The sequence below is a fragment of the Variovorax sp. EBFNA2 genome, assembly GCF_033802765.1.
Classification (GTDB): Bacteria; Pseudomonadota; Gammaproteobacteria; order Burkholderiales; family Burkholderiaceae_C; genus Variovorax; species Variovorax paradoxus_H.
This window is the reverse complement of sequence record NZ_CP138496.1, coordinates 3,002,255-3,057,348: the sequence shown is the minus strand read 5'-3', so window position 1 is coordinate 3,057,348 and position 55,094 is coordinate 3,002,255. Positions and strand designations below refer to the sequence as shown.

The window sequence follows — 55,094 nt, the reverse complement described above, 5'->3', positions numbered from 1 at the left end:
CTTGTCGCTGAAGAACAGCTCGGCGTAGGCACTTTGCCAAAGCAGGAAATTCGACAGCCGCTGCTCCCCGCCCGTGCGGATGAACAGGTCGGGGTCGGGCACGTGGGCCAGCGCCATGGCGCGATCGAGGTTCATCTCGGTCATGGGCAGGCCCTGCTCGGCAAGCTTGGCCGCAGCGCGCGCGATGTCCCAGCGTCCGCCGTAGTTGAAGCAGATGTTGAGAATCAGACGCGTGTTGTGGGCCGTGGTCTGCTCGGCCGACACGAGGCCGGCCACCATCTTGTCGGACAGACCGGCGCGTTCGCCGACAAAATGCAGCCGCACGCCATCGGCGTTGAGGCGCGGCACTTCGCGCGCCAGCGCCCCGACCATCAGTTGCATCAGGCCGGAAACTTCTTCAGGCGGACGATTCCAGTTCTCCGAGGAGAACGCAAACACCGTGAGCACGCCCACGCCTCGGTCGGCGCAGGCCTTGACGCAGCGCCGCAGCGACTCCACGCCCTGCTTGTGCCCCGCCACGCGAGGCAGAAAGCGCTTGGTGGCCCACCGGCCGTTGCCATCCATGACGATGGCAACGTGGTGCGGCGGGGTCGTCGTTTGCGGCGAGGAGGCCATGCGGAGCCTCAAACGGCCATGATCTCCGCTTCTTTCGCGGTGACCAGACGGTCGATTTCCGCGATGTGCTTGTCGGTGACCTTCTGGATGTCGGCTTCGGCGCGCTTCTGGTCGTCCTCCGAGGCCAGCTTGTCCTTGACGAGCTTCTTGACCGCTTCGTTCGCGTCACGGCGCAGGTTGCGCGTGGCGATCTTGGCGCTTTCGCCTTCGTTGCGGACCAGCTTGGTCATTTCCTTGCGGCGCTCTTCACTCATGGCGGGCAGCGGCACGCGGATCAGGTCGCCCATCGAAGCCGGGTTCAGGCCCAGGTCGCTTTCGCGGATGGCCTTCTCGATCTTGGCGCCCATGCCCTTTTCCCAGGGCTGGACGCTGATGGTGCGCGAGTCGAGCACCGACACGTTGGCCACCTGGCTCAGCGGTACTTGCGAGCCGTAGTAGTCGACATGGATCGAGTCGAGCAGCGCCGAGTTGGCACGGCCCGTACGGATCTTGGTGAGGTTGTTCTGGAAGGCGGCGAGCGACTGGTTCATCTTCGCGTCGGCCGCACTGCGAATGTCTGCAATGGTCATCTCATTTACTCCTAGGCATGCACCAGCGTGCCCTCGTCCTCGCCCATCACGACGCGCTTGAGGGCGCCGTTCTTGAGGATCGAGAACACCTTGATCGGCAACTTCTGGTCGCGGCACAGCGCGAAGGCCGTGGCGTCCATGATGCCGAGATTCTTGGCGATCGCCTCGTCGAAACTCAACGTGGCGTAGCGGGTGGCATGGGGGTCGATTTTCGGATCGGCCGTGTACACGCCGTCCACCTTGGTCGCCTTGAGCACCAGCTCGGCGCCGATTTCGGCACCGCGCAGCGCGGCGGCCGTGTCGGTTGTGAAGAAGGGGTTGCCGGTACCGGCAGCGAACACCACGACCTTGCCCTCTTCGAGGTACTGCAGGGCCTTGGGGCGCACGTAGGGCTCGACCACCTGCTCGATGGCAATGGCGGACATCACGCGGGCCACGAGACCCTGCTTGTCCATCGCGTCGGCGAGGGCCAGCGAGTTCATGACGGTGGCCAGCATGCCCATGTAGTCGGCCGTGGCGCGGTCCATGCCGACGGAGCCTCCCGCGACACCGCGGAAGATGTTGCCGCCGCCGATCACGACCGCCACCTGGACGCCCATGTGCACGACCTCGGCCACCTCTTGGACCATGCGCACGATGGTGGCGCGGTTGATGCCGAAGGCGTCATCGCCCATCAGTGCCTCACCCGACAGCTTCAACAAGATTCGCTTGTGGGCTGGGCGGGCATCAGACATGGGCATTTTCCTTAGAGGGTTGGCGAGGGCGAGTGTAAAACGTGGCGGTGAAAAAGCGGCGGCACGCTGTCGCGCACCGCCGCTTGGAGGCCAGCCGGATCAGGCGGCAGCCTTGGCAGCAGCGACTTGGGCAGCGACTTCGGCAGCGAAGTCGTCGACCTTCTTCTCGATGCCTTCGCCAACCACGTACAGGGTGAAGCCCTTGATCGTGGTCTCGGCGGCCTTGAGCATCTGCTCGACGGTCTGCTTGTCGTTCTTCACGAACGGCTGGTTGTGCAGCGAGACTTCCTTGAGGTACTTCTGCACGCCGCCTTCGATGCGCTTGGCAACGATGTCGGCCGGCTGCGGCTTCTTGCCTTCGGCTTCGGCAACCTTGCGGTCTTCTTCGGCCTTGCCAGCGGCCACGGCGCGCTCTTTTTCGATCAGGTCGGCGGGCACATCGGATGCCTGGACGGCGACCGGCTTCATGGCGGCGATGTGCATCGCGACGTCCTTGGCCGAGGTGTCGTCACCTTCGAATTCGACCATCACGCCGATGCGCGTGCCGTGCAGGTACGACGCCAGCTTGCCGTTGCCGGCGAAGTGCTTGAAGCGGCGGAAGCTCATGTTCTCGCCGATCTTGCCGATCAGGCCCTTGCGCACGTCTTCGAGCGTGGGGCCGAAACCGTCCTGCTCGTAGGCCAGCGCACCCAGCGCAGCCATGTCGGCGGGGTTGTTCTTGGCGACCAGCATCGCGGCAGCGTTGGCCATGGCCAGGAAGCTGTCGTTCTTGGTGACGAAGTCAGTTTCGCAGTTGATTTCGATCATGCCGCCGGCAGCGCCGTCGACAAAAGCCGTGACCACGCCTTCAGCGGTGATGCGGCCCGACGCCTTGCCCGCCTTGTTGCCGAGCTTGATGCGCAGCAGCTCTTCGGCCTTTTCCATGTTGCCGTCGGCCTCCGTCAGGGCCTTCTTGCATTCCATCATGGGCGCATCGGTCTTCGCGCGCAGTTCGCCGACCATGCTTGCGGTGATTGCAGCCATTTGTGTATCTCCGTAAATCCAAAAATCAAGTTAAAAAAAAGGGGCACCAAAGCCCCTTCTTCAGGCTCGCGAGAGCACCAATCAGGCCGAAGCGCCTTCTTCGACTTCGACGAATTCGTCGCCATTGCCTTCGGCAACGGCCTTGACCACGTCACCGCCGGCGCTGTTGCGGCCTTCGATGATGGCGTCGGCGATGCCGCGGGCGTACAGCGTGACAGCCTTCGACGAGTCGTCGTTGCCAGGGATCACGTAGTCGATGCCTTCAGGCGAGTGGTTGGAGTCAACCACGCCGATCAGCGGAATGCCGAGCTTCTTGGCTTCGGCCACGGCGATCTTGTGGAAGCCCACGTCGATCACGAAGATGGCGTCGGGCAGCGCAGCCATGTCCTGGATGCCGCCGATGTCCTTCTCGAGCTTCGCGATTTCGCGCGAGAACGTGAGCTGTTCTTTCTTGCTCAGGCTGTCGAGGCCGGCTTCTTGCTGGGCCTTCATGTCCTTCAGACGCTTGATCGAGGTCTTGACGGTCTTGAAGTTGGTCAGCATGCCGCCGAGCCAGCGGGTGTCAACGAAAGGCACGCCGGCGCGGCGAGCTTCTGCCGCCACGATTTCACGAGCTTGACGCTTCGTGCCGACCATCAGGATCGTGCCGCGGTTGGCCGTGAGTTGCTTGGCGTACTTCATCGCATCCTGGAACATCGGGAGCGACTTTTCCAGGTTGATGATGTGAATCTTGTTGCGGTGACCGAAGATGAACGGAGCCATCTTGGGGTTCCAGAAGCGGGTTTGGTGACCGAAGTGGACACCGGCTTCCAGCATTTCGCGCATGGTGGTCGACATTGAATTTACTCCAAAGGTTGGGTCTAAAATCCAGCCCGTTTTGCGCCCCTTCGACGGGGTCGCAACACCTTGATTGGGCCGGTTTGCGGATGTGCTTGACTGGCGGCGACAAAACTGTCGCATAACCAGCGAAACCCAGAGAGTATAGCACGGCGGCCACGCCCTCCTCCCTCGAACCGAGCCGTTCCAAGGTACCCTCGAAGCCATGAACGACCTTCACGCCACCCGTCTCACCCTTCTGGCTGGCGATTCAGATGCGCGCACCGAAATGGAGCGCGCCATCGCCCTCTCCGAATCCCCGGCCTGCGCCTACGTTTTCACCCGCACGATGTTCGACGAGGCGCGCACGGCCGCCGCCGTGTCTGCACCCGAAAGTCGCCTCGCCGGGCTCGCCTTCACCAGCAAAGACCTGTTCGACGTCGCCGGCCAGCCGACACCCGCCGGTTCAGCCGTGCTCGCGCATGCGCCCGCCGCTCCGGCCGATGCGCTCGCAGTGGCACGACTGCGCGCCGCCGGTGGCGTGCTGACCGGACGCACCAACATGACGGAGTTCGCGTTTTCCGGCGTCGGCGTCAACCCGCACCACGGCACGCCGACCAACGTGAGCGACACCGCCACGCCGCGCATTCCAGGCGGCTCGTCGTCCGGCGCGGCGATCTCGGTGGCGAGCGGCGCGGCCTTCATCGGTCTGGGCTCCGACACCGGCGGCTCGATCCGCATTCCGGCTGCACTGAACGGCATCGTCGGCTTCAAGAACACCGCCCGCCTCACGCCGGCCGACGGCGCCCTGCCGCTGTCGACCACGCTCGACACCGTCTGCGCCATGACCCGCTCGGTGCGCGACGCCATCACCGCGCACGAAATCCTCTCGGCGCGTCAGGTCACGCCCGGCTCGGTGCCGCTGTCGGCCTACCGGCTGGCCGTGGTGAAGAACGTCTTCCTCGACGACGTCGAGCCCGTCGTCGCCGCTGCTTTCGAACGCACTCTCGCCGCGCTGCGCGCCACGGGCGCACACGTCCAGGAAATCACGCTGCCCGAATTGGCCGACCTGCAGGCCATCAACGCCACCGGCGGCTTCTCGGCGGCCGAGTCGTACGCCTGGCACCGGCTGCTGCTGGAGCGCAGCGGCGCCGGCTACGACCCGCGCGTGGCGCAGCGCATCCTGCGCGGCGCCGGCATGAAGGCGCACGAGTACATCGACCTGATCCACGCCCGCCGCGACTGGATCGCCCGCGTCGAAAAGGCGCTGGCGCCGTTCGACGCCGTGCTGTCGCCGACCGTGCCGATCACGGCACCGTCCATCGCCAGCGTGGCGCCGGGCGCCGAGCGCGACGACGCGTTCTTCCGCGTCAACGCGCTGCTGCTGCGCAACCCGTCGATCATCAACATGCTCGACGGCTGCGCCATCTCGCTGCCCTGCCACGTCGCCGGCGAATTGCCGGTCGGCCTGATGCTGTGGCACGCCGCGATGCACGACGATGCCGTGCTCGCAGTGGCACTCCAGGCCGAACGCGCGCTACAGAAATAACAGCTGTCACCGCCCGACCCGCGGGCGTCAGCCGCCTCTTTTATCTAGAACATTTCAATGAAAATCGCGATCGTGGGCGCCGGCATCGTCGGCGTCACCACCGCCTGGGAACTGGTTTCCGACGGTCATGAAGTGACCGTGTTCGAGCGCCGCGGCGCCGCCGCCGAAGAGGCCAGCTTTGCCAACGCCGGCGTGGTGGCCCCCGGCTACGTCACGCCGTGGGCCGCACCAGGCATGCGCGGCAAGGTGCTGCGCTCGCTGCTGTCCTCGCACGGCGCGATCAAGCTGCGCTGGCCGCTGAGCACGCGCGACCTCGGCTGGATGTCGCGCTGGCAGAAGGCCTGCAAGCTCGAAACCTACCTGGCCAACCGCGCCCGCATGCAGCGGCTGGCCTTCTACAGCCGCACCCGGCTGCACGCGGTGACCGAAGCGCGCGAGCTGAGCTACGAACGCAGCGACGGCTACCTGGTGCTGCTGCGCTCCAAGCGCGAGAAAAAACTGGTGCAGCCCGGGCTCGAGGTGCTGCGGTCGGCCGGCAGCGTGTTCCGCGAGATCGACGCCGACGAGGCCCGCCTGATCGAGCCCGCGCTCAACCCCGACACCCCACTGGCAGGCGCCATCCACCTGCCGGAAGACGAGGTCGCGAACTGCCGCCAGTTCGCGCTGCTGCTCAAATGGGAGGCCGAGGCGCTGGGTGCACAGTTCCATTTCAACTGCGACATCGCACCGCTGAGCCGCGCGGCGCCCACCGCGCTGACGCTCGCCAGCGGCTCGGACGCGCTGCAGTTCGACGCCATCGTGGTGTGCGCCGGCCTGTCGTCCGCCGCGCTGCTGCGTCCGCTGGGGCTGCGCATTCCGCTGGCGCCGGTCTACGGCCACTCGGTCAGCGCACCGGTGCGCGAGCCGCTCAACGCGCCGCGCAGTGCGGTGATGGACGAGCGCTACAAGGTCGCGATTTCCCGCCTGGGCCAACGCGTGCGTGTGGCCGGCAGCGCCGAGATCGGCGGCTCGCCGGACGCCATGAGCCCGGCCGCGATCCAGACGCTCTACAAGGTGCTGCACGACTGGTTTCCGGGGGCGGCCACGCTGCAGTCGGGCATTCAGCAGTGGAAAGGTGCGCGGCCGATGCTGCCCGACGGCCCACCGGTGCTGGGCGCCAGCGGCATTCCCGGCGTATGGCTCAACCTGGGCCACGGTTCGAGTGGCTGGGCGCTGTCGTGCGGCAGCGCGCGCGTGCTCGGCGACCTGATCGGCGGACAAGACCCCGGCATCGACCTCGAGGGCCTGGGGATCGAACGACTCAGTCTTTAGGGCCCCAGCGGCGCAGTTGCTCGGGGCTTGCCGGCTTTTCCGTCGGCAGTTTGGGGCGGGGCGCGAACCGCTGGGCGATCAACCCCAGAACAGCTGGCGCAATCAGCCCGAAGAACACCAGCACCAGCAGGTCCACGCCCAGCATCAGCCACTGCGTGCCGGACCCCGCCTCCACCGGCACGTCGAGCCACCGGATCACGCCGAGCCCATAACCCACGCCCAGAGCCCAGGCGACATCGCGCAGCGGCACCCGATGCAACACCTCGGCCAGCAGAAACAACCCCCACACCGCGATCAGCAGCCCGAGCGCCCAGGCCGCGCCAGCGATCATCGCGGCGGCCGTGCCGATGAAGCCGGCAATGCACGCCAGCAGCAGAACCAGCAGCCAGCCGAAGGTCTTGAGCATCATCGGCCGATGATAGGAGGCGCAGCGTCGGCGGCACAATGGATCGATGCATCGCATCACGTCCGCCAGCGCCGCCGATCTGTTCGACATCGCCGCCACGCGCCGCATCGAGCAGGCCGCGGCCTCCGCCCTGCCCCCTCATACGCTGATGCAGCGTGCAGGCCTCGCGGCGGCACGGCTCGCAATGGCGCTCGCGCCGCACGCGCGAACGATCTGGATCGCCTGCGGCCCCGGGAACAACGGCGGCGATGGTTTTGAAGCTGCGGCGCAGTTGCGGCACCGAGGCTTCTTTCCGGTCGTCACTTTCGTGGGCGAAGAAAGTCGGTTGCCACCGGATGCGAAGGCCTCGCTGCAGCGCGCGCGGGATGCGGGCGTCACCTTCGCTTCGGAGCCTCCATCGAGCTTCGAACTGGCGATGGATGCGCTGCTCGGGATCGGGTCGACACGACCGCCCTCGGGCACCATGGCCGAATGGCTCGCGCAAATGCACGCGGGCACGCAACCGGTGCTCAGCCTCGACGTGCCCTCGGGCCTCGATGCCGACACCGGCAAGCTGGCCTCTCACGTTGATCACGCGCCGGCATCGGCTCGCGCCACCCTCACATTCCTCACACTGAAACCCGGCCTGTTCACGGCCCAAGGCCGCGACGCGACCGGCAAGGTGTGGTTCGATGATCTGGGCTGCAGCGCTTTCATCCGTGAGCGACCGACAGCCCGCCTTGCAGGCGCGCCCGACATTCGGCCGCGCACCCACGCTTCGCACAAGGGCAGCTACGGCGATGTCGCGGTGATCGGCGGCGCCTCGGGCATGGCCGGCGCCGCACTGCTGGCCGGCTCGGCCGCCCTCCATGCGGGCGCAGGACGCGTGTTCGTCGGATTGCTCGATCCCCGCGCGGCGCCGGTCGACACCTCGCAGCCCGAGCTGATGCTGCGCGACGCCCATGCGCTGGACCTCGCGGGCATGACGGTCGTGTGCGGCTGTGGTGGCGGCGACGCCGTGCGCGAGCTGCTGCCGCGCGTGCTGTCGACGGCCGCCGCGCTGGTGCTCGACGCCGACGCACTCAACGCGATCGCCGCCGATGCATCACTTCAAACGCAACTGATCGCGCGAAGCCAGACCGGGGCACCCACCGTGCTCACGCCGCATCCATTGGAGGCCGCCCGCCTGCTCGGCGATACGACAGGCGGCGTGCAGGCCAACCGCCTGGCTGCGGCCCGCGCGCTCGCGTCGCGCTTCGGTGTTGTGACGGTCCTCAAGGGCTCCGGAACGGTGATCGCCGATGCGGGCGACGCGCCGCCAGTCATCAACCCGACCGGCAACGCCCGCCTTGCCACTGCAGGCACAGGCGACGTGCTCGCTGGCATGATCGGCGCGGCGCTCGCGATGCGCCGCCCCGCGTTCGAAGCAGCCTGCGAAGCCGTCTGGCAGCACGGCCACATCGCCGACACGTGGCCGGCCGATGCGGCCCCGCTCACGGCAGGCGCACTGGCCCGCCGCGCGCCCGACTGAGCGCAGGGCTTAGCCGCGCCCGACGAAGGGCATCTTCGTCGCCATGATGGTGTGGAAGAGCACGTTGGCTTCCAGCGGCAGGTTCGCCATGTAGAGCACCGACTGGCCGACGATCTTCACGTCGATCAGCGGCTCGATTGCGAGTTCGCCGTTGGCCTGCGGCACGCCGGTGGCCATGCGTGCGGCCAGTTCGGTCATGGCATTGCCCACGTCCACCTGCCCCACCGCGATGTCGTACTTGCGACCGTCGAGCGAGGCGGTCTTGGTCAGCCCTTCGACTGCGTGCTTGGTAGAGGTGTAGGCCGCCGAATTCGGCCGCGGCGTGGTTGCCGAGATCGACCCGTTGTTGATGATGCGGCCGCCGCGCGGCGTCTGCGCCTTCATCGTGCGGAAGGCCTGCTGGATGCAGAAGAACATGCCGGTGAGGTTGATGTCGACCACGCCCTTCCACTGCTCGGGCGTCCAGTCCTCGAACGGGCCCGGCGGGTTGCCCACGCCGGCGTTGTTGAACAGCAGGTCGACGCGTCCGAAGCGCTCGACTGTGGCACCGAACAGCGCCTGTACCGAGTCGGCATTGGCCACGTCGGTGGGCACCGCGAAGGCGCGCGCACCCGCGGCCGATTCTTCTGCCACCTGCTCCAGCGGCTCGAGGCGACGCCCCGCAAGGGCCACGCTCCAGCCGTCAGCCAGCAAGGCCAGCGCGGCCGCACGGCCGATGCCCGACCCGGCGCCCGTGACGATCGCGATGCGGCCCTTGTTGTTTTCCACGCTCATGCTTCATGTCTCCTTTTCAGCTGGTCCATACACACGGTAAACACGTAGTGTGCACGGCGCATCTCATCCGCGGCGGGGCTTGCGCCCCTTGCCCTGCATCTTGTTGGCGGCTTTCTTCACCGCCGACTTGAAGGCCTGCATCGCCGATTGCGGGCCGGCGGGCGCCACGGCAGCGCCGCCGCCGCCGTGCTCCGACCGTGACTCGCCACCGGCCTCCGCCTTGTGGCGGGCGCTTCGCTTGGTCGACGCCTTCACCGGTGCGCTGCCTTTGTCCTTCATGGCGCGCGAGGTCAGGTCTTCGCCTTCGCGCACGAGGCGGAAGTCGATCTTGCGACCATCGAGGTCGACGCGGCTCACCTGCACCCGCACCCGCGTGCCGATGGCATAGCGGATGCCGGTGCGCTCGCCGCGCAGCTCCTGGCGCATCTCGTCGAATTTGAAGTACTCGCCGCCGAGCTCGGTGATGTGGACCAGGCCCTCGACGTACATCGCATCGAGCGTGACGAAGATACCGAAGGTGGTGGCCGCCGTGACCACGCCGCCGTACTCCTCGCCAAGGTGCTCGCGCATGTACTTGCACTTGAGCCAGGCCTCGACGTCGCGGCTGGCCTCGTCGGCGCGGCGCTCGTTGGCGCTGCAATGCAGGCCTGCCGCTTCCCATGCCAGCACTTCCTTGGTCGGTGCGATCGTGGCTTTTTGCGGCTTGGTCGTTGGCGCTTTCACACGCGAAGCCAGGCGCTTGGCCAGCTTGGCATGCGCCTCACCCGGCGTCGGCAGCATCGGCAACTGATAGCGCGTCTTGCCGAGGATCGCCTTGATCACGCGGTGCACCAGCAGGTCGGGGTAGCGACGGATCGGGCTCGTGAAGTGCGTGTAGGCCTCGTAGGCCAGGCCGAAGTGGCCGCTGTTGAACGGCGTGTAGATCGCCTGCTGCATCGAGCGCAGCAGCATGGTGTGGATCTGCTGCGAGTCGGGACGTTCCTTGGTGGCTTCGGCAATCGCCTGGAACTCGCCGGGGCGCGGATCATCGGTGATGCTCAGGCCCACGCCCATGGCCTTCAGGTAGCCGCGCAGGATTTCCTTCTTCTCGGGCGTCGGGCCTTCGTGCACGCGGAACAGGCCCGGGTGCTTGCCTTCGGCGATGAAGTCGGCGCTGCAGACGTTGGCGGCGAGCATCGCCTCTTCGATGATCTTGTGCGCCTCGTTGCGCGTGCGCGGCACGATCTTCTCGATGCGGCCGGCGTCGTCGCAGATGATCTGCGTCTCGGTGGTTTCGAAATCGACCGCACCACGCTTGCCGCGCTGCTTGAGCAGGGCCCTGTAGACGTCGGCAAGATTCAGCAGGTCCTTGACGCGGTCCTTGCGCTTGGCGGCTTCGGGGCCGCGCGTGTTGCCAAGGATGGCTGCGACTTCGGTGTACGTGAAGCGCGCATGGCTGAACATCACGGCCGGGTAGAACTGGTAAGCGTAGATCTCGCCATCGGCCGCAACCAGCATGTCGCACACCATGCACAGGCGCTCGACCTCGGGGTTGAGCGAGCACAGGCCATTCGATAGCTTCTCGGGCAGCATCGGAATCACGCGGCGCGGGAAGTAGACGCTGGTGGCGCGGTCGTAAGCATCGATGTCGATCGCCGAGCCGGTGTGCACATAGGCGCTCACGTCGGCGATGGCCACCAACAGGCGCCAGCCCTTGCCGCGGCCCACCTTCGCGGGCTCGCAGTACACGGCGTCATCGAAGTCTCGGGCGTCTTCGCCATCGATCGTGACGAGCGGCACGTCGGTGAGGTCGATGCGGCCCTTCTTGTCGGCGGGGCGCACCTTCTCGGGCAGGGCCTTGGCCTGCGCCAGGCACTCCGCGGAAAACTCATGCGGCACGCCGTACTTGCGCACGGCGATCTCGATCTCCATGCCGGGGTCGTCGATCTCGCCCAGCACTTCTCTCACGCGGCCCACGGGCTGGCCGAACAGTGCCGGCGGCTCGGTGAGCTGGACGACCACGACCTGGCCCACCTTGGCGGGGCCAGTGGCGCCCTTCGGAATCAGGACGTCTTGGCCGTAGCGCTTGTCTTCCGGTGCAACGAGCCAGATCCCGCCTTCATGCAGCAAGCGGCCGATGATCGGCTGCTCGGGTCGCTCGACGATCTCGACCACGCGCCCTTCGGGGCGGCCGCGTCGGTCCTGTCGCACGATCCGCGCCTTGACGCGATCCTTGTGCAGCACCGCGCGCATCTCGTTCGGCGGGAGGTAGATGTCGGCCTCGCCGTCGTCGCGCTGCACGAAGCCGTGCCCGTCGCGATGTCCTTGAACAGTTCCTTCGATTTCGTCCAACAAGCTGCTGGAAGTGACATTATTTTTGATATGATCTCCTTCTTTCCTGAAATTCAAAACGTGGCTGCTTCTGCAGTCATGTGGGCCCAGATGGCGGAATTGGTAGACGCACTAGTTTCAGGTACTAGCGAGTAACATCGTGGAGGTTCGAGTCCTCTTCTGGGCACCAAGTTTAAACAGACCTTTACCAGGTCATCCGATTGAAGCCACCGGTCTCCGGTGGCTTTTTTCATGGCCGCTCGAAACTGCATCAAACGGGCGACGCGATCGTCAGATCACGCCCTTCGATGCCGGCCATGCGCGCACGAACACACCCATCCGCCTTCGGCTGCGCAGCCACCACACGAGCAATGTCGTGCAGAAGCTGAAATTTCGACGCAGCCAAAAGATCGCGCCAAATTTGTGGATATAATCGTAGTCTTTGCTGAAAAGCAAAAATAGCCCAGATGGCGGAATTGGTAGACGCACTAGTTTCAGGTACTAGCGAGTAACATCGTGGAGGTTCGAGTCCTCTTCTGGGCACCAATACTGAACAGACCCTTACCAGGTCTTCTGTAAAAAGCCACCGGCCTCCGGTGGCTTTTTTCTTGGCCGCTTGAATCAGGTGCATCAAACGGGCAACGCGATCAGGTCGTGGCCTTCGGCGCCCACGATGCGGGCGCGCGTGAACTCACCGACCTTCATCGTCTTGCTGATCTTCTCGGGCGGCAGGAGGCGAACAGTGCCGTCGATCTCCGGTGCATCGGCATACGTGCGCCCCACCCCACCCTTGCGGCCCATGCCTGGCGCCGAATCGACCAGCACCTGCATCGTCGAGCCGATGCGCTTTTGCAGCTTGGCGATCGACACGGCCTCCGCCACTTCCATGAAGCGGGCGCGGCGAGCTTCGCGCTCAGCCTCGGGCAGCATGCCCGGAATGTCGTTGGCGGTTGCGCCTTCGACGGGGCTGTAGGCAAAGCAGCCCGCACGGTCGATCTCGGCCTCGCGGATGAAGTCGAGCAGGTGCTCGAACTCCCGCTCCGTCTCGCCTGGGAAGCCGGCGATGAAGGTGCTGCGAAGCACGAGTTCAGGGCAGGTCTCGCGCCAGCGCGCGATCCGCTCCAGGTTCTTTTCGCCGCTGGCCGGCCGCTTCATGCGCTTGAGCACGTCAGGGTGGCTGTGCTGCAGCGGCACGTCGAGGTACGGCAGCACTTGGCCGCTCGCCATCAACGGGATGATTTCGTCGACGCTCGGGTACGGGTACACGTAATGCAGGCGCACCCAGGCGCCATAGGGTTCGGCGATTTCGCCCAGCGTGCGCACGAGTTCGAGCATGCGGGTCTTGACCGGCTTGCCGTCCCAGAAGCCGGTGCGGTACTTCACGTCGACGCCGTAGGCCGAGGTGTCCTGACTGATCACCAGCAGTTCCTTTACGCCACCCTCGAACAGGGCCTTGGCTTCGCTGAGCACATCGCCCACCGGACGCGAGACGAGGTCGCCGCGCATCGAGGGAATGATGCAGAAGGTGCAGCGATGGTTGCAGCCTTCGCTGATCTTCAGATACGCGTAGTGCCGCGGCGTCAGCTTGAGGCCGGCCACACCGAAGGTGTTCGGCACGAGATCGATGAACGGGTCGTGCGGCTTCGGCAGGTTGGCATGCACCGCATCCATCACCTCCTGGGTGGCATGCGGGCCGGTGACAGCCAGCACGCTCGGGTGCATCTGGCGCACGAGGTTGCCGCCTTGGTCGCCGGTTTTGGCGCCCAGGCAGCCAGTGACGATCACGCGGCCGTTCTCGGCAAGTGCTTCGCCGATGGTGTCCAGGCTTTCCTTCACGGCATCGTCGATGAAGCCGCAGGTGTTGACGATCACGAGGTCGGCACCCTCGAAAGTCTTGGAGGTTTGATACCCCTCGGCACTCAGCCGGGTCAGGATCAGTTCGGAATCGGTCAACGCCTTGGGGCAACCAAGGCTGACGAAGCCGACCTTGGGGGCGGTCGGCGTGACAGTACGTTCAGGGGAGGCAACTTCGCTCATAGGCCTCTATTGTCCCAGCTATCGGTGACAGCGGGGCATTCATCGGACAGTCGCCCCATTCGGGCGGGCCATCGCGCGGCGCTCAGGGGCGCTTGATGCCAAAGGCGCCCAGCACCTGCTCGGTGTTTTTCTGCATCTGCTCCTGCATTTGCAGGAAAACGTTCTTCGATTGCTCGACGTAGTTGCCCATCAGCCCCTGGATCATCGGCGACTGCATGGTCATGAAGCGCGACCACATCTCGGGCGTCAGGCCTTCGGCCTTTTCGGTGAGCTGGGCCTGCATCTCGGTCATGGCCTGGATGTTCTTCTCGAGGTACGGGCCCATGTAACCCTGCATGGCCTGCCCGTAGAAGCGGATGATGTTGGCCAGCACCTGCTCGGTGAACATCGGCGCGCCGCCCGCCTCTTCTTCCAGAATGATCTGCAGCAGGATGCTGCGCGTGAGGTCGTCACCGGTCTTGGCATCGCGCACCACGAACTGCGCGTTCTTGATGACCAGCTGCTTGACCTCGGTCAGCGTGATGTACGTGGATGTCTCCGTGTCGTAGAGCCGTCGGTTGGGGTACTTCTTGATCACACGCTGGACCGGCTTCACCCCGGACTTCTTGCTCTGCACTACAGACTCCTTCACATGGACGCCCATGTCATCGGATGATTCTAGGGAGCGGTTTTGCTGCATCGCGACAAGGTTTACCCTGACCGTGATTTTTCTTCACGCATCCGGCGCTGTCACGTACTCGGCGCCACACGCATGACACGCCGCAGTTTCAGGACGCTCCGGAGTCGACAACCTGAATCGCAGCGGGATCTTCTGCCCGTAGACAACCCAGCACCGAGGACAGTGCTCCTGTCCCGCCGTCGGAAGATAGGCGCGTGCGCGCTGCTCGGCGCGCTCTTCGGTCACCGGCATGCCCTGTCGTTGTGCACGCGCCACCTCGCGTGCGGCCATGGTGTCAATGCGGCCACTGGCAATGTCATTGATGCCGTAGACCGCGCGCACAAATTCAACAGGGGCTTGCTTGAGCAATGCGGCCACGCGCTGGTCGGCGTGCGCCCGATCAACAGGCGTTGATCGCGTATTCATCAGATCGCTTATCAAGGAAATTCGAGAAGGTTGGCAGACCGCTCAAGGTAGCACAACCACATGGCTCGGACGCTTTGCCTGCACCGCGCGAAGGGCCGCCCGTGAAAGGCTTTCGCCTGTGTCGATCATTCGTGACGACCAGGCCGATCCAAAGACAAACACGCCGTCCAAACGACGAACGGGTTGCAGCGAAATCGCTGCAACCCGTGTTTGATTTGGTAGGCGCGATTGGATTCGAACCAACGACCCCCACCATGTCAAGGTGGTGCTCTAACCAACTGAGCTACGCGCCTAAGAGAAGCATCGAGTATAGCAGGAGAAATGGCCCTTTTCATCGCCGACGTGCAGATCGCACACCAGTCACTGCAGTCACCACGCCCAGCACTTGCGTCAGGCGCGCGGCATCGGCGATTTCCACGGTGAAAGTCATCCAGGCGGTGCCCTTGATCGACTGCGTCTGCACGCCGATCACGTTCATCTTCTCGCGCGCAAAGACATCGGAGATATCGCGCAGCAGGCCCTGCCGGTCGGCCGCTTCCACTGCCACATCGACCGCGTAGACCGGCGCATCCGCCCCCTTCTTCGGCAGGCCCCATTCGACATCGATGACGCGCTCGCCATCCTTCGCAGCCATCGTGCGGAAGTTGCTGCAGTCCGCGCGATGCACGCTGACGCCATGGCCGCGCGTGACGAAGCCGCGGATCGCATCGGGCGGCGCCGGCTTGCAGCACTTGGCGAGCTGCGTCATCAGCGACGACACGCCCACCACGAGCACGCCACCCTTGCCCGACTTCTCGCTGCCGCGCGCCTTCTTGATCTGTACGCCGTCGTCGGGATTCAGCGCCGGCTCGGGCGGACGCAGCAGCGTCTCGATGTTGCGCAGCGAGAACTCGTCCTTGCCGACCACCTCGAACAGGTGGTCCGCCGACTTGAAGCCGAGCTGCGAAGCGAGGTCTTCGAGCCGCATGGCCGTCTTGCCTTCGCGCTGCAGCAGCTTCTCGACGGCCTCGCGTCCACGCGCCACGGTCTCGTGCGTGATCTGCGCGTTGAACCAGGCCCGCACCTTGGCGCGCGCGCGATGGCTGGCGAGATAACCCAGTTCCGCATTCAGCCAGTCGCGCGACGGCCCGCCCTCCTTGGCCGCCATGATCTCGACCGTTTGCCCATTCGACAGCGGCGTGTTGAGCGGCACCATCGCGCCATCGACACGCGCTCCGCGGCAGCGATGCCCCAGCGTCGTGTGCACCGTGTAGGCGAAGTCGACCGGCGTCGCGCCCTGCGGCAACTCGACGATGGCGGCATCGGGCGTGAGCACATAGATGCGGTCGTCGAACAGCCCCTGCCCCTGCAGCCCGCCCGACAGGTCGCGCTCCCAGGCCAGCAGCTGGCGCAGCACGGCGATCTTGGCGTCGTACTCGCCACTCGCCCAGACGCCCGCGTAGCCCTTGTGACCCGCTTCCTTGTAGGCCCAGTGCGCGGCCACGCCATGTTCGGCGTGGTCATGCATTTCCTCGGTGCGGATCTGGATCTCGATCGGCTTGCCCACCTTGCCATCGATGATCTCACGGACCACCGTGTGCAGCGACTGGTAGCCGTTCGGCTTCGGCCGCGCGATGTAGTCGTCGAACTCTTCGTCGATGGGCTGGAAGTGCGAGTGCACCCAGGCCAGCGCGGCATAGCAGTCCTTCACGTCCTGCACCACCACGCGCAGCGCAAGGATGTCGAAGACCTGCTCGAAGTCGAGCGACTTGCCGCGCATCTTCTTGACGATGCTGTAGATGTTCTTCGGGCGCCCCTGCACCGTGGCCTTGACGCCCTCGGCCTGCAGCTCGTGCTCCAGCTGCGAGCGCAACTGCTCGACGTGGCCTTCACGCTCGATGCGCTTCTCGTCGAGCAGTCGCGCGATCAGCTTGTAGGTGTCGGGCTCCAGGAAGCGGAACGAGAGGTCTTCGATCTCCCACTTCACCTGCCAGATGCCCAGCCGGTTCGCGAGCGGCGCAAACACCTGCAGCGACTCGCGCGCCACGCTCTCGGGCGCGGGCTGCTTGCTGGCTGCTGCATGGCGCAGCGTCTGCAGGCGCGAGGCCAGCCGCAGCATCACGACGCGCAGGTCGCGCGAGAACGCGAGCAGCATCTTGCGCACGTTCTCGGTCTGCGCGCCGGCGCCTTCGGCGTGGTGCCCTTGCGAGGCCGTGCGTGCCTGCTCCTGCACACGCACGAGCTTGGTGGTCTCGACGGCGAGTGCCGCGAAGTTGTCGCCGAAGACCTTGGCGATCACTTCCTGCGGGCGGTTCAGGTGCTGGCACGAATACACGAGGTAGCTCGCGGCCTGCATCGCCTCGGAGCCGCCCATCTTCGCGACGATGGCGGCCACCGCATCGGCGTGCGCCAGCGTGTTCTCGCCGGTGTCGAGTTTTTCATCGGCGATCAGCGGCTCGGCAAACGCGCGGGCGCGCGCCAGCATGTTCTCCATGACCGGCGAGCGGTCGGCCGTGGCGGCCGACAGCGGGTAATCAACCATGACGCCGTCGGACACGGGCGCCGTCTGAAGGCTCGCAGACTCTCGCTTCACGATGCCCTCAATCGAACAGAAAATTCGTGACGACGGCGACCTGTGCGGGATCGACGAAAGTCGGCGCGTGGCCCACGCCCTCGAACTCGACGAGCGTGGCACGCGGCCCGCGCTGCGTCATCGCCGCTGCCGTCTCGGGCGACAGCAGATCGGACACCGCGCCGCGCGTAAGCAGCGTGCGCGCCTCGATGGCGTCGTACAGGCTCCACATCACGGCCCCGCCCTGCGCCGCGATTTCGGGCGTGATGGCGCGCAGCGGCACGCCGATGGCCGGGTCGTAGTGCAGCACCCAGGCGCCCTCACCTGCCGGGCCGGCACTGGCGGTCTTGGCGGCACCGTCGGCGCTGCGTTCGGACGCAGGCACCACCATGTGCTGCGACAACGCCCGCCACTGCTCGGGCGTGTGCGGCCCGAAAGTGGTCGACAGGGCCCACATCGCGTCGGCCGCGGCCTGCACGCTCGCAAACTGGCCGCTCTTCCCCACATACGCCCCGATGCGCTGGATGGCGGCGGGCTCGACCGTGGGGCCGACATCGTTCGCAACGAAGCGGCGAATGGGCCGTGGCAGCGGCAGCTCCTTGTGGCCGGCCAGCACGAAGCCGATCAGCCCGCCCATGCTGGTGCCGACGTAGTCGAGCGTGTCGATGGGATGTTCGCCGTGCAGCTGCGCGATCAGCGTCACCATGTCGGCTGCGTACACAGGCACTTGATAGAAAGAAGGGTCGCGCAGCCAGTCGCTGCGCCCGCGCCCGACGACGTCGGGGCAGACCACGCGCACATCGCCGCCCGCGCGCGCCACGATGGCCTGCGCGAGCTCGTCGAAATCGCGCCCCTGCCGGGTCAGTCCGTGCACGCAGACCACGACATGCGCACTGTGCGCGTCGCCCCATTGCCAATAGGCCATGCGATGACCGCCCTGGGCGTCGTTGCAGGCCACGTCGTGAAGGGTCGGTTCTGTCATGGAAACGGAGGGGTTCGGGTGCGGATAATGGTCTCGTTGCATCCTAATTCATCCGGAGATTGATCTTCATGCTCAAAGGCAAAACCGCGCTTGTCACGGGGTCCACCAGTGGCATTGGCTTCGCCATCGCCAAGGCGCTGGCCCAACAGGGCGCACACATCGTGCTCAACGGTTTCGGCGATGCCGAAACCCCCAAGGCCCAGATCGAGGCGCTCGGCGTGCGTGCCGAATACCACGGGGCCGACATGAGCAAGCCCGACCAGATCGAGGACATGATGAAGTTCGCCGCGTCGAAGTTCGGCCGCGTCGACATCCTCGTGAACAACGCCGGCATCCAGCACGTCGCCAAGGTCGAAGACTTCCCGACCGAACGTTGGGACGCGATCATCGCGATCAACCTCACGAGCGCCTTCCACACGACGCGCCTGGCGATTCCCGCCATGCGCGAGGCCAACTGGGGCCGCATCATCAACGTCGCGTCGGCGCACGGGCTCGTGGCCTCGGCGCAGAAGTCGGCCTATGTCGCGGCCAAGCACGGCATCGTGGGGCTGACCAAGTCGGTGGCGCTCGAAACCGCCACCACCGGCGTCACCTGCAATGCGATCTGCCCGGGCTGGGTGCTCACGGCGCTGGTGCAAAAGCAGATCGACGACCGCGCGGCACGCGAAGGCATTTCGGCCTTGCAGGCGCAGAACGAATTGCTGGGGGAAAAGCAGCCCTCGCTGCAGTTCACGACGGTCGAGCAACTGGGCGGGCTGGCCGTCTTCCTGAGTTCTCCCGCGGCCGATCAGGTGCGGGGCGTCGCCTGGGCCATGGACGGCGGCTGGACGGCTCAGTAAATAAATAGAGAGATCCGGAAAACGCCGGCGGCATCGGCCCGCCGGCGCCGTGCGCTGCTTGCTTACTTGAGCTGCACCGAGCCGGAGACGTTCACGACCACGCTGGTCTTGCCCGCTTCCACCGGCACGGCCGAATCGGCGGCCGAGAACGACTTGGCCTGCATGGCCATCACGCGCGGACGGATCGGGCCGCTGTCGTTCGCGTTCACCGACACCTCGCGCAGCGTGTAGCCGCCGAAGCCGAAGCCCTTGGCCAGCTCGCCGGCCTTCTGCTTGAAGTTGTCGATGGCGATGTTCTGCGCCTCTGTCTCGGTCTTGGCGCGCTGTTCGCGGCTCAGGCCGAAGCCGACGTTGCCCACGCTGAGCGTGCTGATGCGTCCGGCCGTCTGGGTGATGCGCGCGAAGTCGCGGCCTTCGAGCACGAGTTCGGTCGAACCTTGCCAGCCATTGATCTTGCCGTCCTTCGTGTAGCGCGGCGAGAGGCTGAAGTTGCCGGTGCGCACATCGAGCTGGCCCGGCTGCGCATTCTTCCTGGCTTCGGCCAGCGCAGCGTCGAGCGCGGTCTTGAGCTGGGTCTGCACGGTGCCCGCTTCGGCGGCATCGCGCGTGGTGACGAGGGTCATGCTCAGCAGGTCCTGCTGAACTTCGACGGTGCCGGAGGCCGACAGCTGGAGCACGTTTTGTGGAGCAGGCATGACGGCATTCTGGGCCAAGGCGGCCCCGGCAAAGGTCAGCGCGGCGCAGGCCGCGATCAATCGAACAGTCTTCAAGACGGTTTTCTCCCTGGTGGATGCGAGGAAAGCCCTCGCCCGCGCGGTCTTCAGTGGCGCAGGCTGCGCGGCACGGTTTGCGGACGGGCGACGGGCTGCGGTACCGGCACGATGCGCTCGGCAGGCTGTGATTCTGCCGAATTCAGAAGGACGCCCGTTCCTGCGGGCACCCACTGCCCGCGGACCTGCTGTCTCAGCTCGAACAGCTCGCCCGCCGTGAGGCGGCGTCCTGCCAGCGCTTCGCCGCGGCGCTGCTCTTCGCGCTGGGCTGCCCGGTGGGCAGCCACGGCGTCACGCACTTCGCTGCGGCGCACTTCACCGACCCGTAAAAACCCTTCGGAAGCGACGGACGTCGCACCACAAGCGCAGGCGAGAAAAAGCAGAGGCAAGGCAGAAAAAGAAGGTCTCATCGAGCAATCGTCATAAGGCAGCACGGACTGTGCCACCGCTGGGCAAAGCCCGGATGACCAGAGCGCGAGCGCCCGCAAGTTGTGTAACTTAGTGTCAACCACTACGGAATTCGGCAGCAATGGGGTGCTAACGCCTTCAGAATCGGCGCTGTTACAAATTCAACGTTGTAGAAATGACTCAAGTTCCCGCTCGCACCGACAAGATCGTGATCGTCGACGACGACGCCCGCATCCGCGACCTCCTGCGCCGCTACCTGACGCAGGAAGGATTCGAAGTGATCGTGGCCGAGGACGGCAAGGCGCTCAACCGCATCCTGTTGCGCGACACGGTCGATTTGATCGTGCTCGACCTGATGATGCCCGGCGAAGACGGTCTCTCGGTGTGCCGCCGCCTGCGTGCCGCCAACGACCGCACGCCGATCATCATGCTCACCGCCAAGGGTGAAGACGTGGACCGCATCGTCGGTCTCGAAGTCGGCGCCGACGACTACCTCGGCAAGCCCTTCAACCCGCGCGAACTGCTGGCCCGCGTGCACGCCGTGCTGCGCCGCCGTCCGCCGCTCGAGGCGCCGGGCGCTCCCTCCACCGAGAACGAGACCGTCACCTTCGGCCCGTTCGCCTTCGACCTCGGCTCGCGCACCCTGAAGAAGGACGGCGAAGAACTCTCGCTGACCACCGGCGAGTTCGCAATGCTCAAGGCGCTGGTGCGCCACCCGCGCCAGCCGCTGTCGCGTGAAAAGCTGGCCCAGCTGGCACGCGGCCGCGAGTTCGAACCCTTCGACCGCAGCCTGGACGTGCAGATCTCGCGCCTGCGCAAGCTGGTCGAGTCCGACGCCGCAGCGCCGCGCTACATCCAGACCGTCTGGGGCGTGGGCTACGTGTTCGTGCCGGACGGCACGGCCTGACGCCCCGCTGAGAGGTGGCCATCGGCCTCCATTCCGCCCGACCTGACCCGGCCCAGGAGGACGGTGCGCAGGTCACGATGCCGAGCCCGCTCGAAGCGAGCGCGCAACGTGACCGCCGCCCCGGCCTCAAGCTGGGCTTCAGCCTTTTCTGGCGCACCTTCTTTCTGCTCGCGCTGCTGCTGATCGGCTGCACGGTCGCCTGGCTGCAGACCTTCCGCTCGCTCGAGTACGAGCCACGCGCCATCCAGACCGGGCACCAGATCGCCTCGCTCGTGAACCTCACGCGCGCGGCGCTCGTGTATTCGGACGCGATCACGCGGGTCTCGCTCATCAAGACGCTGGCCGACCAGGAAGGCGTGCGCATCCTGCCGCGCGAACCCAACGATCGCTTCCAGCCCTACACCAGCGGCGCGCTCGACGAACGCGTCACCGAAGAGCTGATCGCGCAACTGGGCGAAGGCACCACCGTGGCCAGCCGCGTGAACGACGAGGCCGGCCTGTGGATCGGCTTCACCATCGAGAGCGACACCTACTGGCTGCTGCTCGATCCCACGCGCTTCAGCCGCGTGGGCGGGCGCACCTGGCTGGTCTGGCTCAGCACGGCGATGGCGCTGTCGCTCGCGGGCGCGGCGCTGATCACGCGGCTCATCAACCTGCCGCTCAAGCAGCTGTCGCGCGCCACCTTGCAGGTGCGCGAGGGCGAGTACGAGGCTCACCGGCTCGACGAGCGCGCCCGCACCAACGAAATCCGAGCGGTGAACATCGGCTTCAACCGCATGGCCGACCAGCTCGCCAAGATCGAACAGGACCGCGCCATCATGCTGGCCGGCATCTCGCACGACCTGCGCACGCCGCTGGCCCGGCTGCGGCTCGAAACCGAGATGAGCGTGGCCGACGAAGACGCGCGCGACCACATGGCCGCCGACATCGCGCAGCTCGACGCGATCATCGACAAGTTCCTCGACTACGCCCGCCCCGACCATGTCGACCAGCGCCCGGTGCTGCTGCGCGACGTGATCGACGCCTGCACCTATGCCGTGCAGGACTACGAAGAGATGAACATCCACGTCGACGTGCCCGCCGACCTGAAGGTGATGGGCGACGAGGTGGAGCTCACGCGCGTGATCTCCAACCTGGTCGAGAACGCGCGGCGCTACGGCAAGACGCCGTCGACCGGCGTGGCCGACGTGACGATCCAGGCGCAGGCCAACAACGACGCGGTGCTGATCAAGGTGCGCGACCACGGCGCGGGCGTCGAGCCTGCCCTGCTCGTGCAGCTGACCAAGCCCTTCTTCCGTGGCGACGCGGCACGCACCTCGGCGGCCGGTGCCGGCCTGGGGCTGTCGATCGTGGCGAAGAACATCGAGCGCATGGGCGGTACCTTCGCGCTCACCAGCACGCCGGGCCGGGGCCTCGCGGCCCACATCCGGATGCCGCGCGCGATGCCGGCGAGCACCAGCAAGCCCAGCGACCTGCCGGGCAAGAAGCAGGTCGCCTGAAGCGCTGACGCGTCAGCGGTGCAGCAGCACCGCGGCGCGGGCTTCCATCGCCCGCCCCTCGCCCACCGGGCCGAGCTTCTCGGCCGTCTTGGCTTTCACATTGACCTGATCGAGCGCGATGCCCAGCGTGTCGGCGATGCGCTGGCACATGGCCGGAATGTGCGGCGCCAGCTTGGGCGCCTGTGCGATCACGGTGCTGTCGACGTTGCCGATTTCCCAGCCCGCCGCACGCACGCGGCGCGCCGCCTCGGCCAGCAGCACGGCCGAATCGGCGCCACGAAACTGGGCGTCGGTGTCCGGGAAATGCCGGCCGATGTCGCCCAGCCCGGCACCGCCGAGCAGCGCATCGGTGATGGCGTGCAGCAGCACGTCGGCGTCCGAATGCCCGAGCAGGCCGCTGGAGTGCGGCACCTCGATGCCGCCCAGGATGAGCTTTCGCCCCGCCACCAGCTGGTGAACGTCCCAGCCTTCGCCGATGCGGATGTTGAACGGGGTCGTTGTCATGCCATGGCCTTCTTGCGGCCGAGCAGCACCGCCTCGGCCAGTGCGAAATCTTCAGGGAACGTGACCTTGAAGTTCTGTGCGCTGCCGGGCACCAGCAGCGGCGCCAGGCCGAGGCTTTCGATGGCGCTGGCCTCGTCGGTCACCACGTCGCCCACGCGCTCCAGCGCGTCGAGCAGCATGCCGATGCGGAACATCTGCGGCGTCTGCGCCAGCCACTTGTCGGCGCGCGGCAGGGTCTGCGTCGAGCGGCTGTCGGTCGACGACACCTTCAGCGTGTCGGCCAGCCGCTGTGCCAACAGGCCGCCGACGGCGTCGTGCTCGCAGGCGGCGATCAGCGCCTCGATCTGGCTGGACGTGACGAGGCAACGCGCCGCGTCGTGCACCAGCACCCAGTCGTGCGCACCCGCGCCCTTCTGGCGCAGCGCCGCCAGGCCGTTGCGCACCGAGGCGGCGCGCGTCAGGCCGCCCACGCGCAGCAGGTGCTCGCCGTTCGAGGGAAAGCGCGGCAGCGCCGTCTGCACCTCGCGGTCGTCGGGCGACACCACCACGGCCACCCCCGCGAAACGCCCGGCCATCGCGCGAAACGCGTCCACCGTGTGGGCCACCATCGACTGGCCCGCCAGGCGCCGGTACTGCTTGGGCTGCGTGCCGCCGGCACGGTGGCCGGAGCCGGCACAGGGGATCAGCACGTAGAAACGGGAAGAAGACATGAGGGGTGCGGCACGGGCCAATGGCCGACAAGCGAATAAGGGGCCGCCATTCTAGAATTGACATTCGCACACCCCTCGCCGTCCGGCGCGGGGTGTCGTGCATTTTTCGAGCCGCTCCATGGACCTCCCCCTTCTCCCGGCGGGCAAGCGTTTCACGCTGCCGCGTCCCCCGTTGTCCGCCGATGCGCTGCTGCTGGCCCAGCTCGGCATGCGCGAGAAGGCCGCGGGCCGCGCCACCGCGATGTTCACCGCCGACGCGAACGACGCCCAGCGGCTCATCGACGAAATCGCCTTCTTCGCCCCCGAGCTGCGCTGCGCCCTCTTTCCCGACTGGGAAACGCTGCCCTACGACAGCTTTTCGCCGCACCAGGACCTGATCAGCGAACGCCTGGCCACGCTGTGGCGCATCAGCCAGAAAGAGGCCGACGTGGTGCTGGTGCCCGCCACCACCGCGCTGTACCGGCTCGCGCCGCCTGCCTTTCTGGCGGGCTATACCTTCCACTTCAAGGCCAAGCAGAAGCTCGAGGAATCGAAGCTCAAGGCCCAGCTCACGCTGGCCGGCTACAGCCATGTGACGCAGGTCGTGAGTCCGGGCGAATACGCCGTGCGCGGCGGCCTGATCGACCTGTTTCCGATGGGCTCGCTGGTGCCGTTCCGCGTCGACCTGTTCGACGACGAGATCGACTCCATCCGCACCTTCGACCCCGACACCCAGCGCAGCCTCTATCCCGTGCCCGAGGTGCGCCTGCTGCCGGGCCGCGAGTTTCCGATGGACGACGACGCCCGCGCGCGCTTTCGCAGCCGCTGGCGCGAACTGCTCGAGGGCGATCCGACCAAGAGCCGCATCTACAAGGACATGGGCAACGGCGTGGCCACCGCCGGCATCGAGTACTACCTGCCGCTGTTCTTCGACGAGACGGCCACGGTGTTCGACTACCTCGGCGCCGACGCCACCGTCGTGCTGCACGGCGACCTCGAACCCGCGTTCCAGCATTTCTGGCAGGACACCAACGAGCGCTACCGCCTGGTGCAGGGCGACCCCGAGCGCCCCGCGCTCCCGCCCGAGGCGCTGTTCCTCAACGCCGAGCAGTTCTACCAGCGCGCCAAGCCGCACGCGCAGCTTGCCATTCGCGGCGACATCGCCACCGACGCGCCCTACGCCGAGTTCGACAAGCTGCCGCCCTTCGCCGTGGTGCGCGGCGCCGAAGACCCGCTGGTCGGCCTGAAGGCCCACATCGCCGCCACGCCGCACCGCGTGCTGCTGATCGCCGAGAGCGACGGCCGCCGCGAGAGCCTGCTCGACTTCCTGCGCGCCAGCGGCGTGAACCCGCCGGCCTTCGACTCGCTGGCCGAGTTCGAAGCCTCGGGCGACGAGAAGATCGGCATCGCGACCGCTGCGCTGGCCTCGGGCTTTGCATGGCGTGAACAGGCGATCGACTTCGTCACCGAGACCGAGCTGTTCGCCACCGCGCCCACCACCCGCCGGCGCAACAAGAAGCAGGAACAGGTCAGCGACGTCGAGGCGCTGATCAAGGACCTGTCCGAACTCAATGTCGGCGATCCGGTGGTGCACTCCGCGCACGGCATCGGCCGCTACCGCGGCCTGATCCACATGGACCTGGGCCAGGGCACCGACGCCGACGGCAAGCCCCTGCTGCAGGAAATGCTGCACCTGGAGTACGCCGACAAGGCCACGCTCTACGTGCCCGTGTCGCAGCTGCACCAGATCAGCCGCTACACCGGCGTGAGCGCCGACGAAGCACCTCTGCACAAGCTCGGCTCCGGCCAGTGGGAAAAGGCCAAGCGCAAGGCCGCCGAACAGGTGCGCGACTCGGCCGCCGAGTTGCTCAACATCTACGCCCGCCGCGCCGCGCGCGAAGGCCACGCCTTCCGCTACTCGCCGGCCGACTACGAGGTGTTCGCCAACGACTTCGGCTTCCAGGAAACCGCCGACCAGAAGGCCGCCATCCACGCCGTGGTGCAGGACATGATCTCGCCCCAGCCGATGGACCGCCTCGTGTGCGGTGACGTGGGCTTCGGCAAGACCGAGGTCGCGCTGCGCGCGGCCTTCATCGCCGTCACCGGTGGCAAGCAGGTGGCGTTTCTCGCGCCGACCACGCTCTTGGCCGAGCAGCACTACCAGACGCTGGTCGACCGCTTTGCCAAGTGGCCAGTGAAGGTGGCCGAGATGAGCCGCTTTCGTTCGGCCAAGGAAATCTCGGCCGCCGCCAAGGGCCTGGCCGAGGGCCAGGTCGACATCGTGGTCGGCACGCACAAGCTGCTCTCGCCGTCGATCAAGTTCAAGAACCTAGGCCTGCTCATCATCGACGAGGAGCACCGTTTCGGCGTGCGCCACAAGGAGGCGATGAAGGCGATGCGCGCCGAGGTCGATGTGCTCACCCTCACCGCCACACCGATTCCGCGCACGCTGGGCATGGCGCTCGAAGGCCTGCGCGACCTGAGCGTGATCGCCACCGCGCCGCAGCGCCGGCTGGCCATCAAGACCTTCGTGCGCAACGAGGGCACGGGCGTGATCCGCGAAGCCGTGCTGCGCGAGCTGAAGCGCGGCGGGCAGGTGTACTTCCTGCACAACGAGGTCGAGACCATCGAGAACCGGCGCCAGAAGCTCGAAGAAATCCTGCCCGAAGCCCGCATCGCCGTGGCCCACGGCCAGATGCCCGAGCGCGAGCTGGAGCGCGTGATGCGCGACTTCGTGGCCCAGCGCTACAACATGTTGCTGTGCTCGACCATCATCGAGACCGGCATCGACGTGCCCACCGCCAACACCATCGTGATGAGCCGCGCCGACAAGTTCGGCCTCGCGCAGCTGCACCAGCTGCGCGGCCGCGTCGGGCGCTCGCACCACCAGGCCTATGCCTACCTCATGGTGCCGGACACCGAGGGCCTGACCAAGCAGGCCTCGCAGCGGCTCGAGGCCATCCAGCAGATGGAAGAACTCGGCTCGGGCTTCTACCTCGCGATGCACGACCTGGAGATTCGCGGCACGGGCGAAGTGCTCGGCGAGAACCAGAGTGGCAACATGATGGAGATCGGCTTCCAGCTCTACAACGAGATGCTCAGCGAGGCCGTGCGCTCGCTGAAGGCCGGGCAGGAGCCCGACCTGCTGTCGCCGCTGTCGGTGACGACCGAGATCAACCTGCACGCGCCCGCCCTGCTGCCCGACGACTACTGCGGCGACGTGCACCTGCGCCTGTCGTTCTACAAGAAGCTCGCCACCGCGAAGACGCCCGACCAGATCGACACGCTGCTCGAGGAAATCGTCGACCGCTTCGGCAAGCTCCCGCCGCAGGCCCAGACGCTCATCGACACGCACCGGCTGCGCGTGCTCGCGCGGCCCTACGGCGTGATCAAGGTCGATGCCGCGCCGGGCATCATCAACATCACCTTCAAGAAGGACGCGCCGGTCGACGGCATGGCCATCATCCAGCTGATCCAGAAGAACAAGCACATCAAGCTCGCCGGCAACGAGAAGCTGCGCATCGAGCGCGAGCTGAAAGAGCCGAAGGACCGCGCGCAGATGGTGCGCGACGTGCTGCGCAGCCTCGGACAACCCCTCGTCAAGGAAATCGCCCCCGCATGAGCGCTACAGAATTTTCCCCCGGCCTCGTCCTCCAACGCGTGAAGCCGCCGCTGAAGCTCGCCGACTTCAAGCTGATCGCGTTCGACATGGACTCGACGCTCATCAACATCGAGTGCATCGACGAGATCGCCGATGCCGTCGGCAAGAAGGCCGAGGTGGCCGCGATCACCGAGGCCACGATGCGCGGCGAGATCAAGGACTTCAAGGAAAGCCTGCGCCGCCGCGTGGCGCTGCTGCAGGGCGTGCCCGTGGCCGCGCTGCAGCAGGTGTACGACGAGCGCCTGCAGCTCAACCCGGGCGCCGCCGAGCTGGTCGCGGCCTGCAAGGCGGCGGGCCTCAAGGTGCTGCTGGTGTCGGGCGGCTTCACCTTCTTCGCGAACCGCGTGAAGGACCGCCTGGGCATCGACTTCGCACGCTCCAACCTGCTCGACGAAGCCGACGGCCAGCTCACCGGCCAGGTCGTGACACAGAGCTGGGGCGACATCTGCGACGGTGCCGAAAAACGCCGCACACTGCTCGAGGTGGCCTCGCTCATGGGCATCTCGCCGCAAGAGACCATCGCCGTGGGCGACGGCGCGAACGACCTGCCGATGATGGGCGAAGCCGGCCTTTCGGTGGCCTATCACGCCAAGCCGAAGGTGCGCGAGCAGGCCATGGTGGCGATCAACGAAGGCGGTCTCGACCGCGTGCTGGAGATCCTGAAATGACAGACGCCGCCCCGCTCTACCGCGCCGACGCGCTGCGCGACTACGCCAGCGCCCTGCTGCAGAAAGCGGGCCTCGCGGCCTCGATGGCCGACAGCGTGGCACGCACGCTGGTCGAAGGCGACCTGCTGGGCCACGACACGCACGGCCTCGCGCTGCTGGCCGGCTACGTCAAAGAAATCGAATCGGGCGGCATGACGCGCGACGGCGCACCCGAGGTGCTGTCCGACCGCCCCGCCGCCGTGCTGTGGGACGGCAAGCGCCTGCCCGGCCCCTGGCTCATGGACCAGGGCATGGACCTGCTGGTGCCGCGCGCCCGCGAACTGGGTACGGCCTCGCTCGTGATCCGCCGCAGCCACCACATCGCCTGCCTCGCGGTCTACATGCTGCGCGCACTGCAGGAAGACATGCTGATGCTGCTGGCCTGCTCCGACCCCAACTCCGCCAGCGTCGCGCCCTTCGGCGGCACGCAGGCCGTGTTCACGCCGAACCCGCTGGCGATGGGCTTTCCGCTGTCGCAGGGCGGCGTGATGGTCGACATCTCGGCCTCGATCACCACCAACGGCATGAGCAACCGCAAGCGCGCGGCCGGCGAGACCTTCGCCGAAGAGTGGCTCATCGATGCATCAGGCCAGCCGTCGAACAACCCGCAGGTGCTGTTCGACCAGCCGCCCGGCACGCTGCTGCCCGTGGGCGGCCTGAGCCACGGCCACAAGGGCTACGGCATGGCGTTGCTGGTCGAGACGCTCACGGCCGGCCTCGCAGGCCACGGCCGCGCCGACCCGCCCGAAGGCTGGGGCGCGACGGTGCACCTCACGCTGCACGACCTGAACGCCTTCGGTGGCAAGGAAGCCTTCCTGCGCCAGATGGACCACGTGGCGGCGAAGTGCCGCGACAACGCGCCCGTCGACCCGGCCAGGCCTGTGCGGCTGCCGGGTGAAGGCGGATTGAAACGTCGGGAAGCGCAATCGGCGAACGGGGTGCGGCTGCACCCGTCGATTGCGCGCTCGCTGCAGGAGGCGGAGCAGCGGCATGGCCTGCGGCTGGCGCAGGCGCTGATCATCTGACGGGGTTTATTCCTCGTCGTCGTTCTCGGCGTGCTCGGGCGCGCCCGCAGGCCGCGGCTGGCGCTTGCCGGGCTTGGCCAGGATCTCGACGTAAAACTGCGTGCCGCCCTCTTTCACCACACCGTCGATGAGGCCGGTGATGGCCGTGAGGTGGATGGTTTCGGCGGATTCCTGGGCGGTGCCGAACTTGCAGTCGAAGTCCCAGAAGTCGGCGCCTTCGGGCAGGTCGCGGCGGCGCTCGCGCTTGATGTACTTGCGGATCTCGTGCTTGACGGCTTCGAGGTGACGGTCGGGGTGCTTGCCCTCGACCTGAAGCTGGAAGGTTTTTCTCATGGTCGATGGTAACCCGCTGTGTACAGTCGGCGCATTCAACGGATTACAGGTGACGAAGACATGGCACGCGCAAACGACTGGGCAAGCAAGGTGATGGCATTGGTGAACGGCGGCAACGCCCCGGCGGCCATTGCGCAGATCAAGGTCGCGCCCTCGGTCAAGGACCTGAAGGCGCTGCAGACCATCATGACGCTCTCCAAAATGAAAGGCCGCTATCCGAACGTGGATGCGGCCATTTCAGAGAACCTGGACCTGCTGGCGGCGCCCCGGCTGCACCGGTCCCCCTGACGATTTACAGGGCTTCGCCGAGGCGCTTCACGCCTTCTTCGATCTTCGCGATGTCGGCCGTCGCAAAGCTCAGGCGCAAGGTCGCCACATCGGGCTTCTCGGCGAAGAACGGCGCGCCGGGCACGAAAGCCACCAGCTTCTCGATCGCACGCTTGGCCAGCTCGTTGGCATCGGCCAGCTTGCCGTTGGCGCCCGTGAGGCGCGCCCAGAAGAACAGGCCGCCGTTGGGCTGCGTGAAGCTCACCGCATCGCCCAGCTCGCGCGTCAGCGCGGCGCCCATGGCCTGGGCGCGCTGGCCGTAGACCTCGCGCACATGCGCCAGCGTGCCGGGCATGCGGCCGCTCTTGAGGTACTGCGCGGCCGTGGCCTGCGCGAAGGTGCTGGTGTGGGCGTCGCTGAACTGCTTGCACATCGTCGCCTTGGCCAGCAGCTCGGGCGGCGCGATCATCCAGCCGATGCGCAGGCCCGGGCTCAGCACCTTGCTCAGGCTGCCGCAGTGCGCCAGCAGCTCGCGGCTGCCGGGCACGTCCTTGCTGAGCGACATGATCGACGGCGGCGGCGCTTCGCCGAAGTACAGGTCGCCGTAGGGGTCGTCCTCGACGATCAGCGTCTGGTACTTCACAGCCAGCTCGAGCACCTTCTTGCGGCGCTCCAGCGTCAACATCGCGCCGCTGGGGTTGCCGAACGTCGGAATCAGGTAGACGAACTTGGGCTTGTGCTCGGCGATGAGCTTCTCGAGTTCGTCGGTCTTCACGCCGTTGGCGTCGATGGGCGCGCTGATGAGCTGCGCGCCGTACAGGCGGAAGCACTGGATGGTCGCCAGGAAGGTCGGGCCTTCGACGATCACCTTGTCGCCGGGCGAGATCATGGTCTTGCCGAGCAGGTCGAGCGCCTGCTGGCTGCCGGTGGTGACGATCAGGCCGCTGGGGTCGACGTCGACGCCCTTGGTCTTCATGAAATCGGAGAGCTGGTTGCGCAGCGGCTCGTAGCCTTCGGTGGCGCCGTACTGCAGGGCCCCGCCGGCCTCTTCGGTGAGCGCTTTCTGGCTCGCCTCCTTCAGGCCCTCGACGTCGAACATCGCGCTGTCGGGAAAGCCGCCCGCAAAACTGATGATGCCGGGCTTGCCCAGCAGCTTGAAGAGTTCGCGGATGGCGGAGGTTTCGACGTTGTCGAGGCGGGAGGCGAATTGCATGATGGTCGGTCTCACTTTCTGGGCGTCATTGTCTGTCGGGAAGGCGCGCGGTACTTTACGCCCCCAAGGTAGTTTCTTGAATTTACTACTCAAATGGAGTATTCTGAAATTACCCCTTAAAGGTAGTAATCATGACCGCCTACCCGATCGAAACGCCACAGCAGCTACGCACCCTGCTCAAAGCCTTGCGGCAATCGAGCCAGCTGACGCAGACAGAACTCGGCACGCGCCTGGGCGTCAGCCAGAAGCGGATCGCCCGCATAGAGGCCGAGCCCGGCGTCACCAGTTTCGACCAGATGGCAAGGTTGGCCGCTGCCATGGGCTATCGCTTCGTGCTTGAGGAAGTACCGGCATCACAGCCCGTCACCCCGGCCGCTGGAGAGGCGCAGTGGTAGCCACGCACGCGCTGGCCGTCTGGACCAACGGCCAGAAGGTGGGCGACTGGGAGGTGCGCGATGGCGAGCATCGGTTCCAGTACGCCGAATCGTGGGTGGCCTCGCCCGCCGCGCGCCGCATCTCGCTGTCGCTGCCGTTCATGCCGGGCAATGCGGTGCATCGCGGCGAGGTGGTGCGCAGCTACTTCGACAACCTGCTCCCCGACAACGATGCCATTCGCGAGCGGCTGCGGCTGAAGTTCGCCACGCGCAGCATCGGCGCCTTTGACCTGCTGGGTGCCATCGGCCGCGACTGCGTGGGCGCGGTGCAGTTGATGTCGCCCAACGAATCGCCCGTCGGCTTCGATCGCATCGAAGCCGAACCGCTCGACGAGGCCGGCGTCGAGCGCGCCATCGACGCCTCGCTGTCATCGGGCCATGTTCTGGGCCAGCGGGACGACGAGGAGTTCCGCATTTCCATCGCGGGTGCACAGGAAAAGACCGCGCTGCTGCAGCAAGACGGCCGCTGGTACCGGCCCCTGGGCGCCACGCCGACCACCCACATCCTCAAGCTGCCGCTGGGGCTGGTCGGGAACATGCGCGCCGACATGCATACGTCGGTCGAGAACGAATGGCTCTGCTCGCGCATCGTCGAGGCCTTCGGCCTGCCTGTGGCGCATTGCGAGATCGAGGTGTTCGGTGCACGCAAGGTCCTCGTGGTGCGCCGCTTCGATCGCGCCATGCAGCACGCCAGCACGCCGCAGGAATGGATCGCACGGCTGCCGCAAGAAGACTTCTGCCAGGCCCTCGGCGTGCCGGGCACGCTGAAGTACGAAGCAGACGGCGGCCCCGGCATGCGCGAAATCTTGCGCGTGCTCGACGGCAGCACGCAGGCGGCTGCCGACAAGGCCCACTTCGTGAAGGCGCAGATGATCTTCTGGCTGCTGGCCGCCACAGACGGCCACGCAAAGAACTTCTCGATCTTCCTGGAGCGCGGCGGAGGCTACCGCCTCGCACCGCTGTACGACGTGCTGTCCGCGTGGCCGGTCATCGGTGCGGGCCCGAACCACATCAGCTGGCACAAGGCCAAGCTCGCCATGGCGATCCGCGGACGCAACGCACATTGGAAGCTGGCCGACATCCAGCCGCGCCACTGGGACGTCATCGCCAAACTCGCGGGCCTGGGCGATGCACAGGCCTTGCGCGCGGACCTCATCGATGCGGTGCCCGGTGTCATCGCCCGTGTCGAAGCGCAACTGCCCCCTCAATTCCCCGAACAGGTGGCAAGCGCCATCTTCGACGGCATGAAAGCCAATGCCAAGCGCCTTGCCGTCGCCTCCCAAGCCCCATGAAAAAATCCGACATCCCCCTCTTCTTCGCGACCCTGCAGGCCGCCAACCCCGAGCCGCGCACGGAGCTCGAATACACCACGCCCTTCGAGCTGCTGGCCGCGGTGCTGCTGTCGGCGCAGGCCACCGACGTGGGGGTGAACAAGGCGACGCGCCGGCTCTATCCAGTGGCGAACACGCCGCAGGCGATCCTCGACTTGGGCGTGGAAGGGCTGGAGTCGTACATCAAGACGATCGGGCTGTACCGCAGCAAGGCCAAGCACCTGATCGAGGCCTGCCGGATGCTGGTCGAGCTGCATGGCGGCGAGGTGCCGCGCACGCGCGCCGAGCTCGAGGCGCTGCCGGGCGTCGGGCGCAAGACGGCGAACGTGGTGCTCAACGTGGCCTTCGGCGAGGAGACCATCGCGGTCGACACGCACATCTTCCGCATCGGCAACCGCACCGGGCTTGCGCCCGGCAAGACGCCGCTGGACGTGGAACTCAAGCTCGAAAAGCGCATCCCACCCGAGTACCGCCTGCACGCGCACCACTGGCTGATCCTGCACGGGCGCTATGTCTGCGTGGCACGCAAGCCGCGCTGCTGGGAATGCGCGGTCGCCACCTTCTGCGCCTTCAAGCCCAAGACGCCGGCCCCCAAGACCGCCTGAGCGGCACATACACATCGCACATGACGACCACAACGATTTTCAAGACGACACCGCCCGCTGCCCTCCTCTTCGTCGCGGCACTGTGCAGTGCGGGCGCCGCCTGGTCGCGCGACGGCGTGCTGCCGCCGGAGACGATGGCGCTCTACGGCGGGCGCTGGTCCGCCAACTGCGCCGACGCAGCGGCGCCGACGCTGCAGGTGCGCGAAGACATGCTGATCGCCGAGCGCGGCAAGCGCCGCGTCGTGGGCCGCGAGCCGGACACGGCGCACAGCTTCTTCGGCAACCAGGCGCCGCCGCCGAACTTCGATGTCGCGCTGATGGGCCGCGTGGACAAGGGCGACCACGCGATGTTGAATTTCCTGGTCTTTCGCGATGCGCGCGGCCAGTCGATCACGCTGAAGGCCGACAAGCCGGTCATGGGCCAGCTGGGGCCGGAGCTGATGAAGCAGCGCTACTGGCGCTGCGACGGCTCGGCACGCGCCGCAACGCCGGCCGCCCAACCCGCTGTGACGATCAAGCCGCCGGTACCCGCCACGGGCAGCCCTGCGGCGCTCGCCCGCGGCCCCGCGATGGACAAGGCCTGGCGCGCCGCGCTGGGCACGCGCGAAACCGAACCGTGGCTCGTGCGCCGCGAAGGTCCGGCGCCCGAGCCGCAATGGGTCACGGTGGACGGCACGCGCTACCTGCTGCATGCCTTCTGCAAGCCGCACGACTGCCACGACCACAACGCGATCGCGCTCTACGACCAGGGCTCGGGCCGGCTCTACGGCCTGGTGCAGCGCAATGGACAGAACCAGCTTGTGGGCGGACCTTCGCCGCAGTTCGCGGGGCAGCTCGACCGTCTCTGGCGCGAGCAGTGGCGCGCCAAGAACTGACAGCGCTTCGTCAGGCGACCGGCGCTGCGACCACGCGCCAGTCGCCAAAAGCCGCCGCGTCGTTGGGCCATTGATCGGCCCGCTCGGGGCACGACACACCCTGCGACAACAGTTGCACCGCCCGCAGCACGCCGGCATGCGTGACCCACAGCGCGTCGGCGCCGGTCGCCAGCCAGTCGGCATGCGCCGAAGCCACGCGCTGCATGAAGCCGCGCACGCTCTCACCGTCGCCGCCCGCCGGGGCGTCGGCAAAACGATCCGTCCAGGCCTCGAACTCTTCACGGGCCACGGCCGACCACAGGCGCCCTTCCCAGGCGCCGAAATTCATCTCGGCCAGGCGTACATCGCGTCGCACCGACAAGTCGGGCCGCAGCGCGACGATGGCATCCGCCAGCATGGCGCAACGCCGCAGCGGCGAACTCCACAGCACGATGCCGGCCGGCAGCACCGACGCGATGCGCTCTGCCGCGGCCTGTGTGCCGTCGACGTGCGCGTCAATGTCAGTCGCGCCGTAGCACAGACCCTGCGGCGCGATCACCGGCGCGTGGCGCTGCAGCCAGAGCTGGGCCGTCGCAGTGCTCATGCCTTCCACGCCAACGCGAGGTAGATCGCCAGCTCGCACACCTGCTGCGTGGCGCCGAGCCCATCGCCCGTGAAGCCCTGCAGGCGACGCACGAAGAGCCGCGCCATCCAGCCGGCCGCGAGCGCCAGCGCCACGAGCGCCACGCCCACGTGCACCGCGTCGTGCGCGCACAGCAGCAACGCCACGACGGGCACGGCCCAGAGCACGGCGACGAGCAGCGCACCGCCGCTGATCGCGTCGGCCAGCGGCTTGGCCTTGCTGCCGCTGCTGTCACCCACGTAGGGCAGCCAGCGGATCAGGAACAGCGGCGCCAGCCGCGACAGCACATGCGCGCCAACGATGGACACCGCCACCACGTCCAGCCCGCGTGCGGCCAGCGCGGCCAGCAGGCCGAACTTCAGGCCCAACGCCAGCACCAGCGCGACCGCACCGAAGGCGCCGATGCGCGAGTCCTTCATGATCTCCAGCGCCCGCTCGCGGCTGGCCGAACCGCCGAGGCCGTCGGCCACGTCGGCCAGGCCGTCTTCGTGGAAGGCGCCCGTGAGCATCACGGTGGCGACGGTGCTCAGCACGGCCGCCGCAAAAGCCCCGCCGACGCCGGGCAGGCCGGCACCCACGGCGACGAACACCGCTGCAGCCACCCCGCCCGCAATCCAGCCGATCGCCGGCAGATGCGCTGCAGCGGCGCGCAGCATCTGCGGGCTGAAGCCGACCCAGGCAGCGAGTTTTCCCGTCACCGGCACGCGCGTGAAGAACTGGACGGCCAGCAGGAAATGGCGCACGCCGTTCATTGCTGGCGCGACACGCCCGCCGATTCGAAGCTCGCCATCTCGCGCAGGATGCGGCAGGCCGACTCGAGCAACGGCCACGCCAGCGCGCCGCCCGAGCCTTCGCCCAGGCGTAGGTCGAGGTTCAACAAGGGCTCGAGCCGGAGCTGCTTCAGCAGCAGCGCATGTCCCGGCTCGGCCGAGCTGTGCGCCGCCACGCAGCGCTGCGTCACCTGCGGCCGGATCGCCTGCGCGACCAGCACGGCGGCGCTGGCGATGAAGCCATCGGCCACGATCACGCGCCGCTCTTGCGCCGCCTGCAGCACCGCGCCGACCAGCGTCGCCACCTCGAAGCCGCCGAACGCGGCCAGTGCCTCGAGCGGCGTGGTCGCACCCGCGTGCAAGGCGAGCACCTCGCGCAGCACCTCGCGCTTGCGGGCGAGGCCGTCGGCATCGAGCCCCGTGCCGGCACCGGTGCACAGGCCGATCTCCAGCCCGGCCAGGCGCGACAGCAGCAGCGCGGCGGACGAGCTGTTGCCGATGCCCATTTCGCCGAGCAGCAGCGCGTTGCCCGGGAGCGCGCGCACGACCTCGCGGCCATTGGCGATGGCCTGGGCGCATTGCTCGGGCGTCATGGCGGGGCCGGCCGAGGCGTCGGCCGTGCCGGCGCCGATGCGCCGCGACACGAGGCCAGGGCGCGGCTGGAAGTCGCGCCGCACGCCGCAATCGACCACGGTGAGCGCCAGGCCATGCTGGCGCGCGAGCACGCTCACCGCCGCACCGCCGGCCAGGAAGTTTTCGACCATCTGCCAGGTCACGTCGCTCGGATAGGCCGACACGCCGCGCGCCGCCAGCCCGTGATCGCCCGCGCACACCAGCATCTGCGGCGCGTCGAGCACGGGCTGCTCGGTGCCGAGGATGGTGCCGATGCGCAGCGCCAGCGCTTCGAGGCGGCCCAGCGCGCCGACCGGCTTGGTCTTGTTGTCGAGCGCGGCCTGCAGGCGCGCCGCGAGTGCGGCGTCGGCAATGTCGGGAACGGCGGGAATCAGGTCGGTGTCGGTCATGCGATCAGGCCGGCGAGCACGCCGGCGTCGAAGTGGGTGTCGATGAAGTCGGCCAGGCCGTCGAAGGTGGCGTCGAGCGTCGGCGCGGTGGTGCCGAACAGCGCCTGCAGCGCGGCCGGGTCTTCGAACAGGCCGTGCAGATACAGGCCCAGCACGTTGCCGCGCGCGTTCTGCCAGGCCAGGCCCGCGGGCATCACGGCGCGGCCGTCGTGGGCCAGTTGCGGGTGGGCCGCGGTCTGGCCGTGGTGGATTTCGTAGCCGGCGATGCGCACGCCCGACAGCGCAGCCCAGGGGCCTGCGACCAGATTGCTGGCGAAAGTCGCCTCGCGGTGCCGCACGGTCTTCTCGCGCTCGAACACGGTCACGAGCGGCAGCAGGCCGAGTCCCGGCGCGTTGCCGTCGATGCCGTGCGGATCGACCAGCGCCTCGCCCAGCATCTGCAGCCCGCCGCAGACGCCCAGCACCGCGCCGCCGCGCCCCGCGTGCTCGGCCACGGCGCGGTCCAGCCCCTGCGCGCGCAGCCAGGCGAGGTCGCCGCTCGTGTGCTTGGAGCCCGGCAGCACGATCCAGTCGGCACCGGCCACGTCGGCCGGTGTGCGGGCCCAGACCAGGCGCACGCCGGGCACGTTCTTCAGCGCCTGGAATTCGTCGAGGTTGCTCAGGCGCGGGTACGCAACCACCGCCACGGTGCGCGTGACCACGCCACTGGCGCGGCTGCGGTCGTCGAACACGCCGTCTTCCTCGGGCAGGCCGTGCTGCCACCACATCGGCAGCGTGGCGACGGTGGGCACGCCGGTCAATTCCTGCAACTGCTGCGGCGCGGGCGCCAGCAGCGAGGCGTCGCCCCGGAATTTGTTGAGCACGAAACCATGGATGAGCGCCCGGTCGGCCTCGGGCAGCAGCGCCCAGGTGCCGTACAGGTGGGCGAAGGCGCCGCCCCGGTCGATGTCGGTTGCCAGCAGGCAGCGCGCCTGCGCGTGGCGGGCGACGCGCATGTTGACGATGTCGCTGGCCATGAGATTGATCTCGGCCGGCGAACCGGCGCCTTCGATCACGACCACGTCGTTCTCGGCGCGCAATTCGTCGAAGGCCTGCACGATCTGCGGCCAGACGCGTTCGCTGCGCCCGCGCCACGGCAGGGTCGACAGCGACTCGCTCACCTGCCCCATCAGCACCACCTGGCTGTGGGTGTCGCGCTCGGGCTTGAGCAGCAGCGGGTTCATGCGCACGTCGGGCACGGCGTTGGCAGCCAGGGCCTGGAAGTACTGGGCGCTGCCGATCTCGCCGCCTTCGACCACGCGGGCGTTGTTGCTCATGTTCTGCGCCTTGAACGGCGCCACCCGCAACCCCTGGCGGACATACCACCGGCACAGCGCGGTGGCCAGCCAGCTCTTGCCGGCGCCGCTCGTGGTGCCCAGGACCATGACGCAGCGCGCCGGTCCGCTTGTTGCTCTGGAACTCATCCGGGGATTGTCGTTGAGCGCCGAACTGAATCCGGCAGGCCGACTCACACGTAATGAGGATGGGGCCCCTCAGGGCCCCACCGAAAAAAATGCCCGCCCTCAACGATCTGGCGCTGACGGTCGAGGAACGCGAGCCGGGCCGGTTCTACTGGCTCCTGCTCGAAGCCGTCCACGACGCCGGCAGCACCGCCGACACGCTCGGCTACCGGCCGCTGCGGGTCGCTGTGCGGCCGCAGCCCAGCTATTCGAGCGCGCTCGCGCTGGGTGCGGCCGCGCTGAAGCAGGTGGCCGCCACGGCGACGCACCCGGGCCCCGGCGACAACGTCTGAGCCCGGAAGGCGCCGATCAGCGGGTCGCCACCTTCTCCATGGCCGGCACTTCCCAGCCGCCGCCGATGGCACGGATCAGCCCCACCGTCGCCTGGTACTGCGCCGACTTCACCTGCAGCGCCTGGCGCCGGTTGCGCAGCTCGCTGCGGCGCGCGTCGAGCAGGTCGAGCTGGCTCACGTAGCCGTTGCGGTAGCGCGTGTCCGACAGGCTGGTGGCGCGTTGCGCCGAGGTCACGGCCTGCGCCTGCACCACCGACTGCTCCTGCAGGATGCGGATCGCAGCCAGCTGGTCTTCGACCTCCTGGAACGCCACCAGCACCTGCGAGCGGTAGCTGGCGAGTGCACCGTCGAGCTGGGCGTTGGCGCCCTGCACGCCGGCCTCGCGCCGGCCGCCGTCGAAGATCGGCAGCGACAGCAGCGCGCCCACGCCCCACGAGCGGGCCGACCACTTGAAGAGGTCGCCGATCTCGGGCGAGGCGTAGCCGGCCGCGCCGGTCAGCGAGATGTTCGGGAACCACGCGGTCTGCGCCACGCCCACGCGGGCCTGCGCCGCCATGACAGCGCTCTGCGCGGCCGACACGTCGGGCCGGCGCGTGAGCACGGTGGACGGCACGCCCGGCGGAATGACCGGCAGCGCGGTGGCCCAGTCGTCGGGCCGCATGCCGAAGCTGGAGGCCGAATCGCCCACCAGCACGGCCAGCGCATGTTCCACCTGCGCGCGCTGGCGGTCGAGCGCGAGCGCGTCCGATTCGGTGGACGACACCTCGGTCTGCACGCGCGCCACGTCGAGCTCGGCGATGTCGCCGGCCTGCTGGCGGCGCTGCGTCAGGCGCAGCGTGTCGCGGTAGGCGGCGACCGATTCGCGCACCAGCACGCGCTCGGCGTCGAGCGCGCGCAGCTGCAGGTAGGTCTGTGCCACCTCGGCTTGCACGGCGAGCCGCGTGCTTTGCAGCAAAGCTTCGCGGCCGGCCGCGTCGAGCTTGGCCGCATCGGCTGCGCCCGAGAGGCGGCCGAACAGGTCGACCTCGTAAGAGAACGTGGCGCCGATGTTGGTCATGGTGCCGGGCCGGGTGCTGGCCGTGGCCTTGTCCAGGCCCGCACCGCGGTTGGCGCCGGCGCCCAGGCCGATCTGCGGCAGGCGGTCGGCCTGGGCGCTGCGTGCCAGCGCACGCGCCTCGGCCAGCCGTGCGGCGGCGGCCTGGATGTTGGCGTTGTCGACGGCGGCGCGCTCGACCAGCGTGTTGAGCACTGGGTCGTTGAACGCCGGCCACCATTCGCCGCGCGGTTGCGCCTCGGCGGGCGTGGCGCGGGTGAAGCCGGCCGGGGCCGTGGCACCCGGTTGCTGCTGCGGCTGTTCCTTGAACTGGGCCGCGGTCGGCACCGAGGGCATGCCCGAAGGCACGCTGGCGCAACCGGCCAGCACGAGGGCCGCCACCAGCGGCAGCATGGCGGTGCGCAAGGGGCGCATCAGGGTGGGGATTCCGAATGTCATGGAAAACCTTCTTTCTTCTTGTCGATCAGTCATGCGCGCCATGCGAGGGGCGCGGCGAGGCCGGCACCGGATGCAGCCCGCCACCACCGCCGCCGTGCGAAGGCGCCACCGGATGGTCGGCCGACACGAAGTCGTCGCCGTGCGGCACTTCGCCGTGCAGCTTGAGCGGCCGGTTGCCCGCCAGGCGGCGCATCAGCACATAGAACACCGGCGTCAGGAACAGGCCGAAGGCCGTCACGCCGATCATTCCGGCGAACACCGCCACGCCCATCGCCTTGCGCATCTCGGAGCCGGCACCGGTCGAGAGCACGAGGGGCAGCACACCCATCACAAAGGCCAGCGAGGTCATCAAGATGGGGCGCAGGCGCAGGCGGCTGGCTTCGATCGCGGCCTGAACGGGCGTGCGTCCGGCGAACTCCAGCTCCCGTGCGAACTCCACGATCAGAATCGCGTTCTTCGCACTCAGCCCGACCAGCACGATCAACCCGATCTGCGTGAAGACGTTGTTGTCACCCCCCGAGATCCATACGCCCGCCATCGCGGCCATGATGCCCATCGGCACGATCAGGATGATCGCGATCGGCAGCGTCAGGCTTTCGTACTGCGCGGCGAGCACCAGGAACACCAGCAGGATCGCCAGCGGGAACACCAGGAAGGCGGAGTTGCCGGCCAGGATTTCCTGGTAGGTCAGCTCGGTCCACTCGAAGCTCACGCCCTTGGGCAGCGTTTCGGCCGCGATCTTGGTGATCACGTCCTGCGCCTGGCCCGACGAATAGCCGGGGGCCGGGCCGCCGTTGATGTCGGCGGCCAGGTAGCCGTTGTAGCGCATGGCGCGTTCCGGACCGAAGGTCGAGTTGACCTTCATCAGCGCGGCCAGCGGCACCATCTCGCCCGAGGTCGAGCGCACCTTCAGCATGCCCACGTCTTCGGCACGGGCGCGGTACGGCGCATCGGCCTGGACGCGCACGGAGTACGTGCGGCCGAACTTGTTGAAGTCGTTGGCGTACAGGCTACCGAGGTAGATCTGCATCGTGTCGAAGATGTCCGTCACCGGCACGCCGAGCTGGCGCGCCTTGGTGCGGTCGATATCGGCGTACAGCTGCGGCACGTTGACCTGCCAGCTCGTGAACATGCCCGTCAGCTCGGGCGCTGCATACGCCTTGGCCATGAAGGCCTTCACCGCGACGTCCATCTGGTCGTAGCCGACCGAGGCGCGGTCTTCGATCTGCAGCTTGAAGCCGCCGGTCGTGCCCAGGCCTGCCACCGGCGGCGGCGGGAACATCACGATGAACGCGTCCTGGATGCTCGAGAACGCACCGTTGAGCTGGCCCGCCACCGCACCGCCGCTCTGGTCGGCGCGCTTGCGCTGGTCGAAGGGCTTGAGCGTGGCGAACACGATGCCCGAGTTCGAGCTGTTGGTGAAGCCGTTGATCGACAGGCCCGGGAAGGCAATGGCGTCTTCCACGTTCGGGTTCTTCTTCATGATCTCGCCCATGCGGGTGATCACCTCTTCCGTGCGGTCGAGCGTGGCGCCGTCGGGCAGCTGGGCAAAACCGATGAGGTACTGCTTGTCCTGCGCCGGCACGAAGCCGCTGGGCACCGCCTTGAAGAGGCCGAAGGTCACGCCGACCAGCGCGAGGTAGATCACCAGCATCAGCGTCTTGCGCGAAATCACGCGCTTGACGCCGCCGCTGTAGGCCTCGGAACCGCGATGGAAGAACCTGTTGAAGCCGCGGAACAGCCAGCCGAAGGCCTTGTCCATGCCGCGCGTCAACGCGTCCTTGGGCTGGTCGTGGCCGCGCAGCAGCAGTGCCGCAAGAGCCGGCGACAGCGTCAGCGAGTTGACGGCCGAGATCACCGTCGAGATCGCGATGGTCACCGCGAACTGCTTGTAGAACTGGCCCGTGAGGCCGCTGATGAACGCCAGCGGCACGAACACGGCCACGAGCACCAGCGCGATGGCGATGATGGGGCCCGACACTTCGCGCATCGCGCGGTACGTGGCCTCACGCGGCGTGAGCCCGGCCTCGATGTTGCGCTCGACGTTCTCCACCACCACGATGGCGTCGTCCACCACGATGCCGATGGCCAGCACCAGCCCGAACAGGCTCAGTGCGTTGATCGAGAAACCGAGGAGGTGCAGCACCGCGAAGGTACCGATCACCGACACCGGCACGGCCAGCAGCGGAATGATCGATGCGCGCCACGTCTGCAGGAACAGGATCACGACCAGCACCACCAGCGCGATGGCTTCGAGCAGCGTGTGGATCACCGATTCGATCGACGCACGCACGAACTGCGTCGGGTCGTAGGCGATGCGGTATTCCAGGCCCTCCGGCATGTTCTTGTTGAGCTCTTCCATCGTCTTGCGAACGTTGGCCGAGATGTCGAGCGCGTTGGAGCCCGGCGCTTGGAACACACCCATGCCGACGGCCGGATCGTTGTTGAGCAGCGAACGCAGCGAGTAGTCGGCGGCGCCCATTTCGAGGCGACCGATGTCACGAAGACGGGTCACGGCGCCGTCGGTGCCGCTCTTGACGATGATGTCGCCGAACTCTTCTTCGCTCTGCAGGCGCCCTTGCGCATTGATCGACAGCTGCATGTCCACGCCCGACAGGCCCGGCGATGCGCCGACCACGCCGGCCGCGGCCTGCACGTTCTGGCCACGGATGGCAGCCACCACGTCGGAAGCCGAGAGACCACGCTGCGCGACCTTCTGCGGATCGAGCCAGACGCGCATGGAGTAGTCGCCGCCGCCGAAGATCTGCACCTGGCCCACGCCTTCGATGCGCGCGAGCGGGTCTTTCACGTTCAGCACCGCGTAGTTGCGCAGGTAGTTGATGTCGTAGCGGTTGTTCGGCGAGACGAGGTGAACCACCATCGTCAGATCGGGTGCGCTCTTGACGGTCGTGATACCGAGGCGCCGCACTTCTTCGGGCAGGCGCGGCTCGGCTTGCGAGACGCGGTTCTGCACCAGTTGCTGGGCCTTGTCGGGATCGGTGCCGAGGCGGAAGGTGACGGTGAGCGTCATCACGCCGTCGGTCGTCGCCTGGCTGCCCATGTAGAGCATGCCTTCGACGCCGTTGATCTGCTCTTCGAGCGGCGTTGCCACCGTTTCAGCGATCACCTTCGGGTTGGCGCCTGGGTACGTTGCGCGCACGACCACCGAAGGCGGCGCGACTTCGGGGTACTCCGAGATCGGCAGACCGCGCAGCGCAATCAGGCCGGCGATCAGCATCAATAGCGACAGCACGCCGGCAAAGATCGGCCTGTCGATGAAGAATTTTGAGAGATTCATGTTGGTTCTCCGGCGGGCGCCAGGGCGCCCTCCTCCGAAATCAGGACTTCGCGGCCTCGGCCACGCGTTCCGGTTGTTGTTGCTTCGTGTCCGCCTTGGCGTCCATGGTCACGGACTGCGGCACCACCAGCGCACCCGGGCGGATGTGCTGCAAGCCGTTCACCACCACGCGATCGCCGGCCTTCAGGCCCTTGCTCACCACGCGCAGGCCGTTGATGGGCGCGCCCAGCGTCACCTCGCGGTACATGGCCTTGTTGTCGTCACCCACGACCATCACGAACTTCTTGTTCTGGTCGGTGCCGATGGCACGCTCGCTCACCAGCAGCGCGGTGTCGTTGCGGGCCTGGCCCATGCGGATGCGGGCGAACTGGCCGGGAATGAGCGCGCCGTCCTTGTTGTCGAACGAAGCACGCACACGCACGGTGCCGCTGCGGGCGTCGACCTGGTTGTCGATCAGCTGCAGCTTGCCGGTGAAGGGCGTGCCCTCCAGGCCTGCGGTGCCCATCTGCACGGGAATCGTGTCGATCTGGCCGCGGGCGCCGGCGTTGGCCGGCAGGTCCTTCAGGGCGCGGGTGATGACCTGCTCGTCGGCGTCGAAGCTCGCGTAGATCGGGCTCACCGACACCAGCGTGGTCAGCACCGGTGCGCCGGGGCCGGCGGCCACCAGGTTGCCCACGGTCACTTCGAGCTTGCCGATGCGGCCCGAGACCGGTGCGCGCACCTGGGTGTAGCCCAAGCTCAGGCGTGCGGTCTGCAGCGAGGCTTGTGCGGCGCGCAGGTTGGCTTCGGCTTCGCGGCCGGCGTTCACGCGCTCGTCGAGTTCACGCTGCGCGATGGCCTGCTCGTCCCACAGGCGCTTGGCACGTTCCTGCTCGCTGCGGCTGAAGGCCTGGCGGGCTTGCGCCGAGGCGACCTGTGCTTCAGCGCGCTCCACTTCGGCCGCGTACGGCGCGCGGTCGATGGTGATGAGCAGGTCGCCCTGCTTCACCAGCGCGCCTTCGCGGAAGTGCACCGACTGCACGGCGCCCGCCACGCGGGAGCGCACATCGACGCGCTCCACGGCTTCGAGCCGGCCCGAGAACTCGTCCCAGGCGTTGATCTCGCTCGACGCCACGGTAGCGACCGACACCGGCGTGCCCTGTTGCGCGGCCACCGGGGCCGTGGCCTCGGCCTTGAAGCTGTACATGCCCACCACTGCGGCGGCCACGGCCAGCACCGCGGTGAGGCCGGTCACGGCGGGCCACAGACCCTTGCGGGCGGTGGAAGACAGCAATTGTTCGTTCTTGTTCGACATGATGGTTCGTCCTTCTCGATGACTTTTTCGGGATGCAACAGGCCATCCCGGCGCTTGGCGGCGTCAGGAGGCGGAATTCAGAGAACAGAAAGCCCTGCCACCCGCCTCTGGGGAGGCGGCGGCTTGGTTCAGGGGGCGGAGCGGACCCTCGCGGGTCTAGCTGGGCTCAGGGACCGCCGGGGGCGGTGTGGTGGCGCTGAAGAACTCGCGGAAGTGCTGCTGCACGCTGGCTTCGCAGGATGCGCATCCCACGGCCTCGGTGTCGTACAGCGCCTTGGGCCAGTTGTCGGCACCGGTCAGCACGCTGCTCGTGACCTCGATGCCGGCCGACCGCAGCCGGCCCGCGAAGGTCATGGCCTCGTCGCGCATCGCGTCGTCAGGCCCCACCAGCACCAGCGCCGGTGCCAGGGCGGCCAGCCGCAGCGATCCGCTCGGCACCGCGTACGGGTGCGTGGCGTTCGACGGACAGCTCAGGTACTTGGCCCAGCCCGTGGCCCAGCGGCACTCGGCCTCGTCGTTCGTGGCATTGCGCAGCGAGGCGGTGCCGGCGCACGGGTCGAGCATGGGCGACAGCAGGATCTGGCCTGCCAGCGGCGGATGGGCGCGGTCGCGAGCCACCAGGGCCACGCTGGCCGCCAGGTTGCCGCCGGCCTCTTCGCCGGCCAGGTACACCTGGGCGCCCTTGCCGCCGAGCTTCACGCGCTGCTTGTAGAGCCATTCGAGCGCCGCATAACCCACCTCGACCGGCTCCGGGAACGGGGCCGCCGGGGCCAGCGGGTAGTCGAGCGACACCACCACCGCACCCGCGCCGGCCAGCAGCCGGGCCACGTTGCGGCCGTTGTCGAGGTTGCCGCAGATGAAGGTGCCGCCATGGAAGTGCAGCACCAGCGGCACGGTTTCGCCCCGCGAACGCTGACCGTAGACACGGGCAGCCACGGGCTCGCGGCCGGGCAGCTCGATCGACAGATCGGACTCCACGCCGTGTGCCGCGGCAAGCGCAGCAGCTTCAGCGGACCGGGACGATGGACGGGGTGACATGGGCGACCTCAGGGATATGGGCGATGGTTGAAATATAAGGCGCTACATGCGCGTTGAAACAGGAAACACAGCCCTACTCTGTTTCCAAACGGAGAACAATCGGGCATACCGTAGGGGCGCGTTCCTTGTGTGAGAATCCGCCTCCTTCCGGCATAAGCCGGTCTCCCTGAACAGGCATTCGATGGATCAAATCCAGGCAATGCGGATCTTTGTCCGCGTGGTGGAAGCCGGCACCTTCACCCGTGCCGCCGACTCTCTGGCCCTGCCCAAGGGCACCGTCACCAAGCAGATCCAGGCGCTGGAAGCGCGCCTGCACGTGAAGCTGCTCAACCGCACGACGCGGCGCGTCACCGTCACGCCCGACGGCGCCGCCTACTTCGAGCGCGCCGCGCGGCTGCTGAACGACTTCGACGACATGGAAGCCAGCATGACGAATGCGCAGGCCAACCCCACGGGGCGGCTGCGCATCGACGTGGGCACCTCGGTGGCGCAGCAGATCATCCTGCCCAACCTGGCCAGCTTCTGCGACCGCTACCCCGACATCCAGGTCGACCTGGGCGTGAGCGACCGCACCGTCGACCTGATCAGCGACAACGTCGACTGCGTGATCCGCGCGGGCGAGCTCAGCGACCAGTCGCTGGTGGCCCGCCGCATCGGCACCCTGCACTTCGTCACGGTGGCCTCGCCGGCCTACATCAAGCGCTATGGTGCGCCGCAGCATCCCAACGACATCGAGAAGCGCCACCACGTCGTGAGCTACTTCTCGGGCACCACCCGGCGCGTGTACCCGCACGAGTTCAAGAAGGGCGACGAGTACATCGAACTCAACGGCCCCTACCGCGTGTCGGTCAACGAGAGCAACGCCCACATGACGGCCGTGCTCGCAGGCTTCGGCCTGTCGCAGTGCATCACCTTCTCGGCCGAGCCGCTGCTGGAAAGCGGTGAACTCGTCGAGGTGCTGGCCGACTGGCAGCGCGACCCGCTGCCGATCCATGTGGTGTACCCGCCGAACCGGCACCTGAGCGCGAAGGTGCGGGCGTTTGTGGACTGGGCGGCGGATCTGTTTGCGAAGAATCCGCGGTTGCAGAAGCGCTGAGGGGCTTCTTTCGCGTCAGTAGACCGGCTCGCACCTCACCTCGCTCTTCACCGAATTCGCAATGAAGCACTCCTCATGCGCCCGATGGTGCATGTGCTCGATCTGCTCCCGCGTCGGCAGGTTCTCGCCCGAAAAGCTCACCTGCGGACGCAGCGTGACAACCGTCATCGCCATCTTCCCTTCAGCGTTCTTCTCCATCACCCCCATAGCCGCGTCGACATAGCGGTCGACCACGAACTTGCGCTTCACCGCCATGGTGAGGAACCACAGCATCTGGCAGCTGGACAGCGAGGCCACGAACATCTCTTCGGGATCGACGGCCGACGCATCGGAGTACGGCAGCGGCACCACATGCGGCGACGAAGAGCCTGGCACCTGCGCGCCACCGTCGAAACGCAGCACGTGGTGGCGGCTGTAGGTGTTGGCCAGGAAGTCCTGGTCGCCCCGCTCCCAGATGATCTCGGCGGTGTACTCGGACATGGGTCGTACTCCTCGATGGATGGAATGAATGAATGATCGAATGTCAGACGCTCATCAGCTTCACGATCAGCGGCACCAGCAGCGCGGTCGCGATGCCGTTCAGCCCCATCGCGAGCGCCGAGAACGCGCCTGCGGTTTCGTTCACCTGAATGGCCCGCGCGGTGCCGATGCCGTGCGCCGCCATGCCGACAGCGAAGCCGCGCACGGCGGGTTCCTTGATGCGCAGCAGGTTGAGCAAACCGGTCGCCATGATCGCGCCCGAGATGCCGGCGATGGCCGCAGCCACGGCCGCCAGGGACGGCAGGCCGCCAATCTTTTCGGCCACGCCCATCGCGATCGGCATGGTGGCCGACTTGGGCGCGAGCGACATCAAGAGCTCGTGCGAACCGCCGAGCACCCAGCCGATACCAATGGCCGACACGATGGCAGCCACCGAGCCCACCAGCAGCGCCACGCCGATCGGCAGCCACAGGCGCCGCAGGCGACCGACCTGGCTGTACAGCGGCACGGCCAGCGCCACGGTGGCCGGGCCGATCAGGAAGTGGACGAACTTGGCGCCTTCAAAGTAGGTGTCGTAAGGCGTGCGCGTGAGCAGCAGAACGCCCACGATGACGATCACCGACACCAGCACCGGGTTGACCATCGGGTTGCGCCCGCTGCGCGCATGCAGCCACAGCGCACCCAGGTAGGCCAGCAGCGTGAGCGACAGCCACAGCAGCGGCGACTGGGCCAGGAAGACCCAGATTTCAGAGAGCTTGGCGGGCGCGTTCATTCAGCGTCCTTGCCGGTGATGCGGATCATCCAGCGCAGCGTGAGCGCGGTCACCGCCATGGTGAAAGCGCCGCCCACGACACCGGCCGCAAGGAACGGCAGCCACTCGCGCCCCACGCGCTCGAAATGCAGCATGACGCCGGTCACTGCCGGAATGAACAGCAGCATCAGGTTGCGGAGCAGGTGGCCCGAGGTGTCGGTCAGCGCTTCCGGCACGCCGCCCCGCACGAGCAGGCCGACGAAGAGCAGCAGCATGCCGATCAGCGGACCGGGGATCGGCAGCGACAGCCACTGCACGAGCAGTTCGCCCGCGAGCTGGCACAGAAAGAGCGTGGTGATGGCGTAGAGCATGGGCCTCGTTGTTTTCCTTTTTTTGCGACGGCCCTATTGTGGTGCGAGGTGCGTTCAGCCGCTGTGTCGTGCGGCCCTGGCCCTCGCCCACGCGGCCTTCAGTGCCTGCTGGCTGGCCGGCGGCAGCACACCCAGGCGCAGGTGCCCCGGCAGGCCAAAGGAAGTGCAGTCGCGCAGCTTGATGCCCTCGGCGCGCAGCGCGGCGGCGCGGGGCGGGTATGGCGTGTCAGGCCGTGCGCCGAAGAAGTTGGCGTCGCCGGGCAGCACTTCCCAGCCGAGCGATTCGCAGACGGCGCGCTGCCGCGCTTTCCAGTCGCGCAGGATGTCGAGGCTGCGCGCGAGCCAGCCTTGCGCTTCGTCGGTGGTCCAAGTGGTGAGCAGCGCCACGCCGTGTGTGCCCAGCGGCCACGACGGCGCGATGCGCTCGAGCCGCTCCAGCAGCGGGCCGGCCACGTCGACGTTCGCGGGCGCGATGGCGTAGGCAGCGCGGATGCCGGTGAGGCCCATGGCCTTGTTCGGTGTCCACAGTTGCCAGACGCGGTCGCGCTGCGCGTCGTCGTGCGACGGCTGGCCTTCGAGGCGCAGCGGTTCGTAGGCCATGTCGAGCACGCAGACCGCATCGCTCGCGGCATGCTGCGCGATGTCGGGCTGCGGCTGGCCGAACGGGCTTGACGGTTCGCAGCACCAGCGCAACGCGGCGCCTTCGGCCTCTTCGGGCGCGCGCCGCACGCCGAGGCCCCAGGCCCCGGCGGCGCGTTCGTAGTCGCCGTAGCTGTGTGCGGGCAGCCAGACATCTCCACCGCCGTTCTGCGCCACGACCGCGCTGATGCGGTGAATGAATTCGCTCGCGCTCGCGGCGATCCCGATGCGCTCCACGGCCACGCCGTGGAAATCGGCGAGCGCGGCGCGCAGTGCGGTGTAGCGCGGATCGGGATAGTGCGCCGCGTCGGCCTCGCGCAGTGCGGCCAGCACCACGGGACACGAGCCGACCGCGTTGCCGTTGGTCGAGAAGTCGTGCGGCGCTGCGCCCGTCTCGTCGGGGCCGCCGTGCACCATGGCGTGATTCGTCATGCCCACCTCGCCATCAGCGGCGACAACATCGCCAGCGAGGCGATCACCGCCAGCCCCCACGCCGCCCGTTCGCCGAGCTGCGCCGTGCGCGCGGTGTCGGCCGAGGTGGCGGCGCGCCCTTCCCCGTTCAGCGCATAGACGCCCGGCTTCGCAAGCCGCACACCCAGCAGCAGCGCCATCGCGCCCATCGGCCAGCCGCTGTTGGGCGACGGTGTGCGGCGCGCTTCGCGGGCCACGCCGCGCGGCCAGCGGCCGGCCGCGAGTGCCAGCAGCAGCACGGTGAGGCGCGCGGGCAGCCACGAGAGCACATCGTCGGCGCGTGCGGCCCACTTGCCGAACCAGGTCCAGTCGCGACCGCCGCGTTCGCCGCGGTAGCCCCACATGGCGTCGGCGGTGTTGGCGAAGCGGTAGAGCGCCGCGCCCGGCAGGCCGAACAGAACGAACCAGAACACGGGCGCCACCAGCGAGTCGTTGAGGTTTTCGGCCAGCGATTCGATGGCGCTTTCTCGCACCTCGCGCTCGCTCAGCACCGAGACGTCGCGGCTCACGAGGCGCGCGAGCCGCGCACGGCCCGCGTCGAGCGATTCGCCCAGCGCGGTCTCGACCGCCAGCACCTCGTCGCGCAGCATGCGCCACGCAAAGAGCGGCTTGAACGCGAGCCCAAGCACCACGGCCATCGCCCAGACTGGCAGCCATTGCATCGCCAGGCTCTGCACCGCCGACGCCACGGCGAACGCAGCCATCGCGCCCACGCACCAACCGAGCGCGCCCATCGCAAAGCCCGGAAGGTCGCGCGGCTTCGCGTCGGCGGCGCGCGGTGCGAGGCGGCTGCCGATCCAGTCCAGGTAGCGGCCCATCCACACGACGGGGTGCAGCGGCGCGGGCGGTTCGCCCAGCCAGCGGTCGACGGCCAGTGCCAGCCACAGGGCGGCGACCAGCGCGAGGGCGAAGACGGTGAAGGGATCGAGCGCGGGCATGGAAGGCATTCTCGTGAATCAGGCGGTGGGCATGGCGCGGCCGCGTCGCCATTGCACCAGCGCGCCGATGGCCAGCAGCAAGGCGGCGCTGAATGCGGCAAGCAGGCGCGGCAGCACGGCGGATGGCGGCGGAGGCGATGGGGTGTCGGTGATGGGCTTCAGCTGGAGGCCGGTGACGGGCTGTGCCAGGTCTGGCGTGGCGGGCGATTCGGGCGGAGCTGTCGCCGCTTCGACGCGTGCGATGGGCGGCGCGACAACGACCGGCGCAGGTGCAGTCACAGGCGAAGGCACCAACGCAGCCTGCGCGAACCGCTGCACCGCCTCGTTCCGCTCCCGCAGCCCCGTGGCGCGCACCGCCTCCGTGTAGGCCTGCGCCAGCTCGCGCCGCGTGGCGGCATCGGGGGTCCAGTAGTTCAGCCGCACGGCGTCGAGCATGCGTTCCAGCGTCTGAGCGAAGGCGGCGCGGTTCTCGCGCTCCAGCCACTGCCGCGTGCCGAGCCTGTAGGTGTCGCGCACATACACCTCGTGCAGCGACTGCCAATGGTCCGCGCGCACCGCAGCGGGCGCGGTCGCCTGCCAGCCCCAGAGGAACTGCGCGGTCTTGAGCACCTGCAGCGCGCCGCTGTAGCCCTCGGCCTTCTGCGCCTCGATCCACTGGGGATGCAGGTAGCGCGTCTGCATCTCGCGCGCGATGGCGCCGGCGGCGGTGTCGGTGCGCACGGCCGCGCCGTCGCGCAGGTTCTGCACGTACAGCGCCGGGTCCTTGCCCGTGAGGTGGCGCACGGCGAGCGCAATGCCGCCCAGGTACTGGAACGGGTCGTCGTTGGTCAGCACGCCGTAGAGGTTGGAGGTGCGCGCCATCAGCGCCGCGTCGACCTGCGCGAGGTTGCCCGCGAAAGCGCCCGTGCGCGCGGCGCCGTCGAGGCCGCGCCCGTAGGCGTGGCCCATGCGGTCCATGTAGAGCCCGGCCATCTGCGCGTCGCCGCCGCCGCGCTGCTGGCCCTTCCAGAGTTCGGTGGAGAGCACCGCTTCCTCGAGCCCGGCGCCATAGCTGCCCTGCTCGTTCGAGAACACGCGCGCCGTCGACCAGCGCCGCGCCTCGGCCGCCGTCGCACCCCCGGCACGCAGCGTGCGCGCCATCGCTTCGCTGTGCTGCGCGACGGCGTTGCCGGGCTCGTCGAGCGCGGCCACCTGCTGCACGGCTTCGTCGAGCCAGCGCATCACGTGCGGGAACTGGTCGCGGTACGAACCGGTGACGCTGATCAGCACATCCATGCGCGGTCGTTTCAGCACCGCGGCCGGCACGACCTCGATGCCGACCATGCGTCCGGCTTCGTCCCAGCGCGGCTTCACGCCGAGTGCATGGAAGGCCTGGCTCTCGGTCACGCCCTGGTGGCGCGAGGCCTCGCCGGCCCAGAGCGTGAAGGCGATCTTTTGCGGCGGCCGGCCGCCGTGGGTGCGGGCGTGTGCAGCGATCCAGTCGTCCATCGCGGCGACGCCGGTGTCCCAGGCGGCGCGCGTCGGCACGCGGCTGGGATCGAAGCCGTAGAGGTTGCGGCCGGTCGGCAGGCTGTCGGGGTCGCGCACCGGGTCGCCGCCGTAGCGCGATTTCAGGTAGCGGCCGTCGAGCGCGGTGAGCAGGCCTTCGATTTCCTCGTTGTGGGTCAGCACCGCGTCGAGCGCGCGGGCCCTCGCGGCCAGGGCGCGCAAAGGTTCAGCATCGGCCGTGTCATGGCCCGCCAACACGGCTTCCAGCCAACGCGCAGGCTTCGACGCTGCAATGCCCTGCGCATCGGTGAGGAACATCTCGTCGAGGTCTTCGCCCATCGCCTGCGCCACGGGCTTGCCGAGGATCTGCAGGATCGTCTGGCGCCGCCGCTGCGCATCGGGCGCCTCGCCGAAGGTCGCCAGGCCCAGCGGCTGCGCGGTCTGCGCGAGCTCGTCGAGGTACGGATGCAGCACGGCGATGAAGCCCGCGAAATCTGCGCGGATGCGCGCGGGCGTCCATTGCAGGTCGCGGTCGTAGAGCTGCGCGACGAAGTCGGCGGTGAGACGCCGCTCCATCGCGGTCCTCACCGCGCCAGGCGCCAGCGTTTCCCAGTCGTGCAGGCGGTCATGCATCTCGCGCACGCCGGGGCGGAAGCCCGCGGGCGCGAACATCGGTGTCGAATGGCTCACCATCGTCGCGCGACCGCGGCGCTTCGCGGTGGTCGCCTCGCCGAGGTTGTCCATGATGTACGGATAGACGTTGGGCACGTCGCCCAGCGCGAGCAGCGGATCGTCCTGCACCGAGAGCCCGCGCTCCTTGCCCGCCGACCACTCGACCGTGCCGTGCGTGCCCACGTGCACCAGCGCATCGGCGCCGAAGCGGGTGCGCAGCCAGAGGTAGGTCGCGAGGTAGCCGTGGCTCAGTGGCACGGCCGCGCGGTGGTACACCTGCTGCGCCCTGTCGGCCACCTGCGTGCCGGGCTCGAAGCGCGGCGGCTGGCGCAGCACGACCACCTGGCCGAACTGCACGCGCGGCACCACGAAGGCCGGCGCGCCGGCCACGGGCCGCAACATGGCCGAGGCTTCGGGCGGGCCCCAGTAGGCTTCGATGCGGCGCTGCGTCTCGACGGGCAGCGCGCGGAACCACGCGAGGTACTGCGACAGGGGCAGCGTGTCGGCCAGTCCCTGCTCGAGCAGCGGCTGCAGCGCATCGCCGCCTTGCGGCGTCGGGTAGTAGGCCTTCATCGTGGCCTGCACCTGCGCGATGACCGTGTCCGCGCCCGGCGCCTCGGTGCGGTAGCCGGCTGCCTGCATCGCGGACAGCATCCGGTCGACGCTGCGCGGCACGTTGAGGAACGACGCGCCGAAGTTGGCCTCGCCCGGCGGGTAGTTGTAGACCAGCATCGCCACACGGCGCTCGGCGACGGGCGTGCGGCGCAGGCGCAGCAGCGCGGCGGCCTTGTCGGCCACGGCGTCGATCTGTGCGGGCAGCGGCTGCAGGCTGCCGGTGACGGCGTCGCGCGCGGTGACCAGCATCGGGTCGGTCATGCCCGCGAGTTCGCTCGGGCTGTAGTAGGCCGCGATGTCGGTCTGCGCGAGGCCGTCCTTGCTGCGTGACCATTGCGCCGCATCCATGGCGAGCGAGGGCAACGTCTGCAGCACGGGCACACCGATGCGTTCGAGCTCAGTCTTGCGCTCGTTCGGGCTGAACACCAGTGCGGCGTTGATGAGGAGGTCGGCCACGCGACGCTCGCCCTCGCCGGCGTGCGTCATGCGGAAGAACAGGTCCTTCTGCTGGCGCGGGCCGTAGAAGGCGTAGGCGCGCAGGCCGCGCTGCGCGAGCGTGCCGATCAGCCGGTCGAGCCAGTCGGTGTCGTCGCCGGTGAGCGTGGCGCTGTTGACCGCGATGGCGACGGTGCCCTGCCCGCCCGGCATTGCTTCGATGGCCGCGACGTTGGTTTCGACACGCGGCCAGTCGGGGTGATAGAAGCCGGCGAGTGGCAACGGCACGGGGTCAGGCAGGCCGGCTGCATCGCCGACGCGTGCCATCGCCTGCATCGAGGCTTTCAGATTCGCTTCGCCAGGGAAGCGCCAGTAGGCGCGCAGCCGCTGCGCCCAGGCCGCATCGACGCCGCGCTCGGCCGCGAGCGGCGGCACCTCAGGCGGCTTCTGGCTTTTCGCCACGAGCGCGAATTCACCGATCTGCACGTAGGGAACCGGGCTGCGCGCGATGACGTCGCCGAAGCGCGCAGCCGCCGACTGGGCGACGCTGAGGTGCGGCGCATCGATGACGAGAAGGCGCGCACCATCGAGCGCGGTGGCGAGCGCATCGGGCGCGTCCTGCGCGGCCGACACCACCTGCAGCGGCACGCCGGCCGCACGCGCTGCCGTCTGCAATCGCACCACGCGCGCAGGCGACACCAGCGCCGTGCTCAACACGACCACGCGAGACTCGGCCGCCATCGCAGGCTGCGCCATCAGGCACAAAAGCCAGAGCCAGAAGACGAAAAGCCGCGTCACTTCCCGCCCGACGCCGGCACCGCGTCCGCCGGCACATAGATCATCGTGCCGTCCTTCAGGCGCCAGGCGGTGCCCGCCTTTTCGCCGTCGCCCTGCCCCGTCGCGCCGCTGGCCTTGAAGCGCGTGACCTTCTGGCCTTCGCGCGTGATGATCTCCATGTCGGGCTGGCCCTCGTGGCGGATGACCGTCACCTTGTCCTGCGAGAACGGATTCACCGGGTTGTTGATGACCGCGATCATCAGCATGCCGATGACGACCATGAAGACGTCGATCAGGTTGATGGTCGAGAGCACCGGGTCGTCGTCATCGCTGTCCAGGCTGCTCAAAATCGAGAACTGCCTGCGGCTCATGACAACCGGTCCCGCGCATCGAGCAGCATCACCAGCTCGCGCATGAGCCAGCGGCGGCGCACCGTGTAGACCACGAAGGTGATCGACGCCGAAGCCAGCGCCACGATCACGGCCGCGAACGCGGGCGCCAGGCTCTGCGCCACGCCTTGCGATTCACCCGAGGCCACAGCCACGAGCGCCGGGCCCATGGGGATCATGGTGGCGATCAGCCCCAGCATCGGCGCCACGCGGCTGCACAGGCGCACGCCTTCGAGCTGCTTGAGCACGACCAGCTCCATCTGCTCCTGGCTGGCCTGCGCGTGGCGTTGCAGCACCAGCGCGCGT

At 67.9% G+C, this 55,094-nt stretch carries 51 protein-coding genes and 3 tRNA genes (2 of these 54 running past the window's edge); 18 read left to right on the top strand and 36 right to left on the bottom strand.

Going from position 1 to position 55,094, the window contains the following annotated elements; genetic code table 11:
- The 5 genes from uppS to rpsB form a co-directional block, all read right to left on the bottom strand.
- Positions 1 to 615 carry the 5' portion of a polyprenyl diphosphate synthase gene (uppS, locus tag RZE79_RS14290; RefSeq protein WP_099796807.1) on the bottom strand. It extends 111 nt beyond the left edge of the window, so 615 of the gene's 726 nt are visible here — the first part of the coding sequence; its start codon is at positions 613 to 615; its stop codon lies off the left edge, out of view.
- Between the two features lie 8 nt (positions 616 to 623).
- Positions 624 to 1,184 (bottom strand): ribosome recycling factor, encoded by a 561-nt coding sequence (gene frr / locus RZE79_RS14285; RefSeq protein WP_153284441.1) that lies wholly within the window; start codon positions 1,182 to 1,184, stop codon positions 624 to 626.
- Between the two features lie 11 nt (positions 1,185 to 1,195).
- Positions 1,196 to 1,918: a UMP kinase gene (gene pyrH, locus RZE79_RS14280; protein WP_153284442.1), complete on the bottom strand. Its 723-nt coding sequence runs from the start codon at positions 1,916 to 1,918 to the stop codon at positions 1,196 to 1,198.
- 99 nt (positions 1,919 to 2,017) lie between these two features.
- Positions 2,018 to 2,941, bottom strand: a complete 924-nt coding sequence (gene tsf, locus RZE79_RS14275) for a translation elongation factor Ts (protein WP_153284443.1) — start codon at positions 2,939 to 2,941, stop codon at positions 2,018 to 2,020.
- 81 nt (positions 2,942 to 3,022) lie between these two features.
- Positions 3,023 to 3,778, bottom strand: a complete 756-nt coding sequence (gene rpsB / locus RZE79_RS14270) for a 30S ribosomal protein S2 (RefSeq protein ID WP_095745188.1) — start codon at positions 3,776 to 3,778, stop codon at positions 3,023 to 3,025.
- Positions 3,779 to 3,983: 205 nt separating this feature from the next.
- Between rpsB and RZE79_RS14265 the strand changes: the two genes are divergently transcribed.
- Positions 3,984 to 5,306 (top strand): amidase, encoded by a 1,323-nt coding sequence (locus RZE79_RS14265; RefSeq protein ID WP_319360925.1) that lies wholly within the window; start codon positions 3,984 to 3,986, stop codon positions 5,304 to 5,306.
- A 57-nt stretch (positions 5,307 to 5,363) separates the two neighbouring features.
- Positions 5,364 to 6,617 carry a D-amino acid dehydrogenase gene (locus tag RZE79_RS14260; RefSeq protein WP_153284445.1) on the top strand — a complete coding sequence of 418 codons (1,254 nt, stop codon included), beginning with the start codon at positions 5,364 to 5,366 and terminating at the stop codon, positions 6,615 to 6,617.
- Here the strand turns inward: RZE79_RS14260 and RZE79_RS14255 are convergent.
- Positions 6,607 to 7,026 carry a hypothetical protein gene (locus RZE79_RS14255; protein WP_319360924.1) on the bottom strand — a complete coding sequence of 140 codons (420 nt, stop codon included), beginning with the start codon at positions 7,024 to 7,026 and terminating at the stop codon, positions 6,607 to 6,609. The genes RZE79_RS14260 and RZE79_RS14255 overlap by 11 nt on opposite strands.
- 43 nt (positions 7,027 to 7,069) lie before the next feature.
- Here RZE79_RS14255 and RZE79_RS14250 point away from each other — a divergent pair, with 43 nt between their 5' ends.
- Positions 7,070 to 8,533, top strand: a complete 1,464-nt coding sequence (locus RZE79_RS14250; protein WP_319360923.1) for an NAD(P)H-hydrate dehydratase — start codon at positions 7,070 to 7,072, stop codon at positions 8,531 to 8,533.
- A gap of 9 nt (positions 8,534 to 8,542) precedes the next feature.
- Here the strand turns inward: RZE79_RS14250 and RZE79_RS14245 are convergent, their stop codons facing one another.
- The gene (locus RZE79_RS14245; protein ID WP_319360922.1) at positions 8,543 to 9,307 is read right to left on the bottom strand and encodes an SDR family oxidoreductase; all 765 of its coding nucleotides are present in this window, start codon (positions 9,305 to 9,307) and stop codon (positions 8,543 to 8,545) included.
- A 63-nt stretch (positions 9,308 to 9,370) separates the two neighbouring features.
- Positions 9,371 to 11,641, bottom strand: coding sequence for a ribonuclease R (gene rnr, locus RZE79_RS14240; RefSeq protein ID WP_319360921.1), 2,271 nt, complete (start codon positions 11,639 to 11,641; stop codon positions 9,371 to 9,373).
- A gap of 81 nt (positions 11,642 to 11,722) precedes the next feature.
- Between rnr and RZE79_RS14235 the strand changes: the two genes are divergently transcribed.
- Positions 11,723 to 11,807 (top strand) — tRNA-Leu (locus tag RZE79_RS14235).
- Positions 11,808 to 12,078: 271 nt separating this feature from the next.
- Positions 12,079 to 12,163: transfer RNA gene (locus RZE79_RS14230), tRNA-Leu, on the top strand.
- A gap of 84 nt (positions 12,164 to 12,247) precedes the next feature.
- Here the strand turns inward: RZE79_RS14230 and rimO are convergent.
- From rimO to RZE79_RS14200, 6 genes are all read right to left on the bottom strand, one after another.
- On the bottom strand, positions 12,248 to 13,654 hold the full coding sequence (rimO, locus tag RZE79_RS14225) for a 30S ribosomal protein S12 methylthiotransferase RimO (protein WP_319360920.1): 1,407 nt from the start codon (positions 13,652 to 13,654) through the stop codon (positions 12,248 to 12,250).
- Between the two features lie 82 nt (positions 13,655 to 13,736).
- Complete coding sequence (gene phaR / locus RZE79_RS14220) at positions 13,737 to 14,297, bottom strand: polyhydroxyalkanoate synthesis repressor PhaR (protein ID WP_319360919.1); 561 nt, start codon at positions 14,295 to 14,297, stop codon at positions 13,737 to 13,739.
- A gap of 69 nt (positions 14,298 to 14,366) precedes the next feature.
- On the bottom strand, positions 14,367 to 14,738 hold the full coding sequence (locus RZE79_RS14215; RefSeq protein ID WP_319360918.1) for a hypothetical protein: 372 nt from the start codon (positions 14,736 to 14,738) through the stop codon (positions 14,367 to 14,369).
- 216 nt (positions 14,739 to 14,954) lie between these two features.
- Positions 14,955 to 15,031: transfer RNA gene (locus RZE79_RS14210), tRNA-Val, on the bottom strand.
- A 38-nt stretch (positions 15,032 to 15,069) separates the two neighbouring features.
- Positions 15,070 to 17,259 (bottom strand): bifunctional (p)ppGpp synthetase/guanosine-3',5'-bis(diphosphate) 3'-pyrophosphohydrolase, encoded by a 2,190-nt coding sequence (locus tag RZE79_RS14205; RefSeq protein WP_319361184.1) that lies wholly within the window; start codon positions 17,257 to 17,259, stop codon positions 15,070 to 15,072.
- Positions 17,260 to 17,317: 58 nt separating this feature from the next.
- A complete protein-coding gene (locus RZE79_RS14200; RefSeq protein ID WP_319360917.1) occupies positions 17,318 to 18,271 on the bottom strand; it encodes an alpha/beta hydrolase in 954 nt (317 codons plus the stop codon).
- 68 nt (positions 18,272 to 18,339) lie between these two features.
- On the opposite strand from RZE79_RS14200, the gene RZE79_RS14195 reads away from it, so the two are divergent.
- Positions 18,340 to 19,110 carry a 3-hydroxybutyrate dehydrogenase gene (locus RZE79_RS14195; RefSeq protein WP_101493095.1) on the top strand — a complete coding sequence of 257 codons (771 nt, stop codon included), beginning with the start codon at positions 18,340 to 18,342 and terminating at the stop codon, positions 19,108 to 19,110.
- 62 nt (positions 19,111 to 19,172) lie between these two features.
- On the opposite strand, the gene RZE79_RS14190 is transcribed toward RZE79_RS14195, so the two are convergent.
- Together RZE79_RS14190 and RZE79_RS14185 are read right to left on the bottom strand one after the other, a co-directional pair.
- Entirely contained in the window at positions 19,173 to 19,880 is a 708-nt protein-coding gene (locus RZE79_RS14190) for an SIMPL domain-containing protein (protein WP_319360916.1), read from the bottom strand.
- A 50-nt stretch (positions 19,881 to 19,930) separates the two neighbouring features.
- Positions 19,931 to 20,410 carry a hypothetical protein gene (locus RZE79_RS14185; protein ID WP_319360915.1) on the bottom strand — a complete coding sequence of 160 codons (480 nt, stop codon included), beginning with the start codon at positions 20,408 to 20,410 and terminating at the stop codon, positions 19,931 to 19,933.
- 53 nt (positions 20,411 to 20,463) lie between these two features.
- Here RZE79_RS14185 and ompR point away from each other — a divergent pair, with 53 nt between their 5' ends.
- Positions 20,464 to 21,195, top strand: a complete 732-nt coding sequence (gene ompR, locus RZE79_RS14180) for a two-component system response regulator OmpR (protein WP_007837017.1) — start codon at positions 20,464 to 20,466, stop codon at positions 21,193 to 21,195.
- 77 nt (positions 21,196 to 21,272) lie between these two features.
- Complete coding sequence (locus RZE79_RS14175) at positions 21,273 to 22,694, top strand: ATP-binding protein (protein ID WP_319361183.1); 1,422 nt, start codon at positions 21,273 to 21,275, stop codon at positions 22,692 to 22,694.
- Positions 22,695 to 22,706: 12 nt separating this feature from the next.
- On the opposite strand, the gene ispF is transcribed toward RZE79_RS14175, so the two are convergent.
- Together ispF and ispD are read right to left on the bottom strand one after the other, a co-directional pair.
- Positions 22,707 to 23,198 (bottom strand): 2-C-methyl-D-erythritol 2,4-cyclodiphosphate synthase, encoded by a 492-nt coding sequence (ispF, locus tag RZE79_RS14170; protein ID WP_319360914.1) that lies wholly within the window; start codon positions 23,196 to 23,198, stop codon positions 22,707 to 22,709.
- Positions 23,195 to 23,908, bottom strand: a complete 714-nt coding sequence (ispD, locus tag RZE79_RS14165) for a 2-C-methyl-D-erythritol 4-phosphate cytidylyltransferase (RefSeq protein WP_319360913.1) — start codon at positions 23,906 to 23,908, stop codon at positions 23,195 to 23,197. Before ispD ends, ispF begins: the two co-directional genes overlap by 4 nt.
- 118 nt (positions 23,909 to 24,026) lie before the next feature.
- On the opposite strand from ispD, the gene mfd reads away from it, so the two are divergent.
- The 3 genes from mfd to RZE79_RS14150 are packed head-to-tail and all read left to right on the top strand — an operon-like array spanning position 24,027 to position 29,280.
- Positions 24,027 to 27,509, top strand: coding sequence for a transcription-repair coupling factor (gene mfd, locus RZE79_RS14160; protein ID WP_319360912.1), 3,483 nt, complete (start codon positions 24,027 to 24,029; stop codon positions 27,507 to 27,509).
- Positions 27,506 to 28,216, top strand: coding sequence for a phosphoserine phosphatase SerB (gene serB, locus RZE79_RS14155; protein ID WP_319360911.1), 711 nt, complete (start codon positions 27,506 to 27,508; stop codon positions 28,214 to 28,216). The genes mfd and serB overlap by 4 nt, the downstream gene beginning before the upstream one ends.
- Complete coding sequence (locus tag RZE79_RS14150; protein WP_319360910.1) at positions 28,213 to 29,280, top strand: Ldh family oxidoreductase; 1,068 nt, start codon at positions 28,213 to 28,215, stop codon at positions 29,278 to 29,280. Before serB ends, RZE79_RS14150 begins: the two co-directional genes overlap by 4 nt.
- Positions 29,281 to 29,286: 6 nt before the next feature.
- Here RZE79_RS14150 and RZE79_RS14145 read toward each other — a convergent pair whose 3' ends face one another.
- A complete protein-coding gene (locus RZE79_RS14145) occupies positions 29,287 to 29,613 on the bottom strand; it encodes a DUF6172 family protein (protein ID WP_153284456.1) in 327 nt (108 codons plus the stop codon).
- 60 nt (positions 29,614 to 29,673) lie between these two features.
- Between RZE79_RS14145 and RZE79_RS14140 the strand changes: the two genes are divergently transcribed.
- Positions 29,674 to 29,901, top strand: coding sequence for a hypothetical protein (locus RZE79_RS14140; RefSeq protein WP_056581383.1), 228 nt, complete (start codon positions 29,674 to 29,676; stop codon positions 29,899 to 29,901).
- A 4-nt stretch (positions 29,902 to 29,905) separates the two neighbouring features.
- Here the strand turns inward: RZE79_RS14140 and RZE79_RS14135 are convergent, their stop codons facing one another.
- Entirely contained in the window at positions 29,906 to 31,093 is a 1,188-nt protein-coding gene (locus RZE79_RS14135) for a PLP-dependent aminotransferase family protein (protein WP_319360909.1), read from the bottom strand.
- A gap of 131 nt (positions 31,094 to 31,224) precedes the next feature.
- On the opposite strand from RZE79_RS14135, the gene RZE79_RS14130 reads away from it, so the two are divergent.
- The 4 genes from RZE79_RS14130 to RZE79_RS14115 are packed head-to-tail and all read left to right on the top strand — an operon-like array spanning position 31,225 to position 34,338.
- The gene (locus RZE79_RS14130) at positions 31,225 to 31,488 is read left to right on the top strand and encodes a helix-turn-helix transcriptional regulator (protein ID WP_319360908.1); all 264 of its coding nucleotides are present in this window, start codon (positions 31,225 to 31,227) and stop codon (positions 31,486 to 31,488) included.
- Positions 31,482 to 32,819, top strand: a complete 1,338-nt coding sequence (locus tag RZE79_RS14125; protein ID WP_319360907.1) for a type II toxin-antitoxin system HipA family toxin — start codon at positions 31,482 to 31,484, stop codon at positions 32,817 to 32,819. The genes RZE79_RS14130 and RZE79_RS14125 overlap by 7 nt, the downstream gene beginning before the upstream one ends.
- Entirely contained in the window at positions 32,816 to 33,463 is a 648-nt protein-coding gene (gene nth / locus RZE79_RS14120) for an endonuclease III (RefSeq protein ID WP_056581393.1), read from the top strand. The genes RZE79_RS14125 and nth overlap by 4 nt, the downstream gene beginning before the upstream one ends.
- Before the next feature lie 20 nt (positions 33,464 to 33,483).
- Complete coding sequence (locus RZE79_RS14115) at positions 33,484 to 34,338, top strand: Ivy family c-type lysozyme inhibitor (RefSeq protein WP_319360906.1); 855 nt, start codon at positions 33,484 to 33,486, stop codon at positions 34,336 to 34,338.
- 10 nt (positions 34,339 to 34,348) lie between these two features.
- On the opposite strand, the gene RZE79_RS14110 is transcribed toward RZE79_RS14115, so the two are convergent.
- From RZE79_RS14110 to RZE79_RS14095, 4 genes are read right to left on the bottom strand one after another with little or no spacing between them, the layout of a single operon-like run.
- On the bottom strand, positions 34,349 to 34,921 hold the full coding sequence (locus RZE79_RS14110; RefSeq protein ID WP_319360905.1) for a histidine phosphatase family protein: 573 nt from the start codon (positions 34,919 to 34,921) through the stop codon (positions 34,349 to 34,351).
- A complete protein-coding gene (locus RZE79_RS14105; RefSeq protein ID WP_319360904.1) occupies positions 34,918 to 35,712 on the bottom strand; it encodes an adenosylcobinamide-GDP ribazoletransferase in 795 nt (264 codons plus the stop codon). Before RZE79_RS14105 ends, RZE79_RS14110 begins: the two co-directional genes overlap by 4 nt.
- Positions 35,709 to 36,752, bottom strand: coding sequence for a nicotinate-nucleotide--dimethylbenzimidazole phosphoribosyltransferase (gene cobT, locus RZE79_RS14100; RefSeq protein WP_319360903.1), 1,044 nt, complete (start codon positions 36,750 to 36,752; stop codon positions 35,709 to 35,711). The genes RZE79_RS14105 and cobT overlap by 4 nt, the downstream gene beginning before the upstream one ends.
- Entirely contained in the window at positions 36,749 to 38,215 is a 1,467-nt protein-coding gene (locus RZE79_RS14095; RefSeq protein WP_319360902.1) for a cobyric acid synthase, read from the bottom strand. The genes cobT and RZE79_RS14095 overlap by 4 nt, the downstream gene beginning before the upstream one ends.
- 53 nt (positions 38,216 to 38,268) lie before the next feature.
- Here RZE79_RS14095 and RZE79_RS14090 point away from each other — a divergent pair, with 53 nt between their 5' ends.
- Complete coding sequence (locus RZE79_RS14090) at positions 38,269 to 38,544, top strand: hypothetical protein (protein ID WP_319360901.1); 276 nt, start codon at positions 38,269 to 38,271, stop codon at positions 38,542 to 38,544.
- Between the two features lie 16 nt (positions 38,545 to 38,560).
- On the opposite strand, the gene RZE79_RS14085 is transcribed toward RZE79_RS14090, so the two are convergent.
- The 4 genes from RZE79_RS14085 to RZE79_RS14070 form a co-directional block, all read right to left on the bottom strand.
- Positions 38,561 to 40,036 (bottom strand): efflux transporter outer membrane subunit, encoded by a 1,476-nt coding sequence (locus tag RZE79_RS14085; RefSeq protein WP_319360900.1) that lies wholly within the window; start codon positions 40,034 to 40,036, stop codon positions 38,561 to 38,563.
- Between the two features lie 25 nt (positions 40,037 to 40,061).
- Complete coding sequence (locus tag RZE79_RS14080; protein ID WP_319360899.1) at positions 40,062 to 43,334, bottom strand: efflux RND transporter permease subunit; 3,273 nt, start codon at positions 43,332 to 43,334, stop codon at positions 40,062 to 40,064.
- A gap of 40 nt (positions 43,335 to 43,374) precedes the next feature.
- Positions 43,375 to 44,628 (bottom strand): efflux RND transporter periplasmic adaptor subunit, encoded by a 1,254-nt coding sequence (locus tag RZE79_RS14075; protein WP_319360898.1) that lies wholly within the window; start codon positions 44,626 to 44,628, stop codon positions 43,375 to 43,377.
- 156 nt (positions 44,629 to 44,784) lie between these two features.
- Positions 44,785 to 45,666, bottom strand: a complete 882-nt coding sequence (locus RZE79_RS14070) for an alpha/beta hydrolase (protein ID WP_319360897.1) — start codon at positions 45,664 to 45,666, stop codon at positions 44,785 to 44,787.
- Positions 45,667 to 45,847: 181 nt separating this feature from the next.
- Here RZE79_RS14070 and RZE79_RS14065 point away from each other — a divergent pair, with 181 nt between their 5' ends.
- Entirely contained in the window at positions 45,848 to 46,762 is a 915-nt protein-coding gene (locus RZE79_RS14065; protein WP_319360896.1) for a LysR family transcriptional regulator, read from the top strand.
- A gap of 15 nt (positions 46,763 to 46,777) precedes the next feature.
- Here the strand turns inward: RZE79_RS14065 and RZE79_RS14060 are convergent, their stop codons facing one another.
- The 8 genes in view from RZE79_RS14060 to RZE79_RS14025 are tightly spaced (at most 54 nt apart) and all read right to left on the bottom strand, a layout consistent with a single transcriptional unit that may run on beyond the window.
- On the bottom strand, positions 46,778 to 47,242 hold the full coding sequence (locus RZE79_RS14060) for an OsmC family protein (protein ID WP_319360895.1): 465 nt from the start codon (positions 47,240 to 47,242) through the stop codon (positions 46,778 to 46,780).
- 43 nt (positions 47,243 to 47,285) lie between these two features.
- A complete protein-coding gene (locus tag RZE79_RS14055; RefSeq protein WP_099796765.1) occupies positions 47,286 to 48,014 on the bottom strand; it encodes an LrgB family protein in 729 nt (242 codons plus the stop codon).
- Positions 48,011 to 48,364, bottom strand: coding sequence for a CidA/LrgA family protein (locus RZE79_RS14050; RefSeq protein ID WP_099796764.1), 354 nt, complete (start codon positions 48,362 to 48,364; stop codon positions 48,011 to 48,013). The genes RZE79_RS14055 and RZE79_RS14050 overlap by 4 nt, the downstream gene beginning before the upstream one ends.
- 54 nt (positions 48,365 to 48,418) lie before the next feature.
- Entirely contained in the window at positions 48,419 to 49,435 is a 1,017-nt protein-coding gene (locus tag RZE79_RS14045; protein ID WP_319360894.1) for an aminotransferase class I/II-fold pyridoxal phosphate-dependent enzyme, read from the bottom strand.
- Entirely contained in the window at positions 49,432 to 50,412 is a 981-nt protein-coding gene (gene cbiB, locus RZE79_RS14040) for an adenosylcobinamide-phosphate synthase CbiB (RefSeq protein WP_319360893.1), read from the bottom strand. The genes RZE79_RS14045 and cbiB overlap by 4 nt, the downstream gene beginning before the upstream one ends.
- A gap of 18 nt (positions 50,413 to 50,430) precedes the next feature.
- The gene (gene cobN, locus RZE79_RS14035) at positions 50,431 to 54,363 is read right to left on the bottom strand and encodes a cobaltochelatase subunit CobN (protein WP_319360892.1); all 3,933 of its coding nucleotides are present in this window, start codon (positions 54,361 to 54,363) and stop codon (positions 50,431 to 50,433) included.
- Positions 54,364 to 54,416: 53 nt separating this feature from the next.
- Entirely contained in the window at positions 54,417 to 54,770 is a 354-nt protein-coding gene (locus RZE79_RS14030; RefSeq protein WP_099796761.1) for a DUF2149 domain-containing protein, read from the bottom strand.
- On the bottom strand, positions 54,767 to 55,094 hold the 3' portion of the coding sequence (locus tag RZE79_RS14025; protein ID WP_056581454.1) for a MotA/TolQ/ExbB proton channel family protein. The gene runs 146 nt beyond the window's last position; only the last 328 of its 474 coding nucleotides appear in the window; the start codon falls outside the window, past its right edge; it ends in the stop codon at positions 54,767 to 54,769. The genes RZE79_RS14030 and RZE79_RS14025 overlap by 4 nt, the downstream gene beginning before the upstream one ends.

Excerpts from the sequence above, each read along its gene's own strand:
- RZE79_RS14105 (WP_319360904.1), bottom strand. The coding sequence starts at position 35,712 with ATGAACGGCGTGCGCCATTTCCTGCTGGCCGTCCAGTTCTTCACGCGC.
- RZE79_RS14205 (WP_319361184.1), bottom strand. The coding sequence starts at position 17,259 with ATGGTTGATTACCCGCTGTCGGCCGCCACGGCCGACCGCTCGCCGGTC.
- RZE79_RS14250 (WP_319360923.1), top strand. The coding sequence starts at position 7,070 with ATGCATCGCATCACGTCCGCCAGCGCCGCCGATCTGTTCGACATCGCC.
- RZE79_RS14140 (WP_056581383.1), top strand. The coding sequence starts at position 29,674 with ATGGCACGCGCAAACGACTGGGCAAGCAAGGTGATGGCATTGGTGAAC.
- RZE79_RS14075 (WP_319360898.1), bottom strand. The coding sequence starts at position 44,628 with ATGTCGAACAAGAACGAACAATTGCTGTCTTCCACCGCCCGCAAGGGT.
- rimO (WP_319360920.1), bottom strand. The coding sequence starts at position 13,654 with ATGAGCGAAGTTGCCTCCCCTGAACGTACTGTCACGCCGACCGCCCCC.
- RZE79_RS14150 (WP_319360910.1), top strand. The coding sequence starts at position 28,213 with ATGACAGACGCCGCCCCGCTCTACCGCGCCGACGCGCTGCGCGACTAC.
- cobT (WP_319360903.1), bottom strand. The coding sequence starts at position 36,752 with ATGACCGACACCGACCTGATTCCCGCCGTTCCCGACATTGCCGACGCC.
- ispF (WP_319360914.1), bottom strand. The coding sequence starts at position 23,198 with ATGACAACGACCCCGTTCAACATCCGCATCGGCGAAGGCTGGGACGTT.
- ompR (WP_007837017.1), top strand. The coding sequence starts at position 20,464 with ATGACTCAAGTTCCCGCTCGCACCGACAAGATCGTGATCGTCGACGAC.
- RZE79_RS14195 (WP_101493095.1), top strand. The coding sequence starts at position 18,340 with ATGCTCAAAGGCAAAACCGCGCTTGTCACGGGGTCCACCAGTGGCATT.
- RZE79_RS14110 (WP_319360905.1), bottom strand. The coding sequence starts at position 34,921 with ATGAGCACTGCGACGGCCCAGCTCTGGCTGCAGCGCCACGCGCCGGTG.
- RZE79_RS14055 (WP_099796765.1), bottom strand. The coding sequence starts at position 48,014 with ATGAACGCGCCCGCCAAGCTCTCTGAAATCTGGGTCTTCCTGGCCCAG.
- RZE79_RS14200 (WP_319360917.1), bottom strand. The coding sequence starts at position 18,271 with ATGACAGAACCGACCCTTCACGACGTGGCCTGCAACGACGCCCAGGGC.
- cobN (WP_319360892.1), bottom strand. The coding sequence starts at position 54,363 with ATGGCGGCCGAGTCTCGCGTGGTCGTGTTGAGCACGGCGCTGGTGTCG.
- RZE79_RS14090 (WP_319360901.1), top strand. The coding sequence starts at position 38,269 with ATGAGGATGGGGCCCCTCAGGGCCCCACCGAAAAAAATGCCCGCCCTC.
- RZE79_RS14060 (WP_319360895.1), bottom strand. The coding sequence starts at position 47,242 with ATGTCCGAGTACACCGCCGAGATCATCTGGGAGCGGGGCGACCAGGAC.
- RZE79_RS14145 (WP_153284456.1), bottom strand. The coding sequence starts at position 29,613 with ATGAGAAAAACCTTCCAGCTTCAGGTCGAGGGCAAGCACCCCGACCGT.
- RZE79_RS14045 (WP_319360894.1), bottom strand. The coding sequence starts at position 49,435 with ATGACGAATCACGCCATGGTGCACGGCGGCCCCGACGAGACGGGCGCA.
- RZE79_RS14115 (WP_319360906.1), top strand. The coding sequence starts at position 33,484 with ATGACGACCACAACGATTTTCAAGACGACACCGCCCGCTGCCCTCCTC.
- RZE79_RS14265 (WP_319360925.1), top strand. The coding sequence starts at position 3,984 with ATGAACGACCTTCACGCCACCCGTCTCACCCTTCTGGCTGGCGATTCA.
- RZE79_RS14065 (WP_319360896.1), top strand. The coding sequence starts at position 45,848 with ATGGATCAAATCCAGGCAATGCGGATCTTTGTCCGCGTGGTGGAAGCC.
- RZE79_RS14245 (WP_319360922.1), bottom strand. The coding sequence starts at position 9,307 with ATGAGCGTGGAAAACAACAAGGGCCGCATCGCGATCGTCACGGGCGCC.
- RZE79_RS14130 (WP_319360908.1), top strand. The coding sequence starts at position 31,225 with ATGACCGCCTACCCGATCGAAACGCCACAGCAGCTACGCACCCTGCTC.
- ispD (WP_319360913.1), bottom strand. The coding sequence starts at position 23,908 with ATGTCTTCTTCCCGTTTCTACGTGCTGATCCCCTGTGCCGGCTCCGGC.
- cbiB (WP_319360893.1), bottom strand. The coding sequence starts at position 50,412 with ATGCCCGCGCTCGATCCCTTCACCGTCTTCGCCCTCGCGCTGGTCGCC.
- RZE79_RS14030 (WP_099796761.1), bottom strand. The coding sequence starts at position 54,770 with ATGAGCCGCAGGCAGTTCTCGATTTTGAGCAGCCTGGACAGCGATGAC.
- tsf (WP_153284443.1), bottom strand. The coding sequence starts at position 2,941 with ATGGCTGCAATCACCGCAAGCATGGTCGGCGAACTGCGCGCGAAGACC.
- RZE79_RS14095 (WP_319360902.1), bottom strand. The coding sequence starts at position 38,215 with ATGAGTTCCAGAGCAACAAGCGGACCGGCGCGCTGCGTCATGGTCCTG.
- RZE79_RS14070 (WP_319360897.1), bottom strand. The coding sequence starts at position 45,666 with ATGTCACCCCGTCCATCGTCCCGGTCCGCTGAAGCTGCTGCGCTTGCC.
- nth (WP_056581393.1), top strand. The coding sequence starts at position 32,816 with ATGAAAAAATCCGACATCCCCCTCTTCTTCGCGACCCTGCAGGCCGCC.
- RZE79_RS14135 (WP_319360909.1), bottom strand. The coding sequence starts at position 31,093 with ATGCAATTCGCCTCCCGCCTCGACAACGTCGAAACCTCCGCCATCCGC.
- RZE79_RS14085 (WP_319360900.1), bottom strand. The coding sequence starts at position 40,036 with ATGACATTCGGAATCCCCACCCTGATGCGCCCCTTGCGCACCGCCATG.
- RZE79_RS14175 (WP_319361183.1), top strand. The coding sequence starts at position 21,273 with ATGCCGAGCCCGCTCGAAGCGAGCGCGCAACGTGACCGCCGCCCCGGC.
- RZE79_RS14260 (WP_153284445.1), top strand. The coding sequence starts at position 5,364 with ATGAAAATCGCGATCGTGGGCGCCGGCATCGTCGGCGTCACCACCGCC.
- RZE79_RS14215 (WP_319360918.1), bottom strand. The coding sequence starts at position 14,738 with ATGAATACGCGATCAACGCCTGTTGATCGGGCGCACGCCGACCAGCGC.
- frr (WP_153284441.1), bottom strand. The coding sequence starts at position 1,184 with ATGACCATTGCAGACATTCGCAGTGCGGCCGACGCGAAGATGAACCAG.
- phaR (WP_319360919.1), bottom strand. The coding sequence starts at position 14,297 with ATGGGCGTCCATGTGAAGGAGTCTGTAGTGCAGAGCAAGAAGTCCGGG.
- mfd (WP_319360912.1), top strand. The coding sequence starts at position 24,027 with ATGGACCTCCCCCTTCTCCCGGCGGGCAAGCGTTTCACGCTGCCGCGT.
- RZE79_RS14050 (WP_099796764.1), bottom strand. The coding sequence starts at position 48,364 with ATGCTCTACGCCATCACCACGCTCTTTCTGTGCCAGCTCGCGGGCGAA.
- RZE79_RS14255 (WP_319360924.1), bottom strand. The coding sequence starts at position 7,026 with ATGATGCTCAAGACCTTCGGCTGGCTGCTGGTTCTGCTGCTGGCGTGC.
- pyrH (WP_153284442.1), bottom strand. The coding sequence starts at position 1,918 with ATGTCTGATGCCCGCCCAGCCCACAAGCGAATCTTGTTGAAGCTGTCG.
- rpsB (WP_095745188.1), bottom strand. The coding sequence starts at position 3,778 with ATGTCGACCACCATGCGCGAAATGCTGGAAGCCGGTGTCCACTTCGGT.
- RZE79_RS14080 (WP_319360899.1), bottom strand. The coding sequence starts at position 43,334 with ATGAATCTCTCAAAATTCTTCATCGACAGGCCGATCTTTGCCGGCGTG.
- serB (WP_319360911.1), top strand. The coding sequence starts at position 27,506 with ATGAGCGCTACAGAATTTTCCCCCGGCCTCGTCCTCCAACGCGTGAAG.